The organism is Terriglobales bacterium (genome assembly GCA_035937135.1).
Classification (GTDB): domain Bacteria; phylum Acidobacteriota; class Terriglobia; order Terriglobales; family Acidobacteriaceae; genus DASYVL01.
Map to the genome: position 1 here is coordinate 1 of DASYVL010000038.1, position 44538 is coordinate 44538.

General features: G+C 65.8%; 39 protein-coding genes and 4 tRNA genes. 18 read left to right on the forward strand and 25 right to left on the reverse strand.

Going from position 1 to position 44538, the window contains the following annotated elements; all coding sequences use genetic code 11:
• On the reverse strand, positions 1 to 294 hold a 294-nt coding region (locus VGQ94_01805; protein ID HEV2021241.1), incomplete at its 3' end, for a hypothetical protein.
• 32 nt (positions 295 to 326) lie between these two features.
• Between VGQ94_01805 and VGQ94_01810 the strand changes: the two genes are divergently transcribed.
• The 5 genes from VGQ94_01810 to VGQ94_01830 all read left to right on the forward strand — a co-directional run bounded on the left by VGQ94_01810 (position 327) and on the right by VGQ94_01830 (position 7569).
• Positions 327 to 1325, forward strand: a complete 999-nt coding sequence (locus VGQ94_01810) for an A/G-specific adenine glycosylase (protein HEV2021242.1) — start codon at positions 327 to 329, stop codon at positions 1323 to 1325.
• Positions 1326 to 1346: 21 nt separating this feature from the next.
• Complete coding sequence (locus tag VGQ94_01815; protein ID HEV2021243.1) at positions 1347 to 1844, forward strand: TlpA disulfide reductase family protein; 498 nt, start codon at positions 1347 to 1349, stop codon at positions 1842 to 1844.
• A 52-nt stretch (positions 1845 to 1896) separates the two neighbouring features.
• Positions 1897 to 3441 (forward strand): D-aminoacylase, encoded by a 1545-nt coding sequence (locus VGQ94_01820; protein ID HEV2021244.1) that lies wholly within the window; start codon positions 1897 to 1899, stop codon positions 3439 to 3441.
• 71 nt (positions 3442 to 3512) lie between these two features.
• Complete coding sequence (locus VGQ94_01825) at positions 3513 to 5195, forward strand: M28 family peptidase (GenBank protein ID HEV2021245.1); 1683 nt, start codon at positions 3513 to 3515, stop codon at positions 5193 to 5195.
• Positions 5196 to 5316: 121 nt separating this feature from the next.
• Positions 5317 to 7569: a hypothetical protein gene (locus tag VGQ94_01830; GenBank protein ID HEV2021246.1), complete on the forward strand. Its 2253-nt coding sequence runs from the start codon at positions 5317 to 5319 to the stop codon at positions 7567 to 7569.
• Positions 7570 to 7741: 172 nt separating this feature from the next.
• Here VGQ94_01830 and VGQ94_01835 read toward each other — a convergent pair whose 3' ends face one another.
• Positions 7742 to 9427: a TonB family protein gene (locus VGQ94_01835; protein ID HEV2021247.1), complete on the reverse strand. Its 1686-nt coding sequence runs from the start codon at positions 9425 to 9427 to the stop codon at positions 7742 to 7744.
• Between the two features lie 330 nt (positions 9428 to 9757).
• On the opposite strand from VGQ94_01835, the gene VGQ94_01840 reads away from it, so the two are divergent.
• On the forward strand, positions 9758 to 10279 hold the full coding sequence (locus tag VGQ94_01840) for a hypothetical protein (protein ID HEV2021248.1): 522 nt from the start codon (positions 9758 to 9760) through the stop codon (positions 10277 to 10279).
• Between the two features lie 14 nt (positions 10280 to 10293).
• Here the strand turns inward: VGQ94_01840 and VGQ94_01845 are convergent, their stop codons facing one another.
• The 8 genes from VGQ94_01845 to VGQ94_01880 all read right to left on the reverse strand — a co-directional run bounded on the left by VGQ94_01845 (position 10294) and on the right by VGQ94_01880 (position 19310).
• Positions 10294 to 11721, reverse strand: coding sequence for a pitrilysin family protein (locus tag VGQ94_01845; GenBank protein ID HEV2021249.1), 1428 nt, complete (start codon positions 11719 to 11721; stop codon positions 10294 to 10296).
• Complete coding sequence (locus tag VGQ94_01850; GenBank protein ID HEV2021250.1) at positions 11718 to 13052, reverse strand: pitrilysin family protein; 1335 nt, start codon at positions 13050 to 13052, stop codon at positions 11718 to 11720. Before VGQ94_01850 ends, VGQ94_01845 begins: the two co-directional genes overlap by 4 nt.
• Before the next feature lie 72 nt (positions 13053 to 13124).
• Positions 13125 to 14534, reverse strand: a complete 1410-nt coding sequence (locus tag VGQ94_01855) for a glycosyltransferase (protein HEV2021251.1) — start codon at positions 14532 to 14534, stop codon at positions 13125 to 13127.
• Positions 14531 to 15226 carry a DUF5752 family protein gene (locus VGQ94_01860; protein HEV2021252.1) on the reverse strand — a complete coding sequence of 232 codons (696 nt, stop codon included), beginning with the start codon at positions 15224 to 15226 and terminating at the stop codon, positions 14531 to 14533. The genes VGQ94_01855 and VGQ94_01860 overlap by 4 nt, the downstream gene beginning before the upstream one ends.
• Before the next feature lie 6 nt (positions 15227 to 15232).
• Positions 15233 to 16114: a trehalose-phosphatase gene (gene otsB, locus VGQ94_01865; protein ID HEV2021253.1), complete on the reverse strand. Its 882-nt coding sequence runs from the start codon at positions 16112 to 16114 to the stop codon at positions 15233 to 15235.
• Between the two features lie 5 nt (positions 16115 to 16119).
• Complete coding sequence (locus VGQ94_01870) at positions 16120 to 18411, reverse strand: trehalose-6-phosphate synthase (protein ID HEV2021254.1); 2292 nt, start codon at positions 18409 to 18411, stop codon at positions 16120 to 16122.
• A gap of 123 nt (positions 18412 to 18534) precedes the next feature.
• A tRNA-Pro gene (locus VGQ94_01875) sits at positions 18535 to 18611 on the reverse strand.
• A gap of 177 nt (positions 18612 to 18788) precedes the next feature.
• Positions 18789 to 19310: a DUF4112 domain-containing protein gene (locus tag VGQ94_01880; protein HEV2021255.1), complete on the reverse strand. Its 522-nt coding sequence runs from the start codon at positions 19308 to 19310 to the stop codon at positions 18789 to 18791.
• Positions 19311 to 19421: 111 nt separating this feature from the next.
• Between VGQ94_01880 and VGQ94_01885 the strand changes: the two genes are divergently transcribed.
• Positions 19422 to 19979, forward strand: coding sequence for a 2'-5' RNA ligase family protein (locus tag VGQ94_01885; GenBank protein HEV2021256.1), 558 nt, complete (start codon positions 19422 to 19424; stop codon positions 19977 to 19979).
• 132 nt (positions 19980 to 20111) lie between these two features.
• Positions 20112 to 21380, forward strand: a complete 1269-nt coding sequence (locus tag VGQ94_01890; protein HEV2021257.1) for a nucleotide sugar dehydrogenase — start codon at positions 20112 to 20114, stop codon at positions 21378 to 21380.
• A 92-nt stretch (positions 21381 to 21472) separates the two neighbouring features.
• On the opposite strand, the gene VGQ94_01895 is transcribed toward VGQ94_01890, so the two are convergent.
• The gene (locus VGQ94_01895) at positions 21473 to 21898 is read right to left on the reverse strand and encodes a c-type cytochrome (GenBank protein HEV2021258.1); all 426 of its coding nucleotides are present in this window, start codon (positions 21896 to 21898) and stop codon (positions 21473 to 21475) included.
• Between the two features lie 242 nt (positions 21899 to 22140).
• Here VGQ94_01895 and VGQ94_01900 point away from each other — a divergent pair.
• A tRNA-His gene (locus tag VGQ94_01900) sits at positions 22141 to 22215 on the forward strand.
• Positions 22216 to 22353: 138 nt separating this feature from the next.
• On the opposite strand, the gene VGQ94_01905 is transcribed toward VGQ94_01900, so the two are convergent.
• The gene (locus VGQ94_01905; GenBank protein ID HEV2021259.1) at positions 22354 to 22578 is read right to left on the reverse strand and encodes a zinc ribbon domain-containing protein; all 225 of its coding nucleotides are present in this window, start codon (positions 22576 to 22578) and stop codon (positions 22354 to 22356) included.
• A 34-nt stretch (positions 22579 to 22612) separates the two neighbouring features.
• On the opposite strand from VGQ94_01905, the gene VGQ94_01910 reads away from it, so the two are divergent.
• Together VGQ94_01910 and VGQ94_01915 are read left to right on the forward strand one after the other, a co-directional pair.
• Complete coding sequence (locus VGQ94_01910) at positions 22613 to 23686, forward strand: alpha/beta fold hydrolase (protein HEV2021260.1); 1074 nt, start codon at positions 22613 to 22615, stop codon at positions 23684 to 23686.
• A gap of 105 nt (positions 23687 to 23791) precedes the next feature.
• A complete protein-coding gene (locus VGQ94_01915) occupies positions 23792 to 24397 on the forward strand; it encodes a hypothetical protein (protein HEV2021261.1) in 606 nt (201 codons plus the stop codon).
• Between the two features lie 37 nt (positions 24398 to 24434).
• Here VGQ94_01915 and VGQ94_01920 read toward each other — a convergent pair.
• The 6 genes from VGQ94_01920 to VGQ94_01945 all read right to left on the reverse strand — a co-directional run bounded on the left by VGQ94_01920 (position 24435) and on the right by VGQ94_01945 (position 28913).
• Positions 24435 to 24511: transfer RNA gene (locus VGQ94_01920), tRNA-Arg, on the reverse strand.
• Positions 24512 to 24558: 47 nt separating this feature from the next.
• On the reverse strand, positions 24559 to 24846 hold the full coding sequence (locus VGQ94_01925; protein HEV2021262.1) for a hypothetical protein: 288 nt from the start codon (positions 24844 to 24846) through the stop codon (positions 24559 to 24561).
• Positions 24847 to 24867: 21 nt separating this feature from the next.
• The gene (locus VGQ94_01930; GenBank protein HEV2021263.1) at positions 24868 to 26349 is read right to left on the reverse strand and encodes a hypothetical protein; all 1482 of its coding nucleotides are present in this window, start codon (positions 26347 to 26349) and stop codon (positions 24868 to 24870) included.
• Between the two features lie 95 nt (positions 26350 to 26444).
• Positions 26445 to 26738 (reverse strand): PilZ domain-containing protein, encoded by a 294-nt coding sequence (locus VGQ94_01935; GenBank protein HEV2021264.1) that lies wholly within the window; start codon positions 26736 to 26738, stop codon positions 26445 to 26447.
• A 36-nt stretch (positions 26739 to 26774) separates the two neighbouring features.
• Positions 26775 to 27956, reverse strand: a complete 1182-nt coding sequence (locus VGQ94_01940) for an acyl-CoA dehydrogenase (protein HEV2021265.1) — start codon at positions 27954 to 27956, stop codon at positions 26775 to 26777.
• Between the two features lie 75 nt (positions 27957 to 28031).
• The gene (locus tag VGQ94_01945; protein HEV2021266.1) at positions 28032 to 28913 is read right to left on the reverse strand and encodes a tetratricopeptide repeat protein; all 882 of its coding nucleotides are present in this window, start codon (positions 28911 to 28913) and stop codon (positions 28032 to 28034) included.
• Between the two features lie 211 nt (positions 28914 to 29124).
• On the opposite strand from VGQ94_01945, the gene VGQ94_01950 reads away from it, so the two are divergent.
• Positions 29125 to 30306: a 6-phosphofructokinase gene (locus tag VGQ94_01950; protein HEV2021267.1), complete on the forward strand. Its 1182-nt coding sequence runs from the start codon at positions 29125 to 29127 to the stop codon at positions 30304 to 30306.
• 57 nt (positions 30307 to 30363) lie between these two features.
• Here VGQ94_01950 and VGQ94_01955 read toward each other — a convergent pair.
• Positions 30364 to 30439: transfer RNA gene (locus tag VGQ94_01955), tRNA-Thr, on the reverse strand.
• Between the two features lie 139 nt (positions 30440 to 30578).
• On the opposite strand from VGQ94_01955, the gene VGQ94_01960 reads away from it, so the two are divergent.
• Both VGQ94_01960 and VGQ94_01965 read left to right on the forward strand, forming a co-directional pair.
• Positions 30579 to 31715 (forward strand): Re/Si-specific NAD(P)(+) transhydrogenase subunit alpha, encoded by a 1137-nt coding sequence (locus VGQ94_01960; protein ID HEV2021268.1) that lies wholly within the window; start codon positions 30579 to 30581, stop codon positions 31713 to 31715.
• 31 nt (positions 31716 to 31746) lie between these two features.
• Positions 31747 to 33543 (forward strand): NAD(P)(+) transhydrogenase (Re/Si-specific) subunit beta, encoded by a 1797-nt coding sequence (locus VGQ94_01965; GenBank protein HEV2021269.1) that lies wholly within the window; start codon positions 31747 to 31749, stop codon positions 33541 to 33543.
• Positions 33544 to 33728: 185 nt separating this feature from the next.
• Here the strand turns inward: VGQ94_01965 and VGQ94_01970 are convergent, their stop codons facing one another.
• Positions 33729 to 34178: a CBS domain-containing protein gene (locus VGQ94_01970; protein HEV2021270.1), complete on the reverse strand. Its 450-nt coding sequence runs from the start codon at positions 34176 to 34178 to the stop codon at positions 33729 to 33731.
• Positions 34179 to 34376: 198 nt separating this feature from the next.
• Between VGQ94_01970 and VGQ94_01975 the strand changes: the two genes are divergently transcribed.
• Together VGQ94_01975 and VGQ94_01980 are read left to right on the forward strand one after the other, a co-directional pair.
• Positions 34377 to 35615, forward strand: coding sequence for an ABC transporter permease (locus tag VGQ94_01975; protein HEV2021271.1), 1239 nt, complete (start codon positions 34377 to 34379; stop codon positions 35613 to 35615).
• Positions 35616 to 35630: 15 nt separating this feature from the next.
• Positions 35631 to 36887 (forward strand): ABC transporter permease, encoded by a 1257-nt coding sequence (locus VGQ94_01980; GenBank protein ID HEV2021272.1) that lies wholly within the window; start codon positions 35631 to 35633, stop codon positions 36885 to 36887.
• 338 nt (positions 36888 to 37225) lie between these two features.
• On the opposite strand, the gene VGQ94_01985 is transcribed toward VGQ94_01980, so the two are convergent.
• The 3 genes from VGQ94_01985 to VGQ94_01995 all read right to left on the reverse strand — a co-directional run bounded on the left by VGQ94_01985 (position 37226) and on the right by VGQ94_01995 (position 41349).
• Complete coding sequence (locus VGQ94_01985) at positions 37226 to 38302, reverse strand: DUF6599 family protein (protein HEV2021273.1); 1077 nt, start codon at positions 38300 to 38302, stop codon at positions 37226 to 37228.
• 91 nt (positions 38303 to 38393) lie between these two features.
• Positions 38394 to 40412 carry an N-acetylmuramoyl-L-alanine amidase gene (locus VGQ94_01990; GenBank protein ID HEV2021274.1) on the reverse strand — a complete coding sequence of 673 codons (2019 nt, stop codon included), beginning with the start codon at positions 40410 to 40412 and terminating at the stop codon, positions 38394 to 38396.
• A 73-nt stretch (positions 40413 to 40485) separates the two neighbouring features.
• Complete coding sequence (locus VGQ94_01995) at positions 40486 to 41349, reverse strand: lytic transglycosylase domain-containing protein (protein HEV2021275.1); 864 nt, start codon at positions 41347 to 41349, stop codon at positions 40486 to 40488.
• A 273-nt stretch (positions 41350 to 41622) separates the two neighbouring features.
• On the opposite strand from VGQ94_01995, the gene VGQ94_02000 reads away from it, so the two are divergent.
• Both VGQ94_02000 and VGQ94_02005 read left to right on the forward strand, forming a co-directional pair.
• Positions 41623 to 42819: a Rieske 2Fe-2S domain-containing protein gene (locus tag VGQ94_02000; GenBank protein HEV2021276.1), complete on the forward strand. Its 1197-nt coding sequence runs from the start codon at positions 41623 to 41625 to the stop codon at positions 42817 to 42819.
• Positions 42819 to 43616, forward strand: a complete 798-nt coding sequence (locus VGQ94_02005; GenBank protein HEV2021277.1) for a CPBP family intramembrane glutamic endopeptidase — start codon at positions 42819 to 42821, stop codon at positions 43614 to 43616. Before VGQ94_02000 ends, VGQ94_02005 begins: the two co-directional genes overlap by 1 nt.
• Positions 43617 to 43644: 28 nt before the next feature.
• On the opposite strand, the gene VGQ94_02010 is transcribed toward VGQ94_02005, so the two are convergent.
• Entirely contained in the window at positions 43645 to 44046 is a 402-nt protein-coding gene (locus VGQ94_02010) for a hypothetical protein (GenBank protein ID HEV2021278.1), read from the reverse strand.
• A 72-nt stretch (positions 44047 to 44118) separates the two neighbouring features.
• A partial coding sequence (locus tag VGQ94_02015) for a DHHA1 domain-containing protein (protein ID HEV2021279.1) occupies positions 44119 to 44538 on the reverse strand: 420 nt, incomplete at its 5' end.

The following is a 44538-nucleotide window of genomic DNA, read 5'->3' on the forward strand; positions in this document are numbered from 1 at the left end:
TGCCGAAGCCGCCAGCACCGCCAGGTGGGCCCTTCCCTGGCGCCTTCTGGCGCGTTGCGCCAACCCGTGGGCGTAGCCGTATCCCGCCAGCAGCAGCGCCTGGAAGAAGAGCATGCACGTGGTCCACACCGCCGGGGCCCCGCCGAACCACGGCAGGATGTACTTGCCCATCAGCGGCTGGAGTTGGAAGAGCAGAAAGGCGCTGAGGAAGATGGTGAGCGCGAACAGCGGCCGCCCGCTTCTTTGGGCTTCCGGCCTGCGAGTCTCTTGAGGGAGCTTCCCGGAGGGCGGCACGGGCAAAGTATAGAATGCGGGGCGGAAGGGTCATGAATCTTTTTGCCGGCACCGCAGAGGCCGCTCGCCGCCGCTTTCGCGCGCGCCTGATTCGCTGGTACCGGCGCCATCGCCGCGGCCTCCCCTGGCGCAATACCCGCGACCCCTACCGCATCTGGGTCTCCGAGATCATGCTGCAGCAGACGCGCGTGGCGGCCGTTCTCTCCCACTACAAAGACTTTCTGCGGCGCTTTCCCAAAGTGAGAAAACTCGCCGCGGCGCGCGAGTCCTCCGTGCTGGCCGCCTGGAGCGGACTGGGCTACTACGCGCGCGCCCGCAGCCTTCACGCCGCTGCTAAAGAGATCGTCCGCGAGCGGCGTGGCCGCTTCCCGCGCAGCGCGGAAGAGCTGGGCGCGCTGCCTGGCATCGGCCGCTACACCGCCGCCGCTATCGCGAGCATCGCATTTGGTCGGCCGGAAGCGGTGGTGGACGGCAACGTCGCCCGCGTCCTCCGACGGCTCTCCGGTGCACCGGCTTCCGAGCGCGAGCTTTGGAGTCAGGCACAATCGCTCCTCAGCCGCCACAGTCCCGGCGACTTTAACCAGGCCATGATGGAACTGGGCGCGACCGTCTGCCTGCCGGGCGCGCCCCGCTGCGACCGCTGTCCAGTCTTCGCCTGGTGCCGCACGCGCGGCGCCGCGCCGGGCCGGGTCGCGCTGCCACGCTCGAAGAAGAAGCAGGTCAGATTCTCGCTCGCCGCCCGCAAGGACTCCGTCCTGCTCACGCGGCGCGCCCCGGGCGCTTCGCTCATGCCCCGGATGTGGGAGCTGCCGCAAACCCCGTCCCGGAATGGCGCCTCGGGCCGGAAGCCCGCCGTCCTTTTCCGACTGCGCCACTCCATCACCGACACCGACTACCGGGTCACGGTCCTGCGAGGCGCGGCGCGCGCCAGTCAAGCCAACGGAAGCTGGGTCCGCCTCTCACGCCTGCCGCGGCTGCCGCTCACCGGACTCGCCCGCAAGATCCTGCGCCGCTCCAACCTCCTCGTTTAGAATTAGAGCGGAGGAGGGAACATGACAGCTCTCGACGCCGGCGTTAGCGCCCCCGACTTCGCGCTGAACGGCATGAACGGGGAGAAGATTTCCCTGGCCGAGGCTCGCAAGAAGGGCCCGGTCGTCGCCGCCTTCTTCAAGATCAGTTGTCCTGTCTGCCAGTACGCCTTTCCGTATCTGGAACGCATCTTCAAGGCCTACCCCAGCAGCCCGGTGACGCTGGTGGGCGTGTCGCAGAACGAAAAGAAAGAAACTGCCGGCTTCGCGCGCGAGTACGGCATCACCTTTCCACTGCTGCTCGACGACCCCAGCGCTTACCTGGCCTCGAACGCGTATGGGCTGACCAACGTGCCGACCATCTTCCTCATCGCGCCCGGCGGCAAGATCGAGCTTTCGATCGTGGGCTGGAGCAAGCGCGACCTCGAGGACCTGAACGCGCGTGTCGCCCAAGCCTGTGGCGTCGCTGCTGCGAAGCTTTTCAAGTCCGGCGAGCAGGTGGACGAATTCAAGCCCGGTTGAGGGTCTCTCAACTAGCCCGCGGTCGCGGGCCGGCGTCAGCAATCACACTCGCATGAGAATCCTACAGACCGCGTTTCGCTGGCTGGCACTCCTGACGGTGCTCTCCTGCGCCGCCTCCGCCGGGACACTCCTCCTCCAGAACGCCGTGGTTTATGACGGCACCGGGCGCCCGGGCTTCCGCGCCGACGTTCGCATTGACGGCGAGCGCATCGTCGCCGTCGCCCCGCATCTGAAGCCCCGCCCCGGCGAAGCCGTGCGCGACGTCTACGGCCTGGCGCTGGCGCCCGGCTTCGTGGACATGCACAGCCACGCCGACGCCCGCATCCTCGAGCTGCCCACCGCTGACAACGTCATCCGCCAGGGCATCACCACCGTACTGGTGGGGCAGGACGGCGCCTCTCCCTATCCGCTCGCCGATTTCCTGGGCCGCCTGGAAAAGGCTCCGCCCGCGCTCAACGTGGCCAGCATGGCCGGACACGGCACGCTGCGTGAGCAGGCGATGGGCAGGGACAAAGACCTGCTGCGCCCCTCGACCGCCGCCGAATTGGAAAAGATGCGCGGGTTGCTGGATCAGGAGATGCAGGCCGGAGCCTTCGGCCTCTCCAGCGGACTGGAGTACGACGCCGGTCACTTCGCGACCACCGACGAACTGGTGGAGTTGGCCAAGGTGGCGCATCGCTACGGCGGCTTCTACATCTCGCACGTGCGCGACGAGGGCAACGGCGTCTTCGACTCTTTCCGCGAAGCCATCGGGATCGGCCGCCGCGCCCACGTTCCGGTGGAGATCTCGCACATCAAGCTTGCCACCACGCCTAACTGGCATCTCGCCCGCAGCAAGATGCCGGAGATCTTCCGCCTGGCGCGCACGCAAGGCGTGGACCTGAAGGCCGACGTCTATCCCTACACTTTCTGGCAGTCGGAGCTGCGCGTCATCGTGCTCGACCGCGACTACTTCAATCCCGAAAAAGTCGCCAAGGCCATCGCCGAGAACGGCGGCGCGGAGAACCTGCGCTTCACCCGCTACCAGCCCGACCTCGAGCTCTCCAACAAGACGCTGAAGGAATTCGCCGACCACTGGCAGGTGGCTCCGGCCGAAGCCTTCATGCGCATCGTGCGCGAGACCATGCCCGGTCCCGACGGCAAGTCGCGTGAGGACGACATCCTCGGCACCTCCATGGTCGAGGACGACCTGCGCTGGTTCCTGGCCCATCCCCGCATCATGTTCTGCACCGACGGCGAGATCCGCGGCAAGCATCCGCGCAGCGCCGGCGCCTTTCCCCGCATCCTGGGTCCCTACGTGCGCGACCAGAAGGTGCTCCCGCTCGCCGCCGCCATCCACAAGATGACCGCGCTTCCGGCCGCGCAGCTCGGCCTCGCCGACCGCGGGCGCATCGCTCCCGGCTACTGGGCCGACCTGGTGCTTTTCGATCCGGCGCAGGTGCGCGACGCGTCCACGGTCGAGAGTCCCGACGCCCCGCCCGACGGCATCGTTGGCGTGATGGTCGCCGGCCAGTGGGTGGTGGAGCAGGGTCAGGTCACCGGCGCGCGCCCAGGCAAGGTGCTGCGGCATCATGGCACGGGGAGAGCGCAGCACTGACCCCTTCGCGTAGAATCATGGATTGCATTTCTATTTCTCTTCCGGAGAGTGATTGCATGCGCAGATTGGCCATGGCATTCCTTGTACTTCTGTTGGCGGTGGGAGCAGCGGCGCAGGAGAAGGCGGCCAAGCCCGCCGCGGCCCCGAAAGCATCCGCCCCGGCTCTGCCTGCGGCTGCGGCGGCGGCCATGAAGTCCATCGATCCGGAGCGCATCCGCGCGCACGTCCGCTTCCTCTCCCACGACCTACTCGAAGGACGCGGCACCGGCCAGCGCGGCGGCGATGTCGCCGCCGAATACATTGCCACCCAGTTCGCCCTCTACGGTCTCAAGCCGGCAGGTGACAACGGTTCCTACATGCAGAAGGTCCCGCTGGTGGGCGTGACCACGCTGCCCGATACCACCTTCACCATCATCCCCGAGCATGGCGAGGCGATGAAGCTCAAGATGAGCGACGACTTCGTGGCCATGGACGAAAGCCTCAACAAAGTGGCCGAAATCGACGCCCAGATTGTCTTCGTTGGCTACGGCATCGATGCCCCCGAGTACCAGTGGAACGACTACAAGGACGCCGATGTCCGCGGCAAGGTCCTGCTCATGCTGGTGAACGAGCCGCCCTCGACGGACGAAAAGTTCTTCAAGGCGCGCGCCCTCACCTACTACGGCCGCTGGACCTACAAGTACGAGCAGGCGGCCCGCAAGGGCGCCGTCGCCGTCATCTTGATTCACAAGACGGAGATGGCCAGTTACGGCTGGGACGTGGTGCGCAACTCCTGGTCGGGCGAGCGCTCCAGTATTCGTACCCAGGCTCCTCGGCTGCAGGCCGCCTCCTGGATCCAACTGGAGGTCGCGCACAAGGCCGTGGCCACCGCCGGCTTGAACCTCGAAGAACTGATGGAAAAAGCCAAGTCGCGCGATTTCCGTCCCATCCCGCTCTCGCTTCGGCTGCGCGCGCACATCGACAGCCAGGTGCGCCCCGTGCAGTCGAGCAACGTGGTCGCCATGCTGTCCGGCTCCGATCCCAAGCTGCGCGCCCAGGCTGTGCTGTACACCGCGCACTATGACCACCTGGGCATCCGCGCCGGGCAGGCGGGCGACAACATCTACAACGGCGCCGCCGACAACGCCACCGGCTGCGGCATCCTGCTGGAGCTGGCGCGCGCCTTCGCCTCCTCATCCCAGAAGCCGCGGCGCTCCATCCTCTTCGCTGCCGTCACCGCCGAGGAGCAGGGACTGCGCGGCTCCGAGTACCTGGGCCAGAAGCCGCCCATCCCGGCCAAGGACATCATGCTCGACCTGAACTTCGACGACGTCCCCCCTCTGGGCGAGCCGGAGGAAGCCGAGCTAGTGGGCTCGGAGCGCACCACCTTCTATCCCGTGGTGAAGGCCACGGCGCGGGAGTTCGGCCTGGTCATACGCCCCGACGCCCGTCCCGAGGCCGGGCACTACTATCGCTCCGACCACTTCAGCCTGGCGCGCGTGGGCGTGCCCGCCTTCTCCGTCAACGAGGGGGAGAAGTTCAAGGGGCACCCGAAGGAGTGGGGCCAGCAGCAGGCCGAGGAGTACACGGCCAAGCGCTACCACCAGCCCTCCGATGAATACCATCCGGAGATGGACTTCACCGGGGACGCCAAGATGGCGCGCTTCGGCTTCGCGCTGGGGTGGAAGGCTGCCTCGCAAGCGGGCTCGATCGGCTGGCAGCCCGGCGACGAGTTCGAGGCCGCCCGCAAGGCCAGCCAGTCGGGCACTCCCTAGCCGCGGCGGGCGGTTTCAGTCCGGGAAATCACCCAAAGGAGATGCACCACCGGGTGCTGGCCCGGCATCCCGGATGTGATACATTTTTCCGCTTGGCGGCCGCCCGGCCCCACGGGTCCCTATGGCACGCTTTCCTTTCCTACAACGCGGCAACCTCGCCGACCACGCCCGCGAGCTCAGCCTGACCACCTACACGCCTGCCATCGCCCTGGAGAACCTCCTCACCGGCGTGGACAACGTGCGGCACGACGTCTTCCTCAGCCCGCGCTTCACCGAGGTGGCCCGCCTGCACATTGCCAAGCTCATCACCAAGTACGGGAACGTGGAGGAGTTAGTGGCGGAAGATGCGTTCGTCTCGCGTAGCCCCGTCGGCGGCCCCGGCCAGGTGGGCGCAAGCGACAAGATGAAGGCGCTCAAGACCGCCGACCCCGCCGACTTCAAGCGCATGCTGGCTGACCTGCAGGTGATGGCGGTCAACCGCGCTAAGGCGGACGGCAATCTTTCCCTGGACCTGCTGGCGCGCCTCGCCGTCCTCAAGTTCCAGCGGACGGAACTGTCGGCGCAGTTCGCCCAGGTGATGGAGCGCTGCCGCGCCAAGCTGAAGAGCTACGAAGGTCCGCGGCAGACGGCGCAGCAGAGGGGGGTGGAGCTGCGCGAGCGCTTCGCGCAGTTCCAGGTGAGCAAGCGTGCGGTGCTACGCCGCGCCGGACAGGAGCTGTTCGAGACCCTGCGCGAGATCGAGAAGGAGACGCTCAGCAAGATGCGGCGCTCGCTCTTCGGCGAGGCCGGCGCCAGCGCCTACGACCTCTTCCTCAACCGGCTGCTGTTCACCGAGGACGGCCGCGACGACTACCTGAATGCCGAGCACTACGTCATGCTGGGCAACTTCGAGCGCGACCCTGACCGCTTCCACATCATGCTGGAGATCGCCTTGGGCTTCCTCAAGTCCCTGAACCTCACCTCGGACGGCGGAGAGGAGGCCGCGCTCGACGCCTACCTCAGCGCCCCCGAAAATGCCCAGGAGCTGGTGGCCGGCGGCGCGCCGGATGAATCCACCCCGCGCGGCAAGGGGCAAAAGGCGCTGCTGGCGGCCTGGCTCGAGGCTCTGGAGCGCGGGGCCGTCATGGACAACGTGGTCGCTTCCTATGAGTCTGTTCCCCTTCTGGCCCAGTACTCGCCTCCCATCAACGCGCAGCAGCTCAAGAACGCCCTCATCTCCCGCACCGAACGCAAGCGCGTGGAGACCCTGCTCGAGGGACATGGCAAGATCTCTCCCGACGCTCTGCACTCCGCCGTCAAGCGCATGGGGAGCTGCAAAGGCGCGGAGCGAGCCAAGATGGCGGGACGCTTCCTCAACGACTTCATGCGCTACCACCGCGACCTGCGCCGCCTGGAGGCCATCAACTCCGCCCTGGATAGCGTCAACGTCATCGGCAACGAGAAGCTGCGCCAGCTTTCCGCCATCAATAACACTCTCTACGAGTTCCCGCTCTCCGAGGAGCAGCGGCCGGCCGAGGACCGGGTGCTGCGCCACGTCATCCTGAAGGCCGACATCCGCGAATCCACCGCCATGACTCGCAGCCTGTTCGAGCGCGGGCTGAACCCCGCTTCCTACTTCAGCCTGAACTTTTATGACCACGTGAACAAGCTGCTGCCCAAGTACGGTGCCGTCAAGGTCTTCATCGAGGGCGACGCCGTCATCCTGGCGCTGTTCGAAAGGGAAGGGGAGGCGGGCTTCGGGGTGGCCCGCACCTGCGTGCTGGCCAAGGAGATCACCGAGATCGTCTCGGCCTACAACGAGCAGTCGCGCAAGGCCGGCCTGCCGACTCTGGAACTGGGCATGGGCATCGCCTTCGAGGATTCCCCCCCCATGTACCTGATGGATGGCTCCACCCGCATCATGATCTCACCCGCGGTCAACGAGAGCGACCGCCTCTCCTCCTGCACCAAGGGAGCGCGCAAGCACCTCGCCGCCACTCCTACGCTCTTCAACGTCTATTCCTTCCAGACGGTCGAGGACGCCGACACCGGTGGCATGCCCGACGAGTTCCTGATGCGTTACAACATCGGCGGCATTCACATCAACGAGGCCGCCTTCGCCAAGCTGACCCAGGAGATCTCCCTGCAGTCCCACGACCTGGAGATCCCCACCCTCTGGGACAAGGAGGTGGTGCGCCTGTACAGCGGCATGGTGCCGGTGGCCTCCGGGGCGTTCCACCGGCTGGTGGTGCGCGAGGGCCGCATCGCCTTCATCGACGCGCGCGAGTTCTCCCTCAAGCGCTGGACCGACCGCCGCTACTATGAGGTCTGCGTCAATCCCACCCTCTACGAATACGTGCAGGGCGGCCGCTCCACCGCCGCGGCGGCTTCCTGACTGCTGGCAAATTACTTGGAGTGCCCGCCGCGGCGGCTTCCTGACCGCGGACGAATTCCTTTGGATTTGTCATCCCGACCGAGCCCGAGGGATGTCGCCTTGGCGACCGGACTGAGGGCGAGTGGAGGGACCTGCTTGTCGATCTGGAAGTGCCGTGGCGTGAGACGGATGTCTAGAACGGCGTCTTGCGCACGGCAAACGGGATGAAGATCACCGCCTCCAGCTCCACCGGGGCGCCATTCTTGGTGGCGGGACGGAAGTGCCAGCGAGCGAGGGCGGCGCGAGCGTTCTCATCCAGCCGGTCATCGATGCCGCGCAGCACCCGCACCTGGGTGACGCTGCCGTCGCGATGGATGACGGCGTAAAGCGTGACCGTCCCTTCGATGCGCTTGCGGATGAACTCCGCCGGGTAGCCCGGATCCGCCTTGCTGGTGACCACGGGTGCGCTCAACTCGCCGGGGCTGGGATTCTCCGCCAGCTCCGCGAAACGCATGATCCAGCTTCCCCCCGCCGAGCTCAGGTTGGGCATGTTGATGGTCATCGAGTAATAGCGCTTGGGCCCGAAGACCTCGTCCTCGATCTTCCCTGTGCCGCTGCGATCGATGATGGTCGAGGGCCCGGTGGATCCGGGCGCGCCCGAATCTAGTCCACGGCCGCCGTCCGAGCCTGTGCCAATCCCGCCGCCCCGGCCGTTTCCCGAGCCACCCGAGCCCGGTCCACCCTGGCCCGGCATCCCGCCCTGCGAGGGATTCCTGGCGATCATCGCCACCATGCCCGCGTTCGACGGTCCTCCCACGTAGACGCCGGAGGGATTCCCGGCCCCCGAGCCGCTTCCTGGGCCGCCCGCGCCGCCCGTTCCCGTCCCGCCCGGCCCGTTGCCACAGCAGGCCACGTCCGGCGTTCCCGGCGCGCCCGGTTTGCCCTCGGGAGTGGCCGCGAACTGACCGCTGCGACTGCCCTCCGGCATGGTCACCGGCCCCGTGGGCATGGTGGGATGGATCCCCAGCGCGATCAACTGTCCCATGGCCTGCATGCCGCTGCCCGCTCCCTGGGTGGTGGGCGCCGGAGGCGCCGTGTCGGCGCCTTCCTTGTTCCCGGCCACGGCCCGCTGTTCTTCCACAGGAAGCTTCGGCGCGCCTACCGTGGGCTCGATGTGCCCGATGTAGATGTCTCCCACCTTGCGCTCCAGCGCCGCGATATCGGGCGGAGCTACGATCACCGCCGCCTCCGGCAGCTTGGGCAGCCGCATGTCGGCCAGGTTGCGCTTGGTGACGTCCGGCGGCGCCGGCGCCACCGTCACCGCCATCATGGGAACTTTCAACTGTCCCGCGGAACGAGCCGTCGCCGCCACCGGCATGCGCGCCGGCACCGGAGTCCAGATCACCATGTTGGGCAGCGGCACGTTCTGGGAGAGGATTCTGGTTGTGGTCGGGTCCACGATGGTCTGCGAGAAGTTGTCCGGATTCGGCGGCAGGGAGATGATGGGCTGCTTGTTGTACTCCGGCTGGCCCTTCTTCGCCACCCTGGCGGGCGCGCTGCCCGAGTTGAGCGCCGGAAGGTAGTCGGAGACGTCGTAGTAGGTGATGGTCCTCTCCGGGATGGCCGTGACTGGCGCGTTCCGGCGGGCGAGAGACAGGGTTGAGAGGCCGAACAGCACCGCCAGCAAAAGCGCGTGGCCGGCCGCGGACTGCCCCAGGCCGCGCATGGGCAGCGGCGTGGGCACGAGGACGTCCTTCCAGAAAGTTCCGGGAGCGAAGGCCAGGTGCAGCGGCGGCTGCTCCCGCCGCAAGACCAGGTCGCCCAGGTTCTCCCGGAAGGTCTTGCTCCAGGGCTCCAGCTCCACCAGTAGACGCGGCATGCGAGCGGAGGTAGGGCGGGGCAGAGCGGAGGGGTCGCGGGTTGGGGCAGCGCCTTCGCCCATTGCTCACACCAGGCGGCCGGCGGGCCGCATAGGCGCGATTATAGCGTAGGAAAACCGCAGGCCGCCTCGCCTCCAAGCCGCCGCTCGTAGCCTCTTTGGGACGGGGCTGCCCCACTTTGGGACCGGGTTGCCCCACCCTTGCCGTTCCCGGCCCTGGAGCGGCAGAGCTGCCCTGAGCGAAGCCGAAGGGGAAGTTCCTTCCGTCGTTGCCCTTCCGGCCTGTTCGAGGCGCTACCCGCCGTGATTTAATAGAGGGGTCCCCAAGCTATGACTGCAAGCCTCAAGACCCTGTTCACGGCACTGCTTTTGCTGACCGTCGCGGCGCTGGCCCAGGCCGGCTCTCCCAAGCATTCCGCTGCCAGCAGTCCCAGCGCATCCGTCGGGGACTTCTCCGGCACCTACACCTTCCTGCGTGAGGACGAGGACCTGCAGATCAACGTGCGGGATGGGAAGCTGGACGGCTACCTCACCCGCTATGGTGAGACCGAGGGCGATAAGAGCGTGCAGCTACAGCACCTCATCGAAAAGTCCTCGCTCACCGGGGATGAGATCAGCTTCACCACCACCAAGATCCACGGCGTGTGGTTCGAGTTCAAGGGCAGGGTGCGGCGCGGGGAGGGCAAGACCGCCGGGAACGAGGGGTACTACGTCCTGGAGGGGACCGTCACCCGCTACGAGACCGGCGCCGACAAGAAAACCACCGCCAAGTCCCGCGAAGTCCAGTTCCGCTCGCTTCCTTCGGACTTCGGCCTCACCATGTCCGGCCAGAAGAGCCAGAAGAAGAAGTAGCCCGGCCTGGAACGCTAGAACGTCGGCTCGGTGATGGACTTGGTGTCCATCTTCGGCGCGTACTTCTTGACCACGGCCTGGATCTCGCCCGCCTTCCCGATGAGCACAAAGACGAGGTTGTCCTCGGGGAAGTACTGCCCGATGATCCGTTTGGAATCGGCCAGCGTCATGGCGTCGATGCGGCGGTAGTAGCCGTCGATCTCCGTCTGGTCGAGGTTGTAGAACGCGAGCGTCGCCATCAGCCGCGCCAGTTGGTCCGAGGTCTCGATGCGTGGCGGAAACTGCCCCTTGATGTATTCCTTCGCCGACTTCAACTCCTCCTCGGTAAAGCCTTTTGCATGCAGGCGATGCAGGACTTCCAGCGTCATGTCCAGCGCCTGCTCCGTGCTCTTGTTCTTGGTGAAGGAGAAGATGACGAACGGCCCCGGCACGCGCCGCCGGTCGAAGCTGGAGCGCGCGCCATACGTGAGCCCCGAGTTGATGCGCAGCTCCGAGTTCAGCATGGAGGTAAAGCGCCCGCCGAAGAGCGTGTTCACCACCTCGATCTGCACCCGGTCGGGATTGTTGCGCGTGATGCCGAGGTTCCCGATCTGGAAGAAGGTCTGGGTGGAATCCGGCTTGTCCACCAGCAGCAGCTTCTTGCCGTGGAAGGGCGCGGGCTCCGGCAGGGACGCCGCCGGTACCGGGCGCGCCTTCCACTCGCTGAAGCGCTGCGCCAGCAGCTTCTCCATCTCTGGAGTGGAGAAGTCTCCGGCCACCGACAGAACGGTGTTTCCCGGCGCGTAGTAGGTCTCGAAGAACTTCACCGCATCTGCTCGCTGGATACGCGTCAGCGAACTCTCGTCACCGTCGGTGGGCCGCCCATAGGGATGCTTCCCGTAGAGGTAGGATTGGTAGTAGCTTCCGATGACGCCGCGCGCCTCGTCCTTATCCGCCTTGATGCCATCGATGCGCTGCGCCAGCATCTTCGTGACCTCGGCTTCGGGGAAGGTCGGGTTCAGCAGCACGTCGGCCAGCAGGTCGAGTCCCCGGTTCAGGTCCTTCTTCAGGAACTCGGCGGAGCCCGAGGTGTAGTCGGCGCTGGCGTCCGCGTCGAATTGGCCGCCGATGAAGTCCAGATCCGCGGCCACCTGGTCGGCCGTGCGCGTCTTCGTGCCCTTGCGCAGCAGGCCGGCGGTCAGCGACGCCAGACCGTCCTTGCCCTCCGGGTCGGCGATCGCGCCCGTCTTGACGATGAAGCTAAAGCTGACGATGGGGACCTCGTGCTGCTCCATCAGCAGGATGGTCAGGCCGTTTTTCAGGATGAGTTTCTTGTAGGCCGGGAGCTTCAGCGCCGATCCCGCCGCGGTTTGCGCGCTCGCCGGCACTGCCAGCAGGGTGACGACCGCCAAGATTGCCAAAGAGAGAAGCCGGTTGCGTGTGAGGCCCTTAGCCCTGGTCATTTCTTCCCCTCCTCCGGCTCCGGCACCAGCGTGGCCACGCTGCGATTCTTGGCGGTGAAGTATTGCTTCGCCACCCGCTGCACGTACTCTTTCGTCACCTTGTTGTACTGCTCGGCGGCGTCGAACAACTTGTGGTAGTCGCCGAAGAAAACCTCGTAGGTGCCCAGGGTGTTGGCCTTCCCGCTGATGGTCTTCATTTGCCGGTAGAACCGGGCCAGCAGGATGTTCTTTGCCTTTTCCAACTCCTGGTTGGTCACGCCCTGCGCGCTCACCTTGTCCAGCTCCTCGTACACCGCTTTCTCCACCGCCGCCGGATCCACGTTGGCCTTGGGCTGGGCATCGATCTCGAACAACGTTGGGTCGAAGGCGAACGGAGAGCTGCCGTCGATGGAGAGGGCCAGCTGGTCCTTGTCCACCAGACGCTGGTACATGCGCGAGCTTTCGCCCGTGAACAGGATGGTCTGCAGCACCTGCCGCGCGTAGAAGTCCCCGCTGTCGGTCTGCGGGACGTGGTAGCCCATCATCACCATGGGGAGCTGAGCGAACTTGCGCACCACCACGCGCCGCTCACCGAGCTGCTCCGGCTCGGCGGTGGTCACCTTGGGTGGCGGGTCGTGCGAGGGGATGGGCTCGATGTATTTCTCCGCCAGTTGGATGACCTCATCCGCGGTGACGTCGCCGCTCACCACCATGGTCGCATTCGAGGGCGAGTAGCCCATCTCGAAGTGGTGGCGCAGGTCTCCCATCTTCCAGTTCTCGATGTCCACCATCCACCCCACGACCGGCCACTGGTAGGGATGCGCCGTGAACGCCGCCGCCCAAAGCTGCTCGGAGAGCAGCCCGGCGTTGTCGCCGTCCACTGACAGTCGCCGCTCGGAGGCCACCACGCCGCGCTCCGACTCGATCATCTTGGGATCGAAGGCCAAGTCGCGGATGCGGTCGGCCTCCAGGTCGAAGATCTCCGCCATCTGCGCCCGCGGGAACCAGTCCTGATAGACGGTGACGTCGTTCGAGGTGTAGGCGTTGTTGGAGCCGCCGCCCGCCTCCATCACCCGGTCGAACTCGTGCGGCCCGTACTTCTTGGCCCCGTTGAACATCATGTGCTCGAAGAAGTGCGAAAGCCCGGTGGTGCCCGGCCGCTCGTTGCGCGATCCGATGCGGTAGAAGATGTACAGCGCCACGTTGGGGATGGAGTGGTCTTCCTGCACCAGGATCTTCATCCCGTTCTTCAGGGTGTGAGTCTTGACGTCGAAGTTCTGCGCCGTCGCGCCGGGAGCGCCCAGCAGGACGAGCAGTGCCGCGCCGGCCAACCATCGGATGAGTGACTTCATGGAACCGCCTCTGGGAGGTTTTCGGGAAGAGCAAATCCTACAGGATTGGCGGAAAAGTGGGAAGGCGGAATGCTACGCCGCCCCGCGCGGCTGGACAACGCCCAACATGATTTGAAACAGCACCAGATACCGCTTGAGGTTGGTAGTGATCAGGAAATTCTCCTTTACGTGCTCGCGTCCGTTCTTTCCCAGCTGCTGGGCAAACTCGGGATGGGTGAGCAGGTAGCGCAACTGGTAGGCGCAACCCTCCACCGAGTGCACCAGCGCGCCGGTCAGCTTGTGCACCACCTGCGTCGGGATGCCGCCCACGGCCCCGGCGATCACCGGCTTGCTCTTCCACAGCGCCTCGGTCACCGTCAGCCCGAATCCCTCTTTCAGTGACTTCTGCACCACCACGGTCGAGATGCGCTGCAGCGCGTTGATCTCCAGCGCGCACCACGGCGGCAGATTGAGGATGATGACGTCCGGGTCGTCGCCCACCGCCTCCCGCACCTCCTGCAAGACTGCCGCGCCTTCGGGATCGTCGGAGGCGCTGCCCCCGGCCAGCACCAACTGGCAGTCCACATACTTCTTCGCCAGCTTGTAAGCCTGCACCACGCCCACCGGGTCCTTCAATCGGTCGAAGCGCGAGACCTGCGTGATGACCGGCCGCGAGCGGTCGATGCCAAAGTCGTCGCAGATCTTCTCCAGGTAGCTCTCCTCCAGCTCCTTGTTCTTGTCCGACAGCGGATCGATGCAGGGATAAAAAAGATACTGCGGGATGCTCAGCTGCCGGGTAAAGGACGGCGAGGAGAAGATGGCGGCGTCGAACTGTTCCACCAGCGGGCACAGGAAGTCCCACACCCCGGCGTGCGGGCTGGAAAGGTCGATGTGGCAGCGCCAGATCCAGCGCCCGTGGCTCGCCTCCTTGGAGCGCACCAGCCCCGCTGGCTGCGGGTCGTGGATGACGATCAGGTCCTCCCCGAACTCCATCCGCTGCCGGTTCTGCTCGTTGTACATGAGGAAGACGTCGAGCGCCTGCTGGGTCAGGTTGTAGTCGGCGCCGTGCAGCGCGTTGTGAAATCCTTTCGTGACTTCGAAGAAATCGTTGCCGCCGGTGATCACCTCCCACTTGGTGCGCACCTCCACCTCGTTCATCAGCGGGACCAGGCGGTTCAGGATCTCGGCCACCCCGCCGCCCACCGCCGTGGAGTTCACCATCTTCACCGTCTTGCCGCGCAGGCTGGCCGCCAAGAAGCGCAGCTCGTCCAGCTCTGGCCTGCCGATAATGGGCTCGTAATCGTCCAGCCGCGGCGGAGGCGACGGCGCGGGCGGAGTCTCGGAGATGCGCGGTGCCCGGCGCCGCTCCCGCCGCACGACCTCTGCCGGTTGGGGAGCGGGCGCCTCCACCGGCGATGGGGAAGCAATGGACGAAGACGAGGGCGGGGAACTCTTCCGCTGTTTGGCGGCGGGCTTCGGAGCGGCTGGCTTGCGCCGGGTCATGGCGCACTCCTGGCGATTTCCTGCTGCACCATCTGCAGGATCTTGGCGCGCACGTCGTTCAGCGTGGCCGTGTAGATGTCGATGCGGTTCAACCGGGCCCCCAACGAAGCCAGGTCCAGGTCCTTCTCCAGCCAGGTTGAGAAGTCGTTCCGGGTCAGCGGGGGCCGCAGCCGCGCCGTGATGAAGTGGTGATGGATGCTGTGCAGGCTCACCCGCTGCAGGCATTCCGCGAACTCCTCCAGATTGCCGGCCACGAATGACGTGGGCGTCACCACCGTCTCCGAGAGGCAGAAATAGAACGGCTCGAACGCGGGGCGCACGGCCGCCGCCGGGTTCCGCTTCAGGTGCTCCTCGATCGCGGCCACGATCCGCTCCCGCAGTTCCCCCAGGGTGGTGAAGTCACGCACGTCCACGGCCGCCAGCCGCTCCGCCAGTTCGATCTCGTTGCACGCTGCGAACACCCACTGGGCAAAGTCGTTGGAAAACCCGCCACGGATGTAGTGATGCTCCCGCAGCGTTTGGAAGGTGTGGTGGAAGATGGAAGCATCCGGACAGCGCTTCAAGTTTTCCAGCAGTTCCGCCAGGTTGGTGGCCCGCTCGCGCCCGATGCGCGTCAGGTGAGACTCCGAGTTGAAGTAGAAGGGCGTGCGCGCCGTCCGTGCGCCGACAGTGGTGGGTAGTGTGGTTGCCATCCTGAGCTAAGCTCCTCGCAACCGGGGTTCATTCCTGCGCTCTACGGAGTCCGGGGCCCGCTTCTTGTTCTGATGCTCTTGGCGGCGGCTGTTGCCCCGGCCAACCGGGATCCTGGCGGTCATCTCCATCTCCAGCTTTTCGAGAAACGACCGCACCTCAATCGGATTCCGCAGCCGGAAGTGGGCCCGCGTCCGCCGCGGCCGGCCTACGCGCACCGTCAGTTCGCCGCGCAGCGCCGCGAACGCGCGCTCATCGGAGACGTCGTCCCCAATGAAAATAGAAAGGGTCGGTCGCGGCAGCTCCTCTAGCAGCCGGCACACCGCCACCCCCTTGCCGCCCAGCTCTCGGGGCAACACCTCCCAGACCTTTCTTCCCGCCAGCACGCGCAGGTCGGGTTGCAGCCACTCCAGGGTCTCGCGGACGATGGGCCGCGCCCGCCGCGCCGTGGAGACCGAGGCGCCGCGATAGTGCACCACGAACACCGGACCCTTGTCCTCGATCCAGATGCCCGGCAAGCCGCGCAGGCGCTCGGCCAGCATCCTGCGCGCCAGGCGCATCAGCCGCCGCGTGCCGGGTCGGGCCGAGGCGCCGTCGCCATGCTCCCAGCCGTGCAGTCCCAGGTACCGCGCCCCCGGCACGTTCACTCGTCTGCGCAGGTCCGCGCGCCGCCGCCCGCTGATCAGGACCAACGTCACCCGGGGATGCCGCGCCAGCCGTTGCAGTAGGCGCTGGCCGGAATCGTCCAGCCACACCTCTTCCGGGCGCGCGCGCAGCGGGACGAGCGACCCGTCGAAATCCAGAAAGACGGCCAGATGGCGGGCGGCGCGCAGGCGCCGGCGCACGGTCGCCCAGTGGTCGAACAAGGACTGCGGAGTGGTGTCGCGCATCGGCGTCACATTCCGCCCATTCCGCCGCCGCTCCTCGCGTGTGCCTTGGTGCTCTCCGGGGGCTCGATCCGCAGGTCCGCCAGCTCCGAGATCAGGTTCCCGGCCCAGCGATAGATGTTGTATTCCTTCACCACTCGCCGCATGCGCTGCATGCGCGCCTTCTTCTCCGGCGTGTCCATCTCCAGGCCCAGACGGATGGCGTCCGCCAGCTCCTCGGAGTCGTACGGGTTCACCACCAGCGCGTCACGCAGTTCGCGGCCGGCGCCGGTGAAGCGGCTCAGGATCAGTACGCCTTGTTCATCCTGTCGCGCCGCCACGAATTCCTTGGCCACCAGATTCATCCCGTCGTGCAGGGAAGTCACCATGCACAGGTCCGCCGCCCGGTAGAACGGCAGGATCTCCTGATGACTGTGGTGCCACTTGCGCAGCACGATGGGCTTCCACTTGCCGTTCTGGAAGCGCGCGTTGACGCGCTCGGCCTCGGCGGCGACCTGGTCGAACAGATCGTGATAGCGCTTGATCTCCGTGCGGCTGGGCGCGCCGATCTGCACGAACGTGAACTGTCCCAGATATACCGGATACTTCTCAAAAAAGCGCTCGATGCCGCAGAAGCGCTCCAGAATGCCCTTGGTGTAGTCCACCCGGTCCACGCCCACCCCCAGGCGGGTCGCTCCGTTGTTGCCCAGCTCCGCGAACACCGCGGCGCGCTCCGCTGCGAGCACGTTCGAGGGCGTCGGCGTCGGCGCAGGCTCCGCGAAGTCCACGCTGATGGGGAAGGGCAGCACCACCGAGCGGTGACCCTCGCGCTGCACCGAGAAGCGCTCCCAGGAGATGCGCGACTCCAAGACGCGGTCCACCGTTTCCAGAAAGTTGTTGCAGTGCGCCTGGATGTGGAAGCCCAGCAGGTCGGCGCCCAGCATGCCGCCCAGCAGCTCGCGCTGCCACGGGCAGATGCCGAAGGCCTCCGGGTTCGGCCAGGGGATGTGCCAGAAGAGGGCTACGCGCGCCTCCGGGCGCCGCTTCTTCACCATTCGGGGCAGCAGCGCGAAGTGATAGTCCTGCACCAGCAGAAAGGGCTGCTCGGCGCCCTCCATCTCCTCCAGGACGACGTCGGCGAACTTCCGGTTCACCGCCTGATACTGCTCCCAGTCCGCCGCGCGGAAGGTGGGACGCGTATGCGCGATGTGGCACAGCGGCCACAGACCCTCGTTGGCGAAGCCGAAGTAGTAGCCCTGTTCCTCCTCCTTGGTCAGCCACACCCGCCGCAAGGTGTAGTGCGGGTCATCCGGAGGGACGCGCAGCCTCGCGTGCTCGTCCACCATTGTCCGGTCGGCATCCCCGCTGCCGTGCGCGATCCACGTCCCCTCGCTGGCGCGCAGGATGGGCTCCAGCGCCGTCACCAGGCCGCTGGCCGGAACAATCGTTTCCACCGTCCTGCCGTTGATCCGGTGCATGTATGGTTCGCGGTTGGAGACCACCAGCAAACGGTTGCCTTGCAGCTTCTTAAGAACGTGAGCGGAAAGTTTCTCCGCCGTCCAAGTCGCGTCCGCGGTCTCGCGCAGCCGCGCCTCTTTTGCCGCCGTCTCCTTGGCCGCATCCAGGCTCCGCGCGAAACTAGCCACCTCCTTCGCCAAGGGTTCCAGCAGGGTCCCGTCCGGAAGAGCCATTTGTTTGGTCGCCCCTCCGGTGCGAAGCGCTCTCATCCATTGCGCGGTTTGCTTGATCGGTTCCACAATGCTCCAGCGGATGACCAGCAGCGCCGTGAGCGCGATCAACAGCACTCGCAGCAGGACACCTAAGGAGGCGTCCCGCCAGATGCGGGACTTCTGAGCGTCGATGTAGCTGGCATCCTCCACCACCGCAAGCACGCCGGCGCGGCCCGCGGCCTGCCCCGGCAGCACGTAAACGTACACTCGCGACTGTTCCAGCCACAGGAACTCGCCCCTCCCCTGGCTCTCCGCCTTCGCCTTCACCAGGCTGGATAGCGGAACCGCCAATTGCGTCGCCATGCCCGGCGTTAGGGCCTGCGATATGCCTTGCGAGTCGAAGAGCGCAACTCCCGAGACGTGCTCACCCTTCGCCAGGCGCTGGACTAATCGCTGAAGTTCCTCCCGGGAACCGGCCTTGGCCTGGGTCGGCAGGTCATCCTGCATGCGTTCGGCTGCTCCCGCGGTACTCCTCTCCAGGTCCGCCAGCAGACGATGCTCGTCGGCGCGCACCTCCAGGTACGCCAGCGCGAACGTGACCAGGGTGATTCCCGCCACCAGCCAGAGAATCGGACGTAGGCTCAATTTCATCGTGATCCGTTCACTCCCGGGTTCTGGGGAGCACTCGAGTTCGCCGGGGCGGCCTCGCGGGACATGACACCAGGGCCCGCCGCAGTCTCTCCGCGCGGAGCGAGGGTCTCCGCTCGCCAGGACTGGTCGGGGCGAGAGGATTCGAACCTCTGACCTCCTGCGCCCAAGGCAGGTGCGCTACCAGGCTGCGCTACGCCCCGACAGAATCAAGTCCTTATTCTAGCTTCCTTTTGCGAGCTTGGGGCCACTGTTCCCAGTTTGGATCGTGCCACAAGTGCTTGTCTGCTTGGTGTGCGGAATAGAACACCCAGTCCCAACCCCGCGTGAGACAACTTGGTGTCCTTCCCGTACGCCCGCGCGTGCGCGCGGGCGACGGCCTAGCGGCGCAGCCAGTGAATCGCCAGGAGGAGCAGCACGAACGGCGCTACCAGCAGCAGCCCCACCGTCCCCACCAGCGCCAGCAGGAAGGCCCAGTCGCGCCAGGTCTGACTGCGGCGTTTGGACTCCTGATAGGCCTGGAGCAGGGTGAAGTTCTTCCGATTCGACTTCCATCCCACGTCGAAGGCGTCGCCCAGGACGGGCACCGTCCCCACCAGCGAATCAATACCGATGTTCACCACCATGCGCGTCAGGGCCACGCGCGGCAGCCCGCGCTGCCATCCCGCCACCAGGATCAGGAACGAGACGGCGCCTGTGATCCAGTCGCCCACGCCGGGAATCAGCCCGATCAGCGGGTCCAGGCCGAAGCGGATCCCGGTCAGCGGAATGCGGAAGATGTCATCCAGCAGCGCGACCAGGTATTCCAGGTGCTCGTCGTTGAGGAGGCCCTCCTCCTCCGCCGCGGCGGGCGGCCAGGGCGCATCTGGCGGGATGACTTCGGGTTCCACGGCAGCACTCATTCGTAAACTCTGCGGCGCTCGCGCATGTGCCTACACTACAGGAAGCCGGGCGCCCGGAATCAGCCGCGGGACTTCCGCCCACCGCTTGCGGGCATATAATCCGCAGTTGGTATGCAGCCGTTGCAGTATGCCCTCGTAGCCTACGTGAAGAATGATCTGGGCCGGTTCGTGGAGGATTTGCGCCGCGAACTCCATCCCGAGCTCGGCCACCTGTCCGCGCACATCACCATCCTGCCGCCGCGCATCCTGGAAGGGTCGGAAGCGGAGGCACTGGCCACGCTCGCGCGTCTGTGCGACGAAGTCCAGCCCTTCGAGGTCGGCCTGGACGTCGTCGAAAGCTTCCAGCCCGTCACTGCCACTATCTATCTTCGCGTGGGCCAAGCGGGGCAGCGCCTGCACCAGCTGCACGGGCGGCTCAACACCGAGGCGCTCTCCTGCAGCGAGCAGTGGTCTTATATGCCGCACCTCACCATCGTCAAGCTGACAGACGAGAGGCGCCTGCCCGCCGTGCTTGAACTGGCCCGCCAGCGCTGGAGCGCCTATCGAGGTCCGCGCAGCGCCCGGGTGGAGGAGCTCACCTTCGTGCGCGAGTGCAAGCGCCCCGGCCAATGGGCCGACCTCGCCCCCGTGCAGCTCGGCCGCGCCTTCGCCACCCCGCCCCGCGGCTGAGCGCCGTCTCCGCCAACTCCCGCGTTATCAACACGCCTTCCGTCGCGGAAGGTCATGGCCTTCTTTCGCATTGCGTATGAACTTCGCGAAAGACTACAACTCTCGTTCCCGAGAAAGAAAGAGGGCCTCCCCATGCAGATCGCGGTGTACGGCGCAGGATATCTGGGAACGGTGGTGTCCGCATGTCTGGCGGATTTCGGCACACCCGTCATCTGCTATGACGACGACACCGCGCGCATCGAGCGCCTGGCCCGCGGCCTCATCTCCTACCACGAGAAGGACCTGAAGGAGATGATTCGGCGCAACGTGCGCGCCGGCCGCCTGACCTACTCCACCACGCTCGCCACCTTCGCCGAGAAGGCGGAGATCGTGGTGCTGGCCGAAGACTCGCCGCGCTATGCCGGGGATGAGGCGGAAAAGGTCGCGCGCGTCGCGCCCAAGGACGCCATCCTGGTTATCGTGACGCCGGTGGGGGTGGGCACCGCCGCCAAGATCGAACAGAAGCTGCGCGCCGCCAAGGACCAGCGTCCCCTGGTCTCGCACCCGCTCTTCCTCACCGACGGTTGCGCGATCGAGGACTTCAACTGGCCCGACCGCATCGTGCTCGGCTCCTCCTCGCACTCGGCCGTGCTCGCGCTCAAGCACCTCTACCGCCCGCTGGCCCTGCGCGGCGTCCCTATCATCGTCACCAGCCACGAGACCGCGGAGCTGGTACGCCAGGCCTCCACCGCCTTCGTCGCCACCAAGATCTCGTTCATCAACGAGCTCTCCAGCCTGTGCGAGCGCGTGGGCGCCGACTCCGCCGACCTGGCCCTGGCCATGGGGCTGGACAAGAAGATCGCGCCCCGCTGCCTGCAACCCGGCGCTACCCTCGGCGGCGCCTTCGTCGAAGCGGACATGGAATCGCTCGCCCACCTCGCCCAGTGCGCCGGTGTGCCACTCAAGGTCCTGGGCGCCGCGCGCGAGGTCAGCCACTCGCACTCCGACCGCCTGGTGGAAAAGATTTCGCAGACGCTCGACTCGGTCATGGGCAAGGAGATCGCCATCCTCGGCCTGGCCTTCAAGCCCAACACCAACTCGGTGGCCGCGTCGTCTTCCATGCTGCTGGCCAAGCGCCTGCTGTCGAAGGGTGCCCACGTGCGCGCCTACGACCCGGTGGCCATCCCCGACGCCCGCGGCGAACTGGATAGCGCCGTCCTTTGCTTCGATTCCGCCTACGACGCCGCCGAGGGCGTGGACGCCATCATCGTCGGCACCGCTTGGCCCGAGTTCCGCGCGCTCGACTTCGACAAGCTCAAGCGCATCGTCCACCGCGCCCTCATCGTGGATACCAAGAACCTGCTGGACGGCCCCCGCCTCCGCGCCATGGGCTTCCAGTACGTCGGCATGGGAAGGAACTAGCGCGATTGCCCGCCGGTCAGGACGCTCACGTCCCGACGGCACAAGGGGGCCTGGGATCCCCGGGAACCTCTTAGCGGGCGATCGCTGGCCGGCTACTTCACCTGCAGCGACTCGATGTACTTGGTCAGGTTGCTGATCCGCAGTTGCACCATCGCCTGATCGCCCTTGCTCATGGAGCTGAACACCGAACCCCAGACCGGCATCTCCTTGGAGCCGTGCGCCGACATCGTCGCGTCCCCTTTGATGACCTGGTAAACGTGGGCTGCGGAGAACTTCGCCTGGTTCCGGCGGCTCAGGGTGGTGAGGTCCGGCGGTGGAACCTTGAACGCGACGGCCGCGGGACCATTCCCCTTGCCTGCGACTCCGTGACAGGAAGCGCAATAGTTCACATACATTTCCTTCCCGGAGGCGGGCGAGGTCTGCGGGGCAGGAACATTCTTGACCACGGGTTTCTGGGCAACCGCCAGGATGGCAAAGGCCACCAGCAGCCCCCACAACAGAAGCGTTTTGCGTGCCATAGGTTTAGACCTCCTCAACCGCATTCGCGCCAGTCTTCAGGGCCAGTTCTCCCTAAGAACAGAGTGGAGCCTTCGCAGGGTTCGGTCTGTGACTCTTGCCACACCGGGTTGTATGGCTTCCCGGCGCGCGCGCCTCCGTCCCAGCGAAGTCGAAGGGAGGCCTCCCGCTTCTACCGCGGCAGGCGGGGGACCATGGGTCGAAGGGCCTCGGTTCTGACCCCTTGTTATAATCAACCGATACGGTGGGTGTAGTTCAGGGGTAGAACTCCGGACTGTGGCTCCGGCTGTCGTGGGTTCGAATCCCACCACCCACCCCAGCCTTTCCTTCCCGCCTTCGCCAAACACCCGCAACTTCGTCCGCCACGGACTTGCGCGGATGGACCAGGAATTCCTCCGTGGCGCCGTGGTGAAAATAAGGGTTGGCGCTGACCCGCGTGAATCCGCGGTAAGGGGTGTCAGTTCATCGAGCACGACCCCGGGCCGCGGGGGTCGCCGCAGCTTCCGCAGGGGCCGGGAGAGGGTAGGGAAGAGGTGCTCTTGCTGGGTCCGACGGCGAAGGCGGAGAGCTGCTGCTCGAGCTTCGCGCTCCGGCAGGATGGGCACTCGGATTTCTTGGAGCCCATCACCAGGACCTCGAAGTGATGGCCGCATTCCTTGCAGATGTATTCAAAGATGGGCATAAGTGACCGGCTCCCTTTAGTATTCTCCTGAGAAATGCCGCAAGAGAATACTAGCAGACCCGCCGAGCCCAACGAGCCCAACGATCCCAATGGGCCCAACGAGCCCAACGAGCCCGCCGAGCCCAACGATCCTAGCGCCGCCTTCGTCCCGCGGGCCTTCCTGCGCGGCGGACACGTGCAGACCCTGGCGGCCGCGCTCTTGCCGCGCCGCCACTCGCTCCCGCCGGCCGAGGAGCGGCTCTTCAACGTGGAAGCGGGCGTCGCAGACATTCAAGTCCTCTGCCACTGTCACTGGCAGGTGGAGCGGCGTGCAGCGGCAACGCTCGTCCTGCTACACGGACTGGAAGGTTCAAGCGCCGCGCAGTACGTCCTCGGGACCGCCGACAAGGCCTGGGCGGCGGGCATGAACGTCGTCCGCATGAACATGCGCAACTGCGGCGGCACCGAGCGGCTCGCGCCCACGCTCTACCACTCCGGGCTCTCCGCCGATCTGGACGCGGTGGTGCGCGAGCTGATTGCCGAAGACAAGCTGCCGCGCATCTTCCTGGCCGGATTCTCCATGGGCGGGAACATCACGCTCAAGCTGGTGGGAGAGTGGGGCGGGGAAGCGCCGCTGGAGGTGCGCGCCGTGGCCGCGGTCTCGCCCGCCATCGACCTCGCCGCCTGCTCCGACGCGCTGCATCGCCCCGGCAACCGCCTCTACGAATGGAACTTTCTCTGGGGACTGAAGCGCCGGCTGCGCACCAAAGCCCGGCTCTTTCCCGGGAGGTATGAGACGCGCGGCCTGCGGCGCCTGGGCAGCGTGCGCGCCTTCGACGACCGGGTGACGGCGCGCTACTGCGGCTTCACCGGCGCCGACGACTACTACGCGCGCTCCAGCGCCTCGCGCGTGCTGGAGCGCATCGCCCGGCCCACGCTGATCCTTCACGCCCTGGACGATCCCTTCGTCTCGCTGACCGCGGAGACCCGCGCTAGGCTCGCGGCCAATCCGCAGATCCGGCTGATCGAAACCGCCGGGGGCGGGCACTGCGCCTTCCTGGCCCCGGCCAACGGCTACGACGGCCGCTGGGCCGAGCGCCGCGTGGTCGAGTTTTTCTCTGCCTTCTAGCTGCGGCGTCTAGGATTTTCCGGCGAAAAGTGTTCTCATAGCAGCCATCGGGGCGTCCCTGCGGGGCATGCTCCGCGGGTGTGAGGGTAGGGGAGAGGGCTTCCCGTGCAGACCGAGGTCAGTGTCGAACTGGGCGCGCAGGACGATTGCCTGGAGATCCCCTGGTCGTCGCCCGAGGGCGAAGTCCGCTACTGCGACCTGCGGCGGCGTCCCGAACTGCTCCTCAACATCATCGAGACCCACCACAACCGCGAGCTGGGTGAGTTTTTGGCTTCCATCAACTCCGGCCACTCCATCCTCGAGACCGCAAAGTGCGACACCTGGCTCTCGGACAAGATGACCGAGGAGGAGAGCATCTACGGCGCGGCGTGGAAGTTCGGCTCCTACATCGATTTGATCTTCAACGACCTGGGGCGGCGGACGTCGCTGGAGCGTCATGAGGAGCTTGCCGATTCCACCTCGCGCCTGCTGCGCCGCGTGCCGGAGATCCCCGCCGCCGCCGAGCTGGTGGTGCGCCGCTGTTACTACCACGACCCGGAAGCGCCGGATCCCGACGTCTCTGAGACCGGCTTCTGCGTGACCTTCTATTTGTACGGCTATGGCGACGACGAAGCGGAAGCCCGCCAGCGCTGGGCCATCGCGCTCAAGGTGGTGGAGAATGCGCTGCTGCAGCTCTCTGCCGCGCAACGCCGCGCCGCCGCCGCGGGTTAAACCGCAGACTCGAATCGAAGGACGGAAGGGGAATTTCTGGTAGGCGCGGCAGGAATCGAACCTGCAACCCCCGGCTTAGAAGGCCGGTGCTCTATCCGTTTGAGCTACGCGCCCGCAGCAGGTGTGTTGCTCTCATTCTAATCTCAGCCGCGTGGATGCCATCACTCCTGCTGCGTCTTTCGCTCCTGCCCGCCATGCCGGAATCCTGACTGATACTCGTCGCGCAGCTGGGGTTCGAGCGATTCCTCCGACGCGCGTCCCTCGAAGCTGTCGCGAAAGCCGCGCTTGAAGGCCTCGTATTCCGGGGTGCGGATCAGCTCCCAGTTGCTGAGCTGGCGTCCGTCGGGGAAGCGGTAGAGAACACTCTCGCCGCCGCCGGGCAAAGTCTCCAGCTTCTTTTCCCTTAGATAGCAAATGCGGACCAGCGAGGGAAGCGAGGCAGAAGCCATGGGGAGAGGCGGATTCCTGAGTCAGCTCTGCAATGCCTTGGCCACGAGTGTGGTTTGGCCCTTCAGCCGCTCCAGGGAAGCCGTCAGGGCCTTGGCCTTGTCCACCAGCCCGCGCTGCTCGGCGACCGCCAGGACGGTAGCGGCATTCGAAAGGACGCGCCCCGCCGCCGCCATCAGGTAGGTGAGGGCATCGGCGTGCGGTTTCCACAGGTAGGCGGAGTCGCGCTTGGAGTTGTAATCCTCCAGCTCCGCGGTCATGCGCACCAGCAAGGCCACCGCCTGCATCAGGAGGGTGGCGTAGTCGCCGCGGAAGCTCCTCTCGGCGTGGGTTTCGGCGCGAAACGCATCTGCCTCGGCCGCGCTCAGTGCAATGTTCCCGTTGCGTATGGGCATGATGTTCCAGTTGCCTTGCGCCGCCCGGACGAAGCTGCGGATGGATTCCAGGGTCTTCTGCGTCCGGGCGTACTCGATGGCGTTGCCCACGGCGAACGGCGGCGCCTCGGCCAGCGATTCCAGCTGCGAGGGTCTGGGTTCCATAAGCTTCGGCACAGGGCGCGACATCGAAGCAAGCGTCGGCGCCGCGGGAGAACTGGGAGCCCCGCTTCCCCGTCCCAATCGCCGGCTGTCCACCGCCTTCTTGAGCTTGGAGACCTTATGGAAGGTCTCCTTGGCGCGCTCGTACTCCTGCTTCATGATGTGGGACTCTTCGACCTCGGTCAGATGCTTGACGATGACGTCGCCGTCCACGCGGCTCATGATGCTCCCACCATCTTCCAGCACCTTGGCGGCAAAGTTCTTGATCTGTTGGGCGGCGACCCGGAACAGCTCATCAAAGTGGCCACCAAAGAAGTTGTTGTAGGCGGCCAGCGTGGCCAGCGCCCGAGGGTAGTAAAAGATGTCGCCCAACGATTCCTTGATTCCCCGCACCCGCTCCACCACGCCCGAATCCATCAGCTGGTCGAAGTGCCCGATGTCGTCCAGCTCTTCCTGGATGAAGTCAAACTCACGCAGCAACTGGCGATACTGCTCCGGCAGGGGCAGGGGCTCGAGGCCTCCCAGCATGAGGTTGATCTCGCTCTCGAACTCGGTTCCCTGGTCGGTGATGGGGCGCCGCCTGTCGGCCGGATCGGTGGGAGCTTTGCGCCCGGTTTCCGCGGCCGGATGACGGTAGAGGTAGGTGCAGACAGAGTCGGCCTTGCCGCGGTCGAGCATGCTGTGTGAGTTCTTGAAGGTGTAATACCGCAGCAGGGCCTCCGGGACCTCTTGCGACGAGGATGCCGGGAGCCCGTCCCGGACCATGGACGGCGTGATGGCCAGATCCAGTAGGTTCAGCCAGCGTTGGAGCGTGCTGATGGTCTCCAGCAGCACCTCCGGGGCGGGGTTGGGATTCTTGACTTCGTTCGGCGTCGGCACCGGATGGCGCAGCGCTTTCTCGAGGATGGCGGTGTAAAAGTCGTGGACTGCCTTCAGATCCTGCAGCTCACGAACTGGGTCCTGTGACAAAGGAGGCTCCTAATCTAGCGGAAAGCTTGTCTCCCAAGTCATTCATTCTATTGGAGAACGAAGGTCCCAGGACAAGGGAAACCTGGTTCCGGGGGCTAGGCGGAGCCCGGCGGGGGACCTTCGGCCACGAACTCCAGCCCCAGGGCGGCGCCTTCGCTGTAGCGGACCAGCACGCTGGCGGTGTGGATGACGTGGTTGGTGCCGGCCTCCACCACCGTGATCTTGATGCGGCTGCCCTTGGCCGGGGACTTCCCGTCCGCTTCCAGCCGGATGCGCATGCCGCCCCCTCCCGCCTCTTCCACCCGTCCCAGCTTCTTCCCTTGCTCATCGAGGGCCACGGGCTGGCCCGGGACCCGGATGCGCAGGAACTGTCGGCGATCGTTTTCCATGTTCGAACCCTCAGCAAAAGCGAAAAATTTTGCGCTTCACTTGCCGCCCAGCACGAGTTTGGCGATAGTCTGCAACTGCATGTTGGACGTTCCCTCGTAGATCTTCCCGATCTTGGAGTCGCGCCAGTACTTCTCCACCGGATAATCCTTGGTGAAGCCGTAGCCGCCATAGATCTCCACCGCCAGCGAGGTCACCCGCTCCGCCACCTGGGAGCAGAAGAGCTTGGTCATGGCGGCTTCCTTCACGAAGCTCATCCCTGCGTCCTTCATGCGCGCGGCATTGTAGACCATCAGGCGCGCGGCTTCGATCTCCGTAACCATCTGCGCCAACTGGAATTGCACTCCCTGGAACTCGGCGATGGCCTTGCCGAACTGCTTGCGCTCCTGCGCGTACTTGGCAGCGCACTCCCAGGCGCCGCGCGCCACGCCCACCATCTGCGCCCCGATCCCGATGCGCCCCTCGTTCAGCGTCTCGATGGCGATCTTGTACCCTTTGCCCGCCTCGCCCAGCACGTTCTCCTTGGGGACCTTGCAATCTTCCAGGATCAGCTCGCAGGTGGAGGAGGCGCGGATGCCCAGCTTGTCCTCCTTCTTGCCCACGCTGAAGCCGGGAAAATCCTTCTCCACTAGGAAGGCGGTGATGCCCTTGTAGCCGGCGGCCGGGTCAATCGTGGCGAAGAGCACGAACAGCCCGGCTTCCTTGGCGTTGGTGATCCAGAGTTTGCGTCCGTTGAGGACATAGTGCTCGCCCTGAAGCTGGGCGCGGGTCTGCAGTGCGAAGGCGTCCGAGCCCGAGGCGGCCTCGCTCAGCGCGTAGGCGCCGACCATCTCAGAAGCCATCTTCGGCAGGTAGCGGCGCTTCTGCTCGGGATTGGCCCAGCGCAGGAGCGCGTTGTTGACCAGGGTGTTTTGCACGTCCACCACCACCCCGGCCGAGGCGTCCACCCGCGAGGTCTCTTCCACCGCCAGGATGGCCTCGAAGAAGCTGCCTCCGCCTCCTCCGAACTCTTCCGGGACCTCGATGCCCATCAGCCCCAGCTGGAAGAACTGCTGGATGAGCTGGGAATCGAAGACGCCCTTCTCGTCCATCTCGCGGGCGCGGGGGCGGATCTTCTCTTCGGCGAACTGCCGGATGTTATCGCGGAACAGGACTTCGTCCTCGCTCAGCGCCACCAGGGGCAGCGGGCCGGAGGGTCGTTGTGCCAGGGTCTCAGTCATTTGGCCCCTTCAATGGTAGTAAAAAAGTCGGGCGAACCGTGAGGAAAAAACCGATTGTAGCACCCGAACGGCGGGCTAGGAACGTGCTTTGCGGAAGACCACTTGCAGGGGGTCGCCTTCGAGGATTTTCTGGATCTGATTGCGGGCGTGCACCGCCCAGGGGCCGCGAGTATCCAGGCGGACATAGGTGCGCCAGTGTTCGAGCGCCTTGCGCTGCTGCGCCATCTTCTCGTAGGCCAGCGCTAGGTTGTAGTGGGCGTCGGCATAGGTGGGCGCCAGCGTGATGGCTTGGCGGTAGGCGAGCACCGCTTCGGGCAACCGTCCGGTCTCGTCCAGGACATTCCCCAGATCGAAATAGGCGAGCGCGTAGCGCGGGTCGGCGGCGGTGGCGTGGCGATAGTGCTTCTCCGCCTGGGTGTAGTCCTGATGGTTGTAGTAGAGCGTTCCCAGGTTGATGTGGACGGCGGCGTGCTCCGGTTCCAGCTCCAGCGCCTGGCGGTAGCACTCTATGGCTTCCGCCTGCGTGGTCGGATCCTCCTCCAGCCCCACGCCCTTGAGGAAAAGCTCCTCGGCCGTCTCTGCCGGGCGCATGTACTTGATCTTGGCGGCCACCAGGTTGTTGCCCGGAGCAAAGTCCATGACGAACTGTCCGGCGATGGGCTCCATGGCGTACCCGCTGTGGCGGTAGGCCACGCGGCTCTTGGTGGAGAAGGTCCCCGATTCCATCAGGGGATTCTCCATCCCCGCCACCTGGCGCTGCATGGCCTGGAGCGACTCGCGGATCACCGCCGGGCGCACCTTTTTGGCGCTCAGGTCGCGAAGCTTTTTCAGTTGCAGGAGGTCAAAAAAGGAATAGCTCTCGGCGACGGCCACCAGCCCGGTCTTTTCCCAGCCGGAAAGCTGGCGCACCGTGATGCGAAGGATCCGCAGTACATCGGCTCGTTGGTATCGTTCCACTGGGTACGATTGTCGCGTTACCGCTTGGTAACGATTATGGGAAGCGCTGGCTCGCTTGGCAAGCGCAAACTGTTGACCAATAGGGAACTTCTGAGGAAAACCTGCTCCGCGCAGTTCGCCCAACTTGTTGTGCAAGTCGGGCCTCGGCGCGGATCCTGCAGCACACTAGAGCCGACCATCGAGCTTCGGGTACAAGTATATTAAGAAGGCAATGCAATCAGCCAAAGGCACAATCGGCATTCTGACGGGCGGCGGAGATGTTCCCGGGCTGAACTCGGTCATCAAGTCGGCCGTGTATCGCGCCAGCGAGATGGGGAGGCAGGTGATCGGCATCCGCAAGGGTTGGGAAGGCCTGACGCACATGAACCCCGCGAAGGATTTGGACCCCGCCTACCTGTTGCTCCTCACGCGGGGCAACACTCGCACCATTGACCGCAGCGGCGGCACTATCCTGCACACCTCGCGAACCAACCCGCTGCACGTCAAGAAGTCCAAGGCGCCCTCGCACCTTTCCCAGGCCGACCTCGGCAAGCAGGAAGCGGCGAACGACACCTACGACCTCACTCCCATCGTGCTGCGCAACCTGGAGCGACTGGGCATCGCCTGCCTGATCGTGATCGGAGGGGATGACACGCTGAGCTTTGCCTCGGTGTTGCGCGACGCCGGGATGCCGTTGATCGCCATCCCCAAGACCATGGACAACGACGTGCGCGGGACGGAGTACTGCATCGGGTTCTCCACCGCCATCACCCGCGCCAAGGATTTGATCACGCGCCAGCGCACCACTCTGGGGTCTCACGAGCGCATCGGCGTCTTCCGCATCTTCGGCCGCGACTCCGGCTTCACCTCCCTCTACACCGGCTATGTGACTTCGAGCCGCTGCCTCCTCCCGGAATATCCCTTCGACCTGGAGCGGCTTTGCTCCCTGTTGGTGGAAGACAAGCGCAAGAATCCCAGCAACTACGCGCTGGTGGTGGTTTCCGAAGGCGCCGTGTGGCAGGGGCAGGAGGTGGCCGACTTCGGGGAATCCGATGCCTACGGGCACCGCAAGAAGGTGGACATCGGCCATGCCCTGGCAGCGGAGATCAAGCGCCGCACCGGTGAGGAAACCATGACCAGCGACCTGACCTATGACCTGCGGAGCGGCGATCCCGACTCGGTCGATCAGCTGGTCGCCACCACCTTTGCCAACCTGGCGCTCGACTTGATCTCCGATGGAGTCACCGAGGGGATGGTTGCGATTCAGGGAGGCCGCTACTCGCACACCGCCCTGCCTGATCCTGGCCTGGGCCCGCGGCGCGTGGACGTCGCATCCCTATACAACACCGAGCGGTACCGCCCGCAGTATGGCCGCAGGCTAGGCGCCCCCATGTTGCTCAGCTCGGTAGGGTAGCGGCTGCCGGAGAGTTGGGCCTGTGCGGAAGGGCGTTTGCGCGGAGGCGCCAGGAACTGGAGCCGACGATCGGACTTGAACCGATGACCTGTCGATTACGAATCGACTGCTCTACCAACTGAGCTACGTCGGCTCGCGCGCGCGGGCGAGAACCTCTTCGATTCTAATTCCATAGGCGCAGGGCGTAAAGTTCGACCCCGGGCCGGCACGCGAAAAAAATGCTGCGCACTGCGCCCCGGGTGACGGTAGGATGCTGTACCACACCGGCGCCTATGGTCGTGGGAGTACCCAAAGAGACGCTTGCGGGCGAGCAGCGCGTGGCGCTGGTCCCGGACCTCGTCCCTAAACTGACCAAGTCGGGCCTGGAAGTCGTGGTGGAGCTGGGCGCGGGCGAAGCCGCCGGGTTCTTGGATTCCGCCTACGCGGAGAAGGGCGCGCGCCTGGAAGCGGGCGCTCTCGAAAGTGCGGATGTGCTGCTCAAGGTCCAGCCCCCCGCTCCCGCAGATGTGGGCAAGATCCAGTCCGGTGCCACGCTCATTGGATTCCTTCAGCCCTACTCCAACTTGGAGGGCATCCGAGCGCTGGCGGCGCGCGGGGTGACGGCCTTTTCCATGGAGCTGATGCCGCGCATCACGCGCGCCCAGTCCATGGACGCGCTCAGTGCCATGAGCACCCTGGCCGGCTACAAGGCGGTGCTGCTGGCCGCCAACCGGTTGCCCAAGCTCTTCCCCTTGCTCATGACCGCCGCGGGCACGCTGACTCCGGCGCGCGTCTTCGTGATCGGCGCCGGGGTGGCCGGCCTGCAGGCCATCGGGACGGCCAAGCGCCTGGGCGCGGTGATCACCGCCTACGACACGCGGCCCGTGGTGAAGGAGCAGGTGGAGAGCCTGGGCGCGAAGTTCGTCATGCTGGAGCTGGAGACCAAGGATGCCGAGGACAAGACTGGATACGCCAAGGCGCAATCCGAGGACTTCTACAAGCGGCAGCAGGCGCTGATGGGGCAGAGCGTCATGGCGGCGGACGTGGTCATCACCACCGCGCTCGTCCCCGGCCAGCGCGCACCGCTGCTCATCCCCGAGGAGATGGTGCGCGGCATGCGCCCCGGCTCCGTCATCGTAGATCTGGCCGCCGAACAGGGCGGGAACTGCGCCCTCACCCAGCCCGGCGAGGACGTGGTCCGGCACGGCGTCGCCATCCTCGGGCCGCTCAACCTCCCCAGCACCCTGCCCTTCCACGCCAGCCAAATGTACGCGAAGACCGTCACCAACTTCCTGGCGCATCTGCTGAAGGACGGGAAGATCCAGCTCGATTTAAATGACGAGCTCACGCGCGGCCCTCTGGTCACGCACCAGGGCGAGATCGTGCACGAAGTGGTGAAGAAGGCCCTTCAGCCGCAGGCCGGGAGCTGAAGGCTGTGAGTCCGCAGAGGAAAGCGATCCTGTGACCTCGGAACTGGAGATCGGGCTCTACATCTTCATCCTGGCGGGGTTCCTCGGCTACCACGTCATCACCCGCATTCCGCCGCTGCTGCATACGCCGCTGATGTCGGCCACCAACGCCATCTCTGGCATCTCGCTCATCGGTTCGCTGGTGGTGGCGGGCGCCGATTACAACCGCCTGAGCACCACGCTCGGCTTCCTTGCCGTCACCTGTTCTGCCACCAACGTGGTCGGGGGCTTCCTCATCACCGACCGCATGCTGCGCATGTTCAAGACCGGCGAGCAGCAAAGCGGCAAGCAGCGGAAATGGCCTCAGGGCCTTCCCGAGGCACTGGGAATGGCGGTTCTGCTCGCCGCCATCTTCGCGCTCACCCACTGGCTCGGGTTCGCCAAGGCTCACCACGCGGCGGTGACCGAGGCCATCTCTGCCGGGGCGCTGCGCTACTTCTACATCGTTTCCGCCATCCTCTTCATCCTGGGGCTGAAGGGCCTGAGTTCGCCCAAGTACGCCCGCAAGGGCATGTGGCTGGCCGAGTTCGGGATGCTGATGGCCATCCTGGGGACGCTCTTCCACCCGGAGATCGTCAACTACCGCTGGATCCTGACCGGGCTCACCATCGGCACCATCGGCGGCGCCAGCATGGGCCTTTGGATCCCCATGACAGCGGTGCCGCAGCGCACCGCGTTCTCCCACTCCATGGGCGCGCTGGCCGCGACGCTCATCGGCATCTCTGAGTTCGCGCGGCATGCCGGAGTGCTCGACCACGTCAAGATGACCGCCATCGGCTTTGAGGTGGTCATCGGCGGCCTGACCGTCACCGGGAGCCTGATGGCCGCCGCCAAGCTGCAGGAGCTGCTGCCCGGCGCGCCCATCACCTACAAGGGGCAGAACCTCACCAACACGGCACTGCTGGCCCTGATCGGCGGTCTGCTCGTCTATCTGATCTTGGATCCCTCAAACACTATGCTCTTCTACGTGATGGTCGCGCTGGCGCTGCTCTTCGGCCTCCTGCTGGTGGTGCCCATCGGGGCGGCGGACATGCCCGTGGTGATCGCACTCTTGAACTCCTACGGCGGCCTGGCCGACGCTGCCATGGGCTTCGTCCTCATGAACAAGATCCAGATCATCACCGGATCGCTCGACGGGACCTCCGGCTTCCTGCTTTCCATCCTCATGTGCCGTGCTATGAACCGCTCGGCCATGAACGTGCTCTTCGGCGCCTTCGGCAAGTTGCCGGAGAAAACCGCCGGGCCGGCAGGGGAGGCCAAGGGTAGCGTGCGCAGCATCACCCCGGAGGAGACCGCGGTGCTGTTCGAGACCGCGCGCTCGGTGATCATCGTCCCCGGCTACGGCATGGCGGTGGCCCAGGCGCAGCACGGCGTGAGCGAGCTGGCCAAGCTGTTGATGAAGCGCGGCGTGGACGTGAAGTACGCCATCCACCCCGTGGCCGGCCGCATGCCCGGGCACATGAACGTGCTGCTGGCCGAGGCCAACGTCCCCTACGACCAGCTCTACGAGATGGAGCAGATCAATCCCTACTTCGCCGGGGCGGACGTGGCGCTGATCGTGGGCGCCAACGACGTTACCAATCCCGCCGCCAACAACAACAAGAGCAGCCCGCTCTACGGCATGCCCATCCTGGAGGTGGAGCGCGCCCAATCCATCATCGTGCTCAAACGCAGCATGCGTCCCGGCTTTGCCGGCGTGGATAACGAGCTCTACTACGACCAGAAGTGCATGATGCTGTTCGGCGACGCCCGCGACAGCCTCAACAAACTCTTCGCGGCCATGAAGTAGTAGTCGCGACTGTCATCCTGAGCGAAGCCCGAGCCCGCCGCAGGCGAGCGATGGGCAGAGACGAAGGACCCCTACCCCCGCGCCAGGCGCCAAGCTATAGGGCTCCTTCGACTCGCGGCGTCGCATGCGCTCGCCGCTCGGTCAGGATGACAGAAGCAATCCTTGGGGTAATCGTCCAGAAACGGCTACGCCGGATACTTCCCGGCGATGTAGTTGTGCAGGTTGTCGATGGTGGCTTCCTGGGCGGAGATGATCCACTTGACCAGGTCGCCGATGGAGAGCATGCCCACTACCCGCTCGTCCTCCACCACCGGCAGGTGCCGGATGCGGTGGTCCGTCATGACGCGCATGCACTCGTCCACCGTGTCGCTGGGCGAGCCGGTGATGACCTTGCCGGTCATGATCTCGCCCACCTGGGTCTCCTTGGACATCTTGCCCTTCAGGATGACCTTGCGGGCGTAGTCGCGCTCCGAGAGCACGCCCACCAGCTTGTCCCCGGAGATCACCAGCAAGGCGCCCACGCCCTTCTCCGCCATGCGCTCGATGGCCTGATAGACGCTGGCCTCCGGCTCGATGGAAAAGACCTGGCCGCCCTTCGACTTCAGGACTAGGCTGATTGTGTCGTGCAGTTTCATGCTCGCTCTGGCCTTGGGCCCAGGAGGCCGGTTTGAGGGGGCCATCCTAGCGCCGGGGGCGGGCCAGGTCAACGGGAAATGGGTCCTCGCCGGTTCCTCTGGCCCCCCGCGGCAGTCCGGGCCGCTGGCTTCCTGATAAGCTGTTCTTGCGAACTGTTTTCCCCTACGGTTCGTATTGGACAGAAGATGCTCCCCGGGTTGCCCAAGAGCTTTCCTTTACGCGAGCCTACGCGCATCGCGCTGGAGACCATCCGCGCCCACAAGCTGCGCACCTTCCTCACCCTGCTCGGCATCATCCTTTCCGTCTCCACCCTGATCCTGGTGGTGGCGCTGATCGAGGGCACCAATCGCTACATCGCCGACCGGGTAGCCAACATGGGCGCCAACGTCTTTCTGGTGACCCAGTTCGGCATCATCCCCGACCGCAAGGAGTTCGTGAAGGCGCTGCGCCGCAACCGCCCCATCACCTGGGAGGACTACGAAGACCTGCGCGACAACCTGGAACTGCCCCTGCGGGTAGGGCTGGAAAGCCGCCGCACCGGCACGGTCAAGTCCGGGAACGAGAGCATGGAGGACATTGACGTGCGCGGGGTCACCGCCAACATCGGCGAAATGGACGTGGAGGAGCCGGCCAGCGGCCGCTACATCACCGATCCCGACGACACCCACCGCTCCCAGATCACCTTGATCGGCGCCGACGTGGCCAGGCGCCTCTTTCCCGACGTGGACCCCCTCGGCCAGACCCTGCTCATCGACGGCCGTCCCTTCGAGGTGGTGGGCGTCGCCAAACCCATGGGCACCGTCCTCGGCCAGAGCCAGGACAATTTCGTCTACATGCCCATCCAGACCTTCCTGAAAATTTACGGCTCGAACCAGCGGAGTATGGCCATCAACATCCAGTCGCGCGGGCCGGATTGGAGCCTGCGCACCCAGGAGGAGGCCCGCACCCTGATGCGCGGCCGCCGCCACCTCGTCACCGGCGAGGAGGACAGCTTTGGCATCTTCTCCGCCTCCACCGTCATGGACCTGTGGAAGCAGCTCACCGCCGCCATCGCCAGCACCATGGTGGGCGTGGTCTCCGTCTTCCTGGTCATCGGAGGCGTGGTCATCATGAACGTCATGCTCACCAGCGTGACTGAGCGCACCCGGGAGATCGGCATCCGCAAGTCTTTGGGGGCCCGCAAGCGCGACATCCTGCTGCAGTTCCTGGTGGAGTCGGCGGTGCTGGCCGGCATCGGCGGGGCCATCGGAGTGCTGCTGGCGGCGGGCCTCTCCGCCCTGGTCGGCGCCACCACGGCCGTGCCCATGGCCATCCCCCTCTCCGCGGTCATCGTCTCCCTGGCCGTTTCCACCGCCGTCGGCCTGTTCTTCGGCATCTACCCGGCGCGCCGGGCGGCGGACCTGGACCCCATCGAGGCCCTGCGCTATGAGAACTGATCGGAGTCCGCGGCCATGATCCGCCTCCATCTGGGCGAGAACTCGCTGATGGCGCTCGACACCCTGCGCAACCACAAGGTGCGGTCGTTCCTCACCGTGCTGGGCGTGGTCATCGGGGTGACGGCGGTCATCGCCGTGGGCTCCATCCTGGTGGGGCTGGACCGCGACATCCAGGAATCGCTCGAACAGTTCGGCTCCAACACCCTGTTCATCTTCAAGTTCCAGCCGGGAATCCACTTCGGGCGGCTGAGCGCCGAGGAGCGCAGCCGCAAGCCCCTCACCCTCGAGGACGGCCTGGCCATCAAGGAGTTGTGCCCGTCGGTGAAGAACGTTTCGGTGATCGTCTTCCCCCGCGTCGGCCAGGGGCCGCGCCCCATCCCCGAGGCCCGCTACCAGGGCCGCGAAAGCGACGTCAACTACAACGGCACCCTCCCCTCCTACCAGCAGGTGGAGGAGGCGCGCATCGCCAAGGGCCGCTTCTTCTCCGATGCCGAGGACCTGCACCGCGCCGAGGTGGTGGTGATCGGCTATGACCTGGACCGCTCGCTCTTTCCCGGCGAGGACGCCCTGGGAAAGACCCTCCTCATCGTCGGCCACTCCTACCAGGTGGTGGGGGTGCTGGAGAAGCGCAAGGGCAACGTGCTGCGCGGGGAGGGGTCAGACGTGCAGGCCCTGGTCCCCTACCGCACCTACCGCAAGCACAACCCCAACGACGACGAGCACTTCATCGCCGCCCTGGCCTATCCCGGGCGCAAGGACGTGGCTGAGGACGAGATTCGCGGACTGCTGCGCCAGCGCCGCCGCGTCCCCATGGACCAGCCCGACACCTTCGGCATTTCCAGCGCCCAGCGAATCGCCGACCAGCTCCGCGACATCACCGCCAACGTCGCCCTGCTCACCATTGCCATCAGCTCCATCGGCCTGCTGGTGGGCGGCGTGGGCGTGATGAACATCATGCTCATGTCGGTCACCGAGCGTACCCGCGAGATCGGCGTGCGCAAGGCCCTGGGCGCCCGCCGCCGCGACATCATCCTCCAGTTCCTCACCGAGGCCATGACCCTCACCGGCTCCGGCGGCGTCATCGGCGTTCTGACCGGGATGGCCATCAGCTTCCTCATCAACCGGCTGCTGCCCAACCTGCCCTCCGCCGTGCCGCTCTGGGCGGTCGCCGCCGGGGTGCTCGTGGCCATGAGTGTCGGACTCTTCTTCGGCATCTATCCCGCGGTGCAGGCCTCCAAGCTCGATCCCGTCGACGCCCTGCGCTACGAGTAGAGTCCCTACGCCTTGTCATCCTGAGCCCGCGTCAGCGGGCGAAGGACCTTGCGTTTGGTTTTCGACGGCAAAAATGAAAAGGCCACCCGGAAACCGGGCGGCCTTTTTCTAGGGAGAATAGTTCCAACGGTAAAGTGTTCCGTCAAAACTTTCTGGAGAAATCTTATGAGGGGGCTCGTGGGGTGTCAAGTAGTTTTTCTATAATAAATGTCTTTGTTTTCAATAACTTAACAAATTAACCCAACCAGTCAACCTGCCTGACAAAAAGTGTCATAAACCGCCGGATTTTACAGCGCAAATCCATGCAAGGGAACGGCTTAGTAGCCGGGGGGCCCAGGTCAGTCCCGCAGGTTCAGCTGGATGATTTCCACATTCTTAGCGCGGTCGAAGACGCGGTCGGGGAACAGGCGTTTGGCCAGGATGCGCACCCCGCCGAAGGAGATCCCGATGACGAGCGCGAAGAGCAGAAGGACGCCGATGAGCTCGAAGACGCCGATGATCAGGTTGCCGATGTTGTCCCTCTGGCTGGGAGTCCGCTCGTTCCAGGTGACGTCGGCGTCGTAGTTCACCTGGCTGAGCAGCGCCTTGGCTTCCTCGGTCGAGACCTCCCCGGCCACCACCGCCACCAGCGGGCCAGTGCGCTTGGCCATAAAGGCCAGCCCGGTTTCGGGAGCTCCCGGGGCGGGCGGCGGCCGGTAGGCGGCCACGGCTCGTAGCCGCTCGGCGGCGATCTGCGGCGTGGGATAGGCAATCACCATCAGGGTGGCGCTGCCTTGGCCCGTCCGGTAGGTGGCAATCGCGATCTCGGGATTGCGGCTGAAGTCCAGGACCTCCGCCGGCAGAGGTGCTCCCACCGCCGCCAGTCCGGCGGGGCCCACTACGTATCGGCTGGAGTGCGGCTCGCGAGCCTCAGCCGGCAGATACTGGGGCAGGCTGGGGCCACGGGTGGCATACGGTGGCGGCTGGGGCAGGGCTTCGGACAGCTGTCGCAGGTCGGCCGCCGACATGGCCGTCACCTGGTCGAGCTTCACCTCCACCAGGACGTGGCCGCGGTAGAACAGCACTCGGGCGCCGCTCGAGAGCGCTTGGTCGCCGATGGACTCGGCCTGCATCTGGGGCTGCTGGTAGAAGGTGAAGGCGCCGAAGGCGCCCGTGGCGTCGCCGAAGCGCGCCGCCCGCACCTGGATATTGCGGTCGCCGCGGGTGTAGGAGGCATCCTCGAAGTCGGTGAATCCGAACTCCCGCAGGACGGCGGCGTGCGCCGGCTCGGCCGCGGCCGCCTCGGTGCTCACCCGGCTGGGCAGGGACTTGTGCCAGCCCGAGAATTCCGCCGGCAGCAGCGCGGGACCCGCCTGCGCCGCCGCCAGCCCGGCGAGCCCCATCACCAGCAGTGCGAGATATCGGGCAGTCTTCATCTCTGGGAGGGGCCGTCTTTCTCCATACCTACATTGGACAACCGGCCCTTCTGGAAAGATTCTACGCCGGGGCGGGAAAGTGACGGGCGGGCTATTGGTTGGCGTTCCGGGCCGACTTGGACCCGGAGGCCAGGCTGATCCCGCTCAGCCCGTCCACGTACTTGGCCACGCCCTTGTAGATGGCTTCGGCGATGCGTTGCCGGTACTCCGGCGTCTTCAGCTTGCGCTCGTCCGTGTCATTTGAGAGGAAGGAGATCTCGGCCAGGATGGAGGGCATATTGGCCCCGATCAGCACCACGAACGGCGCCTTCTTCACTCCCCGGTTGCGCACCCCGGGATTCTTCTTGGAGATGCCGGCATGCAGGGCGGTCTGCACGTCGGAGGCGAACTCGCGCGACTCCTCGATCTTGTCCTTGAGTGCGATCTTCTTCACCAGGTCCTGCAGCTCGTGGATCGACTTCTCCGAGACCGCGTTCTCGCGCGCCGCCACTTCCAGCGCGTCCTCCGAAGAGGTGAAATTCAGGTAGTAGGTCTCCACCCCGCGCGCCCCGGAGTCGCGGCTGGAGTTGGCGTGGATGGAGAGGAACAGGTCGGCCTGGTTCTGGTTGGCCACCGCCGTCCGGCTCTCCAGCGGCACGAAGGTGTCGTCGTCGCGCGTGTACACCACGTCGGCGCCCATCTTGTCCTGCAGCATCCGGCCCAGCCGCAGGGAGACGTCCAGCACCAGGTCTTTCTCCGTGAAGCCGCCGTGGCCGATGGTGCCGGTGTCGTGCCCGCCGTGGCCGGGATCGATCACGATGCGCCCGATCTTCAGCCCCAGAGCCCGGACCAGCGAGTGCTCGCCCGAGGCCGTGGGCCGCGCCTCGCGCCCCAGGGATGGCGGCGCGCTCTTCCGCTGGCCCTCCCCGCGCGGGGCCACCGCCTCGTAGGTGGGGCCGCTGGTGGGCTTCGAGGTCGCCTTGACCTCCCTCTCCGTGCCCGGCGCAGGCTCGGGTCTCTCCGCCTCAGCCTTCTTCGCGATCTCCGCCTTGGAAGGCGCAGCCTCGGTCTTGGAGGTCTTGGAGCTCTCCGGCTTGGTGGCCGCTTCGGGCTTGGCTACTGCCGGAGCGGGCTTGTCCTTCTCCTTGGCCGCCGTTTCCGTCTTCACCGGCGCCTTGCCGTGGATGTCCACGATCAGCCGGTAGGGGTTGGGCAGCAGGAAGGCCGAGTACTCGGCCAGGTCCTGGACCTCCAGCACCACTCGCGTCATCCCCCGCTGGTACTGAGCCACCCGGATCCTCTTCAGAAAGCCGTCCTCCACGTCGAAGGTCTTACCCACCAGCTCCGAGGCCAGCTTGGTATCGTGCAGGTCGAAGAAGATGCGATCGGGGTCGGCGATGCGCCCCGCCTCGTACTGCACTTCGTTCTCCAGGTCGATGGCCACCCGGGTGTAGTCGGGCGTGGACCAGTGCCGGATGCTGGTGACCAGCGGCCTCCCGCTGCGCGGCTCCGGTTGCGGGGAGCCGGTGTCCTCGGCGACTGCTTTCAGCTCCTGCTTGTCCTTGTGCTCGTTCTTTTTCTCTTGCTTGGCGGCGGCCGGCGCCTTCTTGAAAACCCTGGCTTGCTTCTGGATCTCAGCCAGGGCTTGCTTGGCCTGCTCCGCCAGGCGGTGGTTGGGATAGCTCTTCAGGAACTCCTGGAAGGTGGCCGTGGCCTGCTGCGGCTGCTCCAAGTCCTCCCAGTAGATCTGCCCGATGGTGAACAGGGCTTCAAAGCGGTGGGAGCTGCCCGGGTACTCCCGGCGCAGGAACCGGTACTGGTCGATGGCCTTCTCGAAGTAGGCGTCCTTGCCCAGGACGCGGCCTTCCTCGGCCAGCAGCTCGGCCATGGCCAGCAGGCTCTCGTTGGCGTGCGGAGAGGCGGGAGAGTAGTGATAGACGCGCCCGTAGGCCTCGATCACCCGGGCGTACTGGCCCTGGGCGCGCTCCTTGACCGGGCGCCCGTTCAGCGCTTCGCGCATGCGCTGCGCGGTTTCGAACTGCGATTGAGCCAACTGCCGGCCGCGGCGCGGGTTCTTTCCCTCCGCCGGCAGGCACACCAGCAGCGCCGCCAGCGCTGCCGCCAGACACATTCCCCCGCGGATTGGATGGATCTTCCTCAAAACCACCGTTCGCCTGCCCGACCCGTCCTGCCCCGCCTTGTCTTCAATCCGTGTTGCTGAAGACCAGTGTGCCCCAGCGATCGCGCGTCGCCCGGATGGGCGCCGAATAGAAGCTGCCCATGTAGCGCAGCTTCTGCGGGTCCCCGTTCCAGTACAAGCTGGTGATCTGACGCACGTAGTTGCGGGTCTCGCTGTAACGCGGGATGCCGTGGTTGCGCTCGACCGCGCCTGCGCCCGCGTTATAGGCCGCGAGCGACAGGCTGATGTCGCCGCCGAAATTCTCCAGCAGCGTCTTCAGGTGGCGCACTCCTCCGTCCACGTTCTGCTGCGGATCGAAGGGATTCTCCACGTTCAGGTTCGCCGCCGTAGCCGGCATCAGCTGCATCAGTCCCATGGCACCCTTGTTGGAGCGGGCCCGGGGATTGAAGTTGGACTCCACCTTGATGATGGCTCGCACCAGGTTGGGATCCACATTGTGGCGGGCGGCCGCCTGTTCGATGGCGGCATCCACTTCCGACGAGGTCACCGAGCGGCCCTGCGTGATCCCGCGGTAGCCGGGATTGTCGGAGGCCGCGTCCGCTCCGCCATCCGTGCCACGGCTGCTCGGAAGGCTGGCGATGTAGCGCTGGACGTCCGCCGCGGCGTAGCGCGCCTGGCGCCGTGCCGATGGCGTGTACAAAGGCACAGGCGTCCAGCGCCGCTCCGCCTGGCTCCAGTACACCAGCGGGCCTGAGCGTCGGGCACTGCTTCTTGAGGTGGTGGTTTTCGGTGGGGTGGAGTCGTCCACAAAGATGGTCCGTCCACCTTCCTTGCTGGGCACAATGCCACCGCCCTGGAAAGCGGGCAGCAGCGTCGGCGCCAGAAAGGCGGCGAACGCGATCAGGGGAAGAAGATGGTTTCTTCTCATAGGTTTGGGTAATCCGAGGCGCGGACCTCAACGGTCCGCTCCACACCCTACCCCCGAACCGGACGGAGAACTCCTCCAGAGTGGCTGGATTATATGCCGTACACGGACCGGGAGCAATCGGCCCGCGACGGCGGTATCTACGGAGTGAACAGGGTAGAAACCCAGAGAAAAATCGATAAAAACCTAAGTTGGAGGTATGAACTCCGGGCTTGGGCCTCCCGCCGCCCTTGCCCCCTCTGCGCCTGCGGCTATAGTTATCCGGCGACGCCTTTCATGCCCGACCCGCTCACCTCCGAAGCCACGGCCGCGCTCCCGCAGAGTGTGGATGCCGTGATGCTCCTCGGCTTCTGGTATCCGGCGCTGCGCAGCGCGCAGCTCCGCGGCCGGAATCTGGAGCAGGCCATGCTCTTGGGCGTGCCCCTGGTCCTCGGCCGCGACTCCGGCGACCGTCCCTTCGCTCTGCGCGACACCTGCCCCCACCGCGGCATCCCGCTCTCCTACGGCCGCCTGGACTCGGGCGGCCTGCTCGAGTGCTGCTACCACGGCTGGCGCTTCGAGCCCGTCAGCGGCCAGTGCAAAGAGATTCCCTCGCTCACCGCCGACTCCAAGCTCAAGGTGGACCGCATCTTCGCCAGCGCCTTCCCCTGCCGCGAGCAGGACGGCTACTTCTGGGTCTTCCTGCCCGAGCGAGAACCAGTTCGCTCGGAGCGCAGCCTTTCTCAGGAGCATCTTTCGGAGGGGCCCGAGTTCACTCGTGCCGTTGAGCCGGCAGTAGGAGAAAGGGCTTTAGCCCCCGAGGCCGAGCCGCCCCAGCTTCCCGTCTTCAGCGACCACTACCGCATGATCCATCTCTGGGCGGAGATGCCCACCACGGTCGACCACGGCATCATCGGCCTGATGGATCCGGCGCACGGGCCCTTCGTCCATCAGTCCTGGTGGTGGCGCAGCCGCCACAGCATCCACGACAAGCAGAAGGCCTTCGAGCCCATCCCCAACGGCTTCCGCATGAGCCCGCACGCGCCCTCCTCCAACAGCGCGCCCTACAAGCTGCTGCGCCTCTACGCCCAGGCCGAGGCCATCACCACCACGATCGATTTCGTCCTGCCCAACCGCCGCCTGGAGCAGATTCGCGCCGGCAAATACTGGTTCTCCAGCCAAACCACGGTCACTCCCATCACCCGCGAGCTCTGCCGCATCGACTTCTGCGCCGCCTGGAACCTGTTCCGCTGGCTGCCCATCACTCCCGTGCTGCGCGCTTTCGGCAACCGTTTCATCCGCCAGGACCAGCGCACCATGGAGATGCAGGCCGAAGGCCTGCGCCACAACCCCAGCCTCATGCTCATCGACGACGCCGACCGCCCCGCCAAGTGGTACTTCGAGTTGAAGAAGGCCTGGCTGGAATCCCGCCGCACCGGCCAGCCCATGCGGCATCCCATGACCGGCCCGGTCACGCTCCGCTGGAGAAGCTAGTGCCGCAACCTGGAGCAGCCGCGCCCCCGTTCGCTTACTGGCCCACCTTTCGTCGGCTGTGGATCACGGCCGTACTGGCCACCGTCACCGTGCTGCCGTACGTGCTCACCATCTTGAAGACGATTCCGTTGCCCAAGCCCCTGCCCATCCCCTTGTCGGCGCTGGCGGGGTTGCAGCTGGTGCAGTCCGCCGTGGTCTTTGGACTGGCCATTGCCGCCGGACTCTGGTTCGCCCCGCGCCTCGGCCTGCGTCTGCCGCTGTTCGCCCACGACTATGAGCCGGGAGGCGCGGGTGAGGTCTTCCGGCAAGCTCTCCGCGGCGGGATGCCGCTGGGGATGCTCGCCGGCGCCATCGTGCTCGCCCTCGAGCTTCTCTTCTTCCGCGGGCATCTGCCGCCCTCGATGCTGCAATTCTCGGCGCCCGCCTGGCAAGGGCTGCTGGCGTCCTTTTACGGCGGCATCGGGGAAGAGATCCTGTCGCGCCTGTTCGTGCTGAGCGCGCTCGCCTACCTTGTGGTCAAAGTCTCGCGACAACCGGCGCCGCCGCTTGCCTCAGGTCCTTTCTGGGTCGCCAATATCGCGGCCGCCCTGCTCTTCGGCCTGGGCCACCTGCCGGCCACCGCGGCCCTGGCGCCCCTGACCACAGCTCTCGTCGTCCGGGCACTCGTCCTCAACGGCATTGCTGGGGTGACATTCGGATATCTGTTCTGGAAGCGAGGCCCGGAAGCGGCCATGGTCGCGCACTTCATGGCCGACATCGTCATTCAGAGCGCGGCAGCGTTCCTCGCGGGCGCCTGAGAGCAGTCGAGGGACCTCGGTCCTGTTTCTAGCCAGCCGGAGGAGCTAGCGCGCCCCCGACGGCCTCATCGTCTTCTTTGACCAGCCAATCCATGGCGGCCTCGCGGGTAGGAAAGGCGTGGTAGTCGCGCGCAGCGAAGTTGCGCACCGCGTCGACCAAGACCTTGGGGACGCCCTCCACGCCCACCATGGCGGCGCGCTTCACCCGGTCGCGCTCCCGCACCGCCACGATCTTGACCTCTTCGACGGTATCCTTCGAGAACTGTGCGCCAGTCACGTCCACCAGCGTCAGCACCGACCCCTTGGGCTGCGCCAGCACGATGCGCTCGCGCTCTTTGAGGATGTCGAGCACGGTCTGGCGCGTGCAGTTGGTGTAGTCCACCAGCAGGATCTGCTTGCCTTGATGAGTTATGAAGCGGACGCGGTCCATTGCGGTCCCTCCGGCCGCTCGGACTTCACGGTATACACCGTGGCCCCGCGCCAAGTCCAGAGAAAGGGAAGGCTACTTCAGTAGGGACTCGACCACCGAATACACCTCGGCCAGCGCCGCGTCCAGAGCTTCCGGATCCTTGCCGCCGGCCTCGGCCAGGTCGGGACGCCCGCCGCCCGAGCCGCCCACTACCTTCGCCACCGGGCCGATGATCTTGCCCGCCGGGAGGCGCTCCACCAGGTCCTTGGTGACTCCGACAATGAGCGCGACTTTCCCGTCGGCGACCGAGCCCAGCACCACCACGCCCGAGCCCAGCTTCTGACGCAGGTTATCCACCAGCACGCGCATCTGCGACCGGTCGAGGTTCTCCACGCGCTGCGCCAGCACCTTGACGCCCGCGACCAACCGCACCTGGTCGTCCGTGGCCGCCACCGACGCCGAGGCCGACTTCATCCGCGCCCGGTCCAACTCCTTGGTGAGCCGCTTGATCTC

What these genes read in the sequence shown, in the direction of transcription:
- VGQ94_01810 (HEV2021242.1), top strand. Translation starts at nt 327, where the DNA reads ATGAATCTTTTTGCCGGCACCGCAGAGGCCGCTCGCCGCCGCTTTCGC.
- VGQ94_01815 (HEV2021243.1), top strand. Translation starts at nt 1,347, where the DNA reads ATGACAGCTCTCGACGCCGGCGTTAGCGCCCCCGACTTCGCGCTGAAC.
- VGQ94_01820 (HEV2021244.1), top strand. Translation starts at nt 1,897, where the DNA reads ATGAGAATCCTACAGACCGCGTTTCGCTGGCTGGCACTCCTGACGGTG.
- VGQ94_01825 (HEV2021245.1), top strand. Translation starts at nt 3,513, where the DNA reads ATGGCATTCCTTGTACTTCTGTTGGCGGTGGGAGCAGCGGCGCAGGAG.
- VGQ94_01830 (HEV2021246.1), top strand. Translation starts at nt 5,317, where the DNA reads ATGGCACGCTTTCCTTTCCTACAACGCGGCAACCTCGCCGACCACGCC.
- VGQ94_01835 (HEV2021247.1), bottom strand. Translation starts at nt 9,427, where the DNA reads ATGCCGCGTCTACTGGTGGAGCTGGAGCCCTGGAGCAAGACCTTCCGG.
- VGQ94_01840 (HEV2021248.1), top strand. Translation starts at nt 9,758, where the DNA reads ATGACTGCAAGCCTCAAGACCCTGTTCACGGCACTGCTTTTGCTGACC.
- VGQ94_01845 (HEV2021249.1), bottom strand. Translation starts at nt 11,721, where the DNA reads ATGACCAGGGCTAAGGGCCTCACACGCAACCGGCTTCTCTCTTTGGCA.
- VGQ94_01850 (HEV2021250.1), bottom strand. Translation starts at nt 13,052, where the DNA reads ATGAAGTCACTCATCCGATGGTTGGCCGGCGCGGCACTGCTCGTCCTG.
- VGQ94_01855 (HEV2021251.1), bottom strand. Translation starts at nt 14,534, where the DNA reads ATGACCCGGCGCAAGCCAGCCGCTCCGAAGCCCGCCGCCAAACAGCGG.
- VGQ94_01860 (HEV2021252.1), bottom strand. Translation starts at nt 15,226, where the DNA reads ATGGCAACCACACTACCCACCACTGTCGGCGCACGGACGGCGCGCACG.
- otsB (HEV2021253.1), bottom strand. Translation starts at nt 16,114, where the DNA reads ATGCGCGACACCACTCCGCAGTCCTTGTTCGACCACTGGGCGACCGTG.
- VGQ94_01870 (HEV2021254.1), bottom strand. Translation starts at nt 18,411, where the DNA reads ATGAAATTGAGCCTACGTCCGATTCTCTGGCTGGTGGCGGGAATCACC.
- VGQ94_01880 (HEV2021255.1), bottom strand. Translation starts at nt 19,310, where the DNA reads ATGAGTGCTGCCGTGGAACCCGAAGTCATCCCGCCAGATGCGCCCTGG.
- VGQ94_01885 (HEV2021256.1), top strand. Translation starts at nt 19,422, where the DNA reads ATGCAGCCGTTGCAGTATGCCCTCGTAGCCTACGTGAAGAATGATCTG.
- VGQ94_01890 (HEV2021257.1), top strand. Translation starts at nt 20,112, where the DNA reads ATGCAGATCGCGGTGTACGGCGCAGGATATCTGGGAACGGTGGTGTCC.
- VGQ94_01895 (HEV2021258.1), bottom strand. Translation starts at nt 21,898, where the DNA reads ATGGCACGCAAAACGCTTCTGTTGTGGGGGCTGCTGGTGGCCTTTGCC.
- VGQ94_01905 (HEV2021259.1), bottom strand. Translation starts at nt 22,578, where the DNA reads ATGCCCATCTTTGAATACATCTGCAAGGAATGCGGCCATCACTTCGAG.
- VGQ94_01910 (HEV2021260.1), top strand. Translation starts at nt 22,613, where the DNA reads ATGCCGCAAGAGAATACTAGCAGACCCGCCGAGCCCAACGAGCCCAAC.
- VGQ94_01925 (HEV2021262.1), bottom strand. Translation starts at nt 24,846, where the DNA reads ATGGCTTCTGCCTCGCTTCCCTCGCTGGTCCGCATTTGCTATCTAAGG.
- VGQ94_01935 (HEV2021264.1), bottom strand. Translation starts at nt 26,738, where the DNA reads ATGGAAAACGATCGCCGACAGTTCCTGCGCATCCGGGTCCCGGGCCAG.
- VGQ94_01940 (HEV2021265.1), bottom strand. Translation starts at nt 27,956, where the DNA reads ATGACTGAGACCCTGGCACAACGACCCTCCGGCCCGCTGCCCCTGGTG.
- VGQ94_01950 (HEV2021267.1), top strand. Translation starts at nt 29,125, where the DNA reads ATGCAATCAGCCAAAGGCACAATCGGCATTCTGACGGGCGGCGGAGAT.
- VGQ94_01960 (HEV2021268.1), top strand. Translation starts at nt 30,579, where the DNA reads ATGGTCGTGGGAGTACCCAAAGAGACGCTTGCGGGCGAGCAGCGCGTG.
- VGQ94_01970 (HEV2021270.1), bottom strand. Translation starts at nt 34,178, where the DNA reads ATGAAACTGCACGACACAATCAGCCTAGTCCTGAAGTCGAAGGGCGGC.
- VGQ94_01980 (HEV2021272.1), top strand. Translation starts at nt 35,631, where the DNA reads ATGATCCGCCTCCATCTGGGCGAGAACTCGCTGATGGCGCTCGACACC.
- VGQ94_01985 (HEV2021273.1), bottom strand. Translation starts at nt 38,302, where the DNA reads ATGAAGACTGCCCGATATCTCGCACTGCTGGTGATGGGGCTCGCCGGG.
- VGQ94_01990 (HEV2021274.1), bottom strand. Translation starts at nt 40,412, where the DNA reads ATGTGTCTGGCGGCAGCGCTGGCGGCGCTGCTGGTGTGCCTGCCGGCG.
- VGQ94_01995 (HEV2021275.1), bottom strand. Translation starts at nt 41,349, where the DNA reads ATGAGAAGAAACCATCTTCTTCCCCTGATCGCGTTCGCCGCCTTTCTG.
- VGQ94_02000 (HEV2021276.1), top strand. Translation starts at nt 41,623, where the DNA reads ATGCCCGACCCGCTCACCTCCGAAGCCACGGCCGCGCTCCCGCAGAGT.
- VGQ94_02010 (HEV2021278.1), bottom strand. Translation starts at nt 44,046, where the DNA reads ATGGACCGCGTCCGCTTCATAACTCATCAAGGCAAGCAGATCCTGCTG.